The sequence below is a fragment of the Helicobacter sp. T3_23-1056 genome (assembly GCF_053654535.1).
Genome location: NZ_JBSIUU010000022.1, coordinates 1 through 44147, shown reverse-complemented (window position 1 = coordinate 44147; position 44147 = coordinate 1). Strand labels below are relative to the sequence as shown.

At 39.1% G+C, this 44147-nt stretch carries 47 protein-coding genes; 23 read left to right on the top strand and 24 right to left on the bottom strand.

Annotated elements, in window-relative coordinates:
* Nucleotides 1–86: 86 nt before the first annotated feature.
* The 5 genes from ACWIUO_RS10635 to ACWIUO_RS10615 form a co-directional block, all read right to left on the bottom strand.
* Nucleotides 87–1388 (bottom strand): ABC transporter permease, encoded by a 1302-nt coding sequence (locus ACWIUO_RS10635; protein WP_454177870.1) that lies wholly within the window; start codon nt 1386–1388, stop codon nt 87–89.
* Nucleotides 1385–2854: an ABC transporter permease gene (locus tag ACWIUO_RS10630; RefSeq protein WP_454177869.1), complete on the bottom strand. Its 1470-nt coding sequence runs from the start codon at nt 2852–2854 to the stop codon at nt 1385–1387. The genes ACWIUO_RS10635 and ACWIUO_RS10630 overlap by 4 nt, the downstream gene beginning before the upstream one ends.
* A 38-nt stretch (nt 2855–2892) precedes the next feature.
* Nucleotides 2893–3879 (bottom strand): HlyD family secretion protein, encoded by a 987-nt coding sequence (locus ACWIUO_RS10625; RefSeq protein WP_454177868.1) that lies wholly within the window; start codon nt 3877–3879, stop codon nt 2893–2895.
* Between the two features lie 89 nt (nt 3880–3968).
* A complete protein-coding gene (locus ACWIUO_RS10620) occupies nt 3969–5465 on the bottom strand; it encodes a TolC family protein (RefSeq protein ID WP_454177867.1) in 1497 nt (498 codons plus the stop codon).
* Nucleotides 5466–5819: 354 nt separating this feature from the next.
* The gene (locus ACWIUO_RS10615) at nt 5820–6797 is read right to left on the bottom strand and encodes an MraY family glycosyltransferase (protein ID WP_454177866.1); all 978 of its coding nucleotides are present in this window, start codon (nt 6795–6797) and stop codon (nt 5820–5822) included.
* Between the two features lie 462 nt (nt 6798–7259).
* On the opposite strand from ACWIUO_RS10615, the gene ACWIUO_RS10610 reads away from it, so the two are divergent.
* Nucleotides 7260–7460: a hypothetical protein gene (locus ACWIUO_RS10610; protein ID WP_454177865.1), complete on the top strand. Its 201-nt coding sequence runs from the start codon at nt 7260–7262 to the stop codon at nt 7458–7460.
* Here ACWIUO_RS10610 and ACWIUO_RS10605 read toward each other — a convergent pair.
* Both ACWIUO_RS10605 and hemL read right to left on the bottom strand, forming a co-directional pair.
* Nucleotides 7448–7849 carry an AtpZ/AtpI family protein gene (locus ACWIUO_RS10605; RefSeq protein ID WP_454177864.1) on the bottom strand — a complete coding sequence of 134 codons (402 nt, stop codon included), beginning with the start codon at nt 7847–7849 and terminating at the stop codon, nt 7448–7450. The two genes, ACWIUO_RS10610 and ACWIUO_RS10605, sit on opposite strands and share 13 nt — an antisense overlap.
* A gap of 3 nt (nt 7850–7852) precedes the next feature.
* Nucleotides 7853–9268 carry a glutamate-1-semialdehyde 2,1-aminomutase gene (hemL, locus tag ACWIUO_RS10600; protein ID WP_454177863.1) on the bottom strand — a complete coding sequence of 472 codons (1416 nt, stop codon included), beginning with the start codon at nt 9266–9268 and terminating at the stop codon, nt 7853–7855.
* Nucleotides 9269–9531: 263 nt separating this feature from the next.
* Between hemL and ACWIUO_RS10595 the strand changes: the two genes are divergently transcribed.
* Both ACWIUO_RS10595 and ACWIUO_RS10590 read left to right on the top strand, forming a co-directional pair.
* A complete protein-coding gene (locus tag ACWIUO_RS10595; RefSeq protein ID WP_454177862.1) occupies nt 9532–9978 on the top strand; it encodes a copper resistance protein CopD in 447 nt (148 codons plus the stop codon).
* 336 nt (nt 9979–10314) lie between these two features.
* A complete protein-coding gene (locus tag ACWIUO_RS10590; RefSeq protein ID WP_454177872.1) occupies nt 10315–11091 on the top strand; it encodes a transporter substrate-binding domain-containing protein in 777 nt (258 codons plus the stop codon).
* A gap of 39 nt (nt 11092–11130) precedes the next feature.
* Here the strand turns inward: ACWIUO_RS10590 and ACWIUO_RS10585 are convergent, their stop codons facing one another.
* The 6 genes from ACWIUO_RS10585 to ACWIUO_RS10560 all read right to left on the bottom strand — a co-directional run bounded on the left by ACWIUO_RS10585 (nt 11131) and on the right by ACWIUO_RS10560 (nt 19025).
* On the bottom strand, nt 11131–11277 hold the full coding sequence (locus ACWIUO_RS10585) for a hypothetical protein (protein ID WP_454177861.1): 147 nt from the start codon (nt 11275–11277) through the stop codon (nt 11131–11133).
* Between the two features lie 248 nt (nt 11278–11525).
* Complete coding sequence (locus ACWIUO_RS10580) at nt 11526–12314, bottom strand: ankyrin repeat domain-containing protein (protein WP_454177860.1); 789 nt, start codon at nt 12312–12314, stop codon at nt 11526–11528.
* A gap of 260 nt (nt 12315–12574) precedes the next feature.
* Nucleotides 12575–13846, bottom strand: coding sequence for an ankyrin repeat domain-containing protein (locus ACWIUO_RS10575; protein WP_454177859.1), 1272 nt, complete (start codon nt 13844–13846; stop codon nt 12575–12577).
* 273 nt (nt 13847–14119) lie between these two features.
* Nucleotides 14120–15091, bottom strand: coding sequence for an ankyrin repeat domain-containing protein (locus ACWIUO_RS10570; protein ID WP_454177858.1), 972 nt, complete (start codon nt 15089–15091; stop codon nt 14120–14122).
* A gap of 243 nt (nt 15092–15334) precedes the next feature.
* Nucleotides 15335–16432, bottom strand: a complete 1098-nt coding sequence (locus ACWIUO_RS10565; protein ID WP_454177857.1) for an ankyrin repeat domain-containing protein — start codon at nt 16430–16432, stop codon at nt 15335–15337.
* A gap of 265 nt (nt 16433–16697) precedes the next feature.
* Nucleotides 16698–19025: a heavy metal translocating P-type ATPase gene (locus ACWIUO_RS10560; protein WP_454177856.1), complete on the bottom strand. Its 2328-nt coding sequence runs from the start codon at nt 19023–19025 to the stop codon at nt 16698–16700.
* A 194-nt stretch (nt 19026–19219) separates the two neighbouring features.
* Between ACWIUO_RS10560 and ACWIUO_RS10555 the strand changes: the two genes are divergently transcribed.
* Nucleotides 19220–19504 (top strand): metal-sensing transcriptional repressor, encoded by a 285-nt coding sequence (locus tag ACWIUO_RS10555; RefSeq protein WP_454177855.1) that lies wholly within the window; start codon nt 19220–19222, stop codon nt 19502–19504.
* Between the two features lie 296 nt (nt 19505–19800).
* On the opposite strand, the gene ACWIUO_RS10550 is transcribed toward ACWIUO_RS10555, so the two are convergent.
* Complete coding sequence (locus ACWIUO_RS10550) at nt 19801–19950, bottom strand: hypothetical protein (protein WP_454177854.1); 150 nt, start codon at nt 19948–19950, stop codon at nt 19801–19803.
* Nucleotides 19951–19980: 30 nt separating this feature from the next.
* Nucleotides 19981–20403 carry a hypothetical protein gene (locus tag ACWIUO_RS10545; protein WP_454177853.1) on the bottom strand — a complete coding sequence of 141 codons (423 nt, stop codon included), beginning with the start codon at nt 20401–20403 and terminating at the stop codon, nt 19981–19983.
* A gap of 329 nt (nt 20404–20732) precedes the next feature.
* Here ACWIUO_RS10545 and ACWIUO_RS10540 point away from each other — a divergent pair, with 329 nt between their 5' ends.
* From ACWIUO_RS10540 to ACWIUO_RS10525, 4 genes are all read left to right on the top strand, one after another.
* Nucleotides 20733–21302 (top strand): hypothetical protein, encoded by a 570-nt coding sequence (locus ACWIUO_RS10540; protein WP_454177852.1) that lies wholly within the window; start codon nt 20733–20735, stop codon nt 21300–21302.
* Nucleotides 21295–22353, top strand: coding sequence for a hypothetical protein (locus ACWIUO_RS10535; RefSeq protein WP_454177851.1), 1059 nt, complete (start codon nt 21295–21297; stop codon nt 22351–22353). The genes ACWIUO_RS10540 and ACWIUO_RS10535 overlap by 8 nt, the downstream gene beginning before the upstream one ends.
* 287 nt (nt 22354–22640) lie before the next feature.
* Nucleotides 22641–23045, top strand: coding sequence for a DUF4878 domain-containing protein (locus ACWIUO_RS10530; RefSeq protein WP_454177850.1), 405 nt, complete (start codon nt 22641–22643; stop codon nt 23043–23045).
* Nucleotides 23046–23116: 71 nt separating this feature from the next.
* Nucleotides 23117–23881, top strand: coding sequence for a YiiX/YebB-like N1pC/P60 family cysteine hydrolase (locus tag ACWIUO_RS10525; protein WP_454177849.1), 765 nt, complete (start codon nt 23117–23119; stop codon nt 23879–23881).
* 174 nt (nt 23882–24055) lie between these two features.
* Here the strand turns inward: ACWIUO_RS10525 and ACWIUO_RS10520 are convergent, their stop codons facing one another.
* The gene (locus tag ACWIUO_RS10520) at nt 24056–24919 is read right to left on the bottom strand and encodes a DUF5718 family protein (RefSeq protein WP_454177848.1); all 864 of its coding nucleotides are present in this window, start codon (nt 24917–24919) and stop codon (nt 24056–24058) included.
* Nucleotides 24920–25203: 284 nt separating this feature from the next.
* Here ACWIUO_RS10520 and ACWIUO_RS10515 point away from each other — a divergent pair, with 284 nt between their 5' ends.
* The 3 genes from ACWIUO_RS10515 (at nt 25204) to ACWIUO_RS10505 (ending at nt 27505) form a co-directional block, all read left to right on the top strand.
* Entirely contained in the window at nt 25204–25860 is a 657-nt protein-coding gene (locus tag ACWIUO_RS10515; RefSeq protein ID WP_454177847.1) for a carbonic anhydrase, read from the top strand.
* 61 nt (nt 25861–25921) lie between these two features.
* The gene (kdsA, locus tag ACWIUO_RS10510) at nt 25922–26755 is read left to right on the top strand and encodes a 3-deoxy-8-phosphooctulonate synthase (RefSeq protein WP_454177846.1); all 834 of its coding nucleotides are present in this window, start codon (nt 25922–25924) and stop codon (nt 26753–26755) included.
* A gap of 18 nt (nt 26756–26773) precedes the next feature.
* Complete coding sequence (locus ACWIUO_RS10505) at nt 26774–27505, top strand: 16S rRNA (uracil(1498)-N(3))-methyltransferase (protein ID WP_454177845.1); 732 nt, start codon at nt 26774–26776, stop codon at nt 27503–27505.
* Between the two features lie 155 nt (nt 27506–27660).
* Here the strand turns inward: ACWIUO_RS10505 and ACWIUO_RS10500 are convergent, their stop codons facing one another.
* The 3 genes from ACWIUO_RS10500 to ACWIUO_RS10490 form a co-directional block, all read right to left on the bottom strand.
* Nucleotides 27661–27891: a hypothetical protein gene (locus ACWIUO_RS10500; RefSeq protein ID WP_454177844.1), complete on the bottom strand. Its 231-nt coding sequence runs from the start codon at nt 27889–27891 to the stop codon at nt 27661–27663.
* 349 nt (nt 27892–28240) lie between these two features.
* Nucleotides 28241–28600: a DUF6567 family protein gene (locus ACWIUO_RS10495; RefSeq protein ID WP_454177843.1), complete on the bottom strand. Its 360-nt coding sequence runs from the start codon at nt 28598–28600 to the stop codon at nt 28241–28243.
* A 652-nt stretch (nt 28601–29252) separates the two neighbouring features.
* Nucleotides 29253–30680 (bottom strand): hypothetical protein, encoded by a 1428-nt coding sequence (locus tag ACWIUO_RS10490; protein WP_454177842.1) that lies wholly within the window; start codon nt 30678–30680, stop codon nt 29253–29255.
* A 248-nt stretch (nt 30681–30928) separates the two neighbouring features.
* On the opposite strand from ACWIUO_RS10490, the gene ACWIUO_RS10485 reads away from it, so the two are divergent.
* A complete protein-coding gene (locus tag ACWIUO_RS10485; protein ID WP_454177841.1) occupies nt 30929–32122 on the top strand; it encodes a glycosyltransferase family 9 protein in 1194 nt (397 codons plus the stop codon).
* Between the two features lie 59 nt (nt 32123–32181).
* On the opposite strand, the gene ACWIUO_RS10480 is transcribed toward ACWIUO_RS10485, so the two are convergent.
* Nucleotides 32182–33927 carry a GspE/PulE family protein gene (locus ACWIUO_RS10480; protein ID WP_454177840.1) on the bottom strand — a complete coding sequence of 582 codons (1746 nt, stop codon included), beginning with the start codon at nt 33925–33927 and terminating at the stop codon, nt 32182–32184.
* A gap of 120 nt (nt 33928–34047) precedes the next feature.
* Nucleotides 34048–34275, bottom strand: a complete 228-nt coding sequence (locus tag ACWIUO_RS10475) for a hypothetical protein (RefSeq protein ID WP_454177839.1) — start codon at nt 34273–34275, stop codon at nt 34048–34050.
* Between the two features lie 152 nt (nt 34276–34427).
* Here ACWIUO_RS10475 and ACWIUO_RS10470 point away from each other — a divergent pair, with 152 nt between their 5' ends.
* The 10 genes from ACWIUO_RS10470 (at nt 34428) to ACWIUO_RS10425 (ending at nt 42334) form a co-directional block, all read left to right on the top strand.
* On the top strand, nt 34428–35345 hold the full coding sequence (locus ACWIUO_RS10470; protein ID WP_454177838.1) for a hypothetical protein: 918 nt from the start codon (nt 34428–34430) through the stop codon (nt 35343–35345).
* A 26-nt stretch (nt 35346–35371) separates the two neighbouring features.
* Nucleotides 35372–36685, top strand: coding sequence for a sigma-54-dependent transcriptional regulator (locus ACWIUO_RS10465; protein ID WP_454177871.1), 1314 nt, complete (start codon nt 35372–35374; stop codon nt 36683–36685).
* Nucleotides 36686–36762: 77 nt separating this feature from the next.
* A complete protein-coding gene (gene thrS, locus ACWIUO_RS10460; RefSeq protein ID WP_454177837.1) occupies nt 36763–38640 on the top strand; it encodes a threonine--tRNA ligase in 1878 nt (625 codons plus the stop codon).
* On the top strand, nt 38633–39151 hold the full coding sequence (gene infC / locus ACWIUO_RS10455; RefSeq protein WP_454177836.1) for a translation initiation factor IF-3: 519 nt from the start codon (nt 38633–38635) through the stop codon (nt 39149–39151). The genes thrS and infC overlap by 8 nt, the downstream gene beginning before the upstream one ends.
* A gap of 66 nt (nt 39152–39217) precedes the next feature.
* Nucleotides 39218–39388 carry a hypothetical protein gene (locus ACWIUO_RS10450; RefSeq protein ID WP_454177835.1) on the top strand — a complete coding sequence of 57 codons (171 nt, stop codon included), beginning with the start codon at nt 39218–39220 and terminating at the stop codon, nt 39386–39388.
* Nucleotides 39388–39813 carry a hypothetical protein gene (locus ACWIUO_RS10445; protein WP_454177834.1) on the top strand — a complete coding sequence of 142 codons (426 nt, stop codon included), beginning with the start codon at nt 39388–39390 and terminating at the stop codon, nt 39811–39813. Before ACWIUO_RS10450 ends, ACWIUO_RS10445 begins: the two co-directional genes overlap by 1 nt.
* Nucleotides 39814–39816: 3 nt before the next feature.
* Complete coding sequence (gene rpmI, locus ACWIUO_RS10440) at nt 39817–40011, top strand: 50S ribosomal protein L35 (protein WP_023926866.1); 195 nt, start codon at nt 39817–39819, stop codon at nt 40009–40011.
* 345 nt (nt 40012–40356) lie between these two features.
* On the top strand, nt 40357–40710 hold the full coding sequence (gene rplT / locus ACWIUO_RS10435; RefSeq protein WP_454177833.1) for a 50S ribosomal protein L20: 354 nt from the start codon (nt 40357–40359) through the stop codon (nt 40708–40710).
* A 132-nt stretch (nt 40711–40842) separates the two neighbouring features.
* Complete coding sequence (locus ACWIUO_RS10430) at nt 40843–41787, top strand: ATP-binding protein (RefSeq protein WP_454177832.1); 945 nt, start codon at nt 40843–40845, stop codon at nt 41785–41787.
* A gap of 13 nt (nt 41788–41800) precedes the next feature.
* Nucleotides 41801–42334, top strand: coding sequence for a hypothetical protein (locus tag ACWIUO_RS10425; RefSeq protein WP_454177831.1), 534 nt, complete (start codon nt 41801–41803; stop codon nt 42332–42334).
* 81 nt (nt 42335–42415) lie between these two features.
* Here ACWIUO_RS10425 and ACWIUO_RS10420 read toward each other — a convergent pair whose 3' ends face one another.
* Both ACWIUO_RS10420 and ACWIUO_RS10415 read right to left on the bottom strand, forming a co-directional pair.
* On the bottom strand, nt 42416–42571 hold the full coding sequence (locus tag ACWIUO_RS10420; RefSeq protein ID WP_454177830.1) for a hypothetical protein: 156 nt from the start codon (nt 42569–42571) through the stop codon (nt 42416–42418).
* 32 nt (nt 42572–42603) lie between these two features.
* Complete coding sequence (locus ACWIUO_RS10415) at nt 42604–43497, bottom strand: hypothetical protein (RefSeq protein ID WP_454177829.1); 894 nt, start codon at nt 43495–43497, stop codon at nt 42604–42606.
* On the opposite strand from ACWIUO_RS10415, the gene ACWIUO_RS10410 reads away from it, so the two are divergent.
* The gene (locus tag ACWIUO_RS10410; protein ID WP_454177828.1) at nt 43468–43635 is read left to right on the top strand and encodes a hypothetical protein; all 168 of its coding nucleotides are present in this window, start codon (nt 43468–43470) and stop codon (nt 43633–43635) included. The two genes, ACWIUO_RS10415 and ACWIUO_RS10410, sit on opposite strands and share 30 nt — an antisense overlap.
* A 12-nt stretch (nt 43636–43647) precedes the next feature.
* Here ACWIUO_RS10410 and ACWIUO_RS10405 read toward each other — a convergent pair whose 3' ends face one another.
* The gene (locus ACWIUO_RS10405; RefSeq protein WP_454177827.1) at nt 43648–43779 is read right to left on the bottom strand and encodes a hypothetical protein; all 132 of its coding nucleotides are present in this window, start codon (nt 43777–43779) and stop codon (nt 43648–43650) included.
* Between the last annotated feature and the right edge of the window lie 368 nt (nt 43780–44147).

Sequence of the window (44147 nt, the reverse complement as noted above, 5' to 3'; positions counted from 1 at the left end):
GCCCAAAATCTAGCGCACAATCAAAATCTAGCCCAAAGCCTGCTACAAAATCTAATGCAAAAGCCACAAAAAACCCAAAATAACATCTAAATATATCGCCGCCTGCGATAAAATAGCACCATATAAGCTAGCAAAAAGCAAAATCCACCGATAGCAAAAAACGCATACAAATGCCCCATAATGCTAGCAAACTCTGCGCCCATCTGATTTAGACTCATAAGCCCACGCACGCCGTGAAATGCGGGAATCAAATACGACAACTCACGCAAAAAAGCAGGCAAAAGCTCACTAGGCCAAATAAACCCCATAATAAACACTAATGGCATCGATGAGACAAAAATCACTTGTGTGGGGATACTCTCATCGCTAAAAAAGCTCCCCAAAGCCACGCCACACGCTACGCAACACGCCATAAAAGGCAGAGAAAAGCACCAAAAATCACTAGGGCTTGAATGGATATTGATACCAAGTGTGGGGAAAAGCACGCCAAAATATATCAAAAACAGCACACTATAAATCCCCACAAATGCCAAAATCCGCCCCAAAAGTAGCTTCCAAATGGGTGCTATTTCAAAATATTCTTTGCGCTCTATGCTATGATTTATGCTAGATTTTGCATTAGAGTCAGCCCTAAAATCCGCATTCAAACAAACCTTAGCACCCGCATTAAAATCTACATTAAAATCCGCATTTGATTTTGCGCTAAAATCTTTAAAATTTTGGCTTTTTTGAGTTTGGCTTTGTCGCCATTTTTCTTTTCTTATACGATTTTGATACGCGCTCAAAATCCCACTCCCCGCAATAGAAGTCTGATGCAATATAAAAACAAGCACCGCTGCAAGCGCGTAGTTTGCATAGCCAAGATTGACATTATATAGCGGGATAGATTCTAATCGTATGATTTCGCTAGCACGCAAAGTGGGCTCTCTCTCTTTTCGCAATTCCTCACTTAACGCATTTATGGCATTATGCACGCCCTCTACTATCGCCCCATAGATTAAAAAATACGAGGCATTGCCCATATATGAAACTATGCTTCCTACGCCTTTTTTGGCGTTTGACTCAAAGCCTTTTGGGATAAGTAGCACGCCATCAGCTTCAAAGTTTTCAATTAGATTTTGCGCCCTTTGCAAAGAATCCACTTCGTCCAAAAGCGCGATTTGTGGCGTGGCAGAGGCTAGAAAGATTAGTCGCTTGCTTAGATGGCTTTTGTCCTCATCGATTATGACTAATCGTTGTTTAGTAACAATATCATTTAGATAGGGCATAGGATAGAGCAAACCATACACAAGAGAGCCTATGAAAACGACCATTATGACAAGTTTGTTGCTAAAAATCGCTTTATACTCGCTAATAATGATTTGCAAAAATGATAGATTTTGTTTCATTGTGCGTTCTTTTTGGCAAAATTTGGGATTTTAGGCAAAAACTCCCAACCAAATCTTATGGCATAAATCCCCACTCCGAGCACAAAAAATAGCAAAAACCACAGCATTCCCCCCAAAATCTTAAATCCCAAATCCATCTCCCCTCCATAATTTGCCTGCTGTATAAAAAGCTCCATAAAATGCGAAATAGGCAAAAATTTGCTCCAAAAAAGCGCAAGCACATTCATCGCATTTTGCGGGTAAGTAACGCCTGCAAACGCCAAAGATGGCGCAGTATAAATCGCCACAAATCCCACCGCTTTTTTAAAATCATTTATCACTGATTGGATACACACCACCACGCCATTTACGCCAAACACAAGCAACGCACTCCCACACAGCAAAATCCCTAAATCCCCACGATTTTCAAAACCTAGCTTTTTTAGCAGGACGATTTGAAACAACGCCCAAAAAACAAATACAAGGGAATTAAAAACATAGCGCGTAATAAGGCTTTTTAGGCTACTTGGAGGCTTGCGAAGTAAGTGAAGCATACCTAGCGCGCTTAGGATTTGGAGCATACAGGGCAGAAGTAGGGTTAGCATAAATTGCGAGTAATTATTGCTTGAATTATACAGCGGAATGATTTGAGAAAAAATCGGCATAGAGCTAGCAATCGATAGGCTTAGATTTTGGCTTTTTACTAGATTTTTGCCGCTCCATTGCTTTGCGTTTAGCGTGCCTATGACGCCCTCTAGCGCAGAGCTTATCGCCTTGCCGATTAGGACAAATTGTGCGTTAAAATACAGGGCTATTGTCGTGCCATTGCCCTGCTTTATGTCGCGCTCATAGTTTTGCGGAATCACCACAAGGGCATAGATTTTATTTACGCTTAAATCCTCTTTGGCTTGGGAAATGTTTTGATAAGATTTTGTGATTTTGGTAGTGGCACTAGAATCTATCATAAACAACGCCTCATCACTTGCCACACTTCTATCAAAATCCACCACACCGATAGGCAAATCTCTAGGCAGGCTTGCCATAAACACCGCGTAGATAAACCACCCCACAAGCAAGGGCAACACCACATAAATCAAACATAAGACTTTATGCCTAGATAGCAAGCGCAGTGCTTCCTTCAAAGCAAGGCGACTAAAAACGCTGATTTTTTTCTTTTGGCTTTGTGCTATCGCAGAATCGTTTAGGTAGATTTTGCTAGATTTTATTTTAGATATGAGGTTTTGGGATTTTGTGAATATTTGTGATTGCAAAATGTTTTTTTGCTTTGTAAAATCGCGTGTAGATTTGGCGCGTGCAAAAAGGGTGCGTGCAAAATGGGCGCGTGTGAATTGGGACAAAAATCCCAAAAATCGAAATTTTTTTAGCGGGATTTTATGCACATAGATTTTGCGCAAAAAAGCGCGTAAATTCTCACATACATTTTTTACAAATCGCAAAATCTTTGCTAAGGCATTATTTTTTTTCATTTGCTAGGCTTTTTATGGTGCTAGATTTGTGGCGTTGTTTATGGCTTTTTTAGGGTAACAACCGCGCTCATTCCCACGCGAAATTCTCCATTATTTTGGAGTGGCACAGCTTCGATTTCAAAACTTTTTAAATCATAGCCTTTAGATGCGGAGGTAGCCCTCCAAGTCGCAAAATCCCCCATCACAGAGATATACCTCACTCTAAAATTTACTTCTTTATTTAACGCAGGCAAATACGCGCTAAACTCGCTTCCCACGCTAAAATGTGGCAAATACTCCTCGCTTACGCTAAGTTTTAGCCACGCATCTTTATTATCCACCACCATTACCACAGGAAATCCGCTAGGGCTTAGCTCTCCCTCGCTTAGCAAGATATTTGCCACTTCGCCATCTGCTGGGGAAAACGCCTGCATATCCTTGATATATGCCTCCACTTCGCTTAGCTGTCCAGCCGCTGCGATTTCTTTTTGGGTGGCGGCTTGCTTTGTCTCTTGGCTTGCACCATCTAGGGCGATTTTATACTGCTGATATGCGGTATTTTCGCTAAATTTTGCATTTTGATAAGCGGTGAAAGCCTCATCTTTTCTCTGCAGGCTTGCTACGCCATTTTGATATAGCTCTTCGATTCGTTTGTAAGTTTTTTCTGTTAGTTCGCGCATAGCTTTGGCACTATTATAAATATCTCTAGCTGATATGATAGTCTCTACTCTTGCGCCTTTGTGCGTTTCCTCTGCTACTGCTTTTGCGGCTTCATAGCCTGCTTTTGCTTGGGTTAGCTTTGCCTCTACTTCGGGGGATAGTATGGTGAAAATCAAATCGCCTTTTTGCACTTTATCGCCTCTTTTGACTAGCACAGAGCCTACGCGCCCTGCTAGCTTTGAGCTTACGGAGTATTGTTTGGCTTGGATTTGCCCTTGCAATACTTGGGGCTTTGGCGCGTAAGCCTTATAAAAGCTAATCACAAGCCACAGGATTAAAATCGTAGCGATTAGTATGACAAACCCCACTTCAAACCGCTTTTTCATTGCTACTCCTTTTGTTAGATTTTGGTGTTAGATTTTGGCATTTGATTTTGGCTAGAATCTATTTTGTGTTGCAAACATATTGTTTGATTTTATGGCATATACGCATAAAACTCTTCCACCTCATCGCTTAGGGCAAATAGCTTTGCTAACGACAAAATCGCTTTGTAAGCGGAGGTTTTTTGCTCGATAAGTGCTGCTTGGAGGGAGTTTTGCGCATCGATTACTTGCGTGCTTGTAGCCATTCCCTGCTTGAAAGCATTTTGTTGGAGTTTTAGATTTTCGCTAGCTAGCTCTACGGAGGATTGTAGGCTTTTATACTCATCTTTTAGGTAGTTGGCTTGGGCATAAGTTTTTTGGGTAAGCAGGGTTAGCTCTTTTATCGCTTGGGATTTTAGGCTTTGTGCTTCTAGCTCGCTTAGCTTTGCGACTTGGTATTTTTGCACCCTAGCCGTAGGGCTAAGCAGTGAAATCCTAGCACCCACACCCACGCTAAAAGTCGGCATAGCTTGGATAAGAAGGGATTTTTGATTGTCGTGGAAAATGTAGTTTGAAAAGGCTATGACTTGAGGCATAAATGCGCCAAATGCAAGTTTTCTTGTCTGCTGTGCCGCATCGATTTTTAAATCTAGCGAAGAAATGATAGGATAGCTTGCTAGGGTTTTTTCTATGAAATAAGATTCATCTTTTAGCGGTTTGTCTAGTAGGCTAAGCGATGAGGTGGGAGCGACATTTGGCGTAGATAGCGCGCTATCAAGGGCAAGAGAGGCGATATAGCTAGCATTGCTTGCTTCTTTTTGCTTGTTTGTGGCTTTGTCTAGGGCTACTTGTGCTATCAGGACTTCAAGATGGGCTATTTGCCCGCTTTTTTCGAGGTTTAGCGCGTTTTGGTAATGCAATCTTGCACCATCTTTGGTTTGGCTTAGCACTTCTAGGACTTCTTTTGCTAGCAACGCACCATAATAAATGCTTGCTAATTCCTCAAACGAAGCTAGCTTTTTTAGTCGCAATGCTTCTTTGGCGTCTTGTTGGGCGATTTTGGCGAGTTTGATTCCGTGTATGCGCGCACCGCCCGCATAAAGTGGGTAAATGATATTGATTGCACCGATTAACACATCTTGTTTTAGGAAAGTGATGGGCTGGGATAGTAGCCCTAGAATGTGGCTCATTGGTTGTTGTTGAGGGATATTAGAGGGGAGGTTTGCGGTATTTATAGGGAGTTTTTCTTGGATAGGTGCGTCTAAATGCGCGTAGATAAAGCCAGCGTTTATTTCGGGCAAAAAGCTAAGCTTTGCCCCTAGTGATAATTTTTTTGCTTTTTGCAAGTTGTAGTCTTGGGCTTTTATCGCATCGCTTTGCTCCAAAAGCATAGAGTAAGCGGAGGCAAAATCTAGCTTTGTAGTGGGTTTAGTGGGTTGATTTTCTAGTGTGGAGGTAGGATTTTCTTGTGCAGTGTTTGTGGGGATTTTTGTGGGCAAAGGGCTTGTAGTCTGCTCTAGCGCATTTACAAAATAAGGCAAAAAAATCGCAAATGCACCAAAAAAACATCTAGCAAATATAAAAGATAATGTCCTTGCCCCATTTTTCAACTCTCTACCCCATAGATTCTCGCTTTTTTAGATTTTCTCTTTTTTGTGGATTTTATGCTATTTGCAAAGCACAAACAAACTTATGCGCATAGATACACAAATTGCAAACGGAATAATTATACACAAAATGTATATAATTTGTTAAAAAATATTTAACTTTTTGGATTTTTGGGCAAGTTTTTTTTAGAAGTCTTAGGCAAGATTTTGTGGCAAGATTTTGGCAATGTGTGGCGAATTTTTGGGCAATTTGGGATATGTGTAGAAAAAGATTTTGCAAGTTTAAAAAACAAGTAAAAAACAAGTTTGCAAAACTAACTTTTGCAAAACAACTTTAAAAAACAAAAATAGCGAAATCTAGCTATCTTGCGTAGTTATCAAGCGATTATAAACGATTGTATAAGCGAATATAAACACCACGCAAGTCATCGCCAATGCCAAAGTATCTGCATAAAAAAGCGTCCCAAGCGCGATAAAAGGAATCTGCGCACAAAGAATGATAAGCGAGGTTAGAGGGTTGTTTCCTAGTCGTCTAAAAAGCAGTGTGTGGAAATATACGCTATCTTTTTTATCAAGGATTTTCTCTCTAAAAAAAACAAAAACCATCTCCCACAAAGGATATATCATCACGCATAATCCATAAAAAGGACTTACAATCGAATAGCTAGTTTGCGTTAGTATCACCAAAATCATCGATAGCCCAAAGCCCAAAAAATACGCCCCGCCACTGCCTAAAAGCACCTTGCCATTTGGGAAATTAAGAGCCAAAAATCCAAGCACCGCGCTACCTAAAATCGCTGAAATATTTACCACAGAAAACATATCTACGCTTATAGCCACACTTATCATCGATAGGCATACACATAGGGCAAATCCGCCGCTTAAGCCATTAAATCTATCAATCACACTCATAGCATTGCAAAATCCTACGATGACTAAAATGCTAAATACCACACCCCAAGTATAAGGTATCTCAAATCCTAACCCCAATGACTTTAGCCAAATATCTAATCCCACGATAGCTAGACACACGCCAAGTGCTTTTAGCACCCAGCATATCTTTGAGGGCAGTGAAAATCCCATATCTCTCACAAATCCACTCAAAAACACCACAGCTCCACCCAACATATAAAACAAAAAATATCCTAAATTGCCCTGTGCCAAATCACTCACAAACACTACGCAAACACCAAGTATGACGCCCAAACCACCAGCTTTTGGCGCATAATCCACATTTACTAAATCCGTCTTGCTAGAATCCGCTAAAACCACATTTTGTTTGATAAAGCGCATAAGCAAAAACGCCACCAAAAACGCCACGCAAAATGCTAGCACACAAAAGCCTAGTGCTATTAGCGTTGATTGACTCCAAAGATTTGGAGAGAAAAGATGGTGTGAGATGGCGTTTTCCAAGTAAAATGCTCCTAAGGATTTGAAATATTTGTAGATTTAAGGCGTTGTTTTTTTGCTAGATTTCCCCTGTTTTACATATTTTTAGCCCAAACCTTAAGCAAAATAAAATAAATTGTTGTGCCATTTTGGTTTTTGATTTGTTTTAGATTTTGGGTTGATTTAGGCTTATTTAGGGATTTTGGTGTGCATAGATTCTTATTTTGGTAAATGGATTGTAACAAAATTTAGTTGTAATTAGCCTTAAGTAAATGAATAAAAAACGATTTTTTGCAAAATTTTTGGTTTTTGTGGATTTTGGTTTATGTTTTGTTTGAGTGTCGTTTGGGGATTGTTTATTTTGTATGGCGGGGTAGAAATAGATTTATATGATGGATTAAGAAGTGGGTGGATTTTGGGGAGAATGTGTTTATGGTGATTTATAATGAAAGAATGCGCGCTAAGGATTTTTGCGACAATGAAGCCATAACGCTAAGTAAGGATTTTAGCAATGAGCGTTATTTTGGCTTTTTATTTACGCCCTGCGTGCAAAATCTAATAGTTTCAAAATCTAAAATTTTGATAATAGATTTTAACTATTTGTCATAGCTATATCGTGGGTCATTTGCTAGGGCGTCTAGCTCGGATTTGGTGCGTTTGTAGGCTTTGTAGATATTTAACCCCGCTGCAGCCACTCCCCAAAAAATCCCAAGCCAAAAAAGCCACAAAACCCCACTAACACGCCACATCACATAGCCAATCCCAAGCCCTAGCAAAACCGCCACCACGATAGAAATCCCTAGACTTAAGTCATACGCGCCATCGATGATTTTTTGTGCCTTAGGAGAATCCTCTTTTGTAGATTTTGTGGAATCTATGTCGGTAGATTCTGCCTTGTTTGTGGATTGCGTAGCAGATTTTGCGCTAGATTTTGCAGTTGATTTTGATTTGCTAGAATCTATGTCGCTTTGATATTCTTTCTTTTGATATTCTTGCATTTGCTAGCCTTTTGTAAAAAATCCATAAGAATCTATGGCTTGCAGGCTATCGCGTGCTTTTTCTAGCACAAAATCTATGACTTTTTCATTCATCGGTTCGCAGACAAACCCGCTCTCAAACTGCGAACAAGCAAAATACACCCCTCTTTTTAACATTTCTTTATGAAACTCCGCAAACAACGCTGTATCTGCCATTTTTGCTTCATCAAAATTGTAGATTCCACCTTTTTTGCTATTTTTTGTGGAGTGTTGTCTGTTTTCGACATATTTTAGCCACTCCTGCCCTTTTTCTCCTCTAGCATCTCGCCCCATAAAGAAAAATCCAAACATACTCCCCCGCACGCAAGTTTCTAGCACAATGTTATATTTTTTAGCCTGCTCTTTTAGTCCATTTACTAAGCGAGTAGCTAAGGATTTTAATCGCGCATAAAGCTCGTTGTTTGCGCCATTTTGCGCTTTGATTTGCTTTAGCGTGGCTAGTCCTGCACTTGTTGCGATAGGATTGCCACTTAGCGTGCCTGCTTGATAGACTGCGCCTTGTGGAGATAATAATCGCATTATTTCATCACTCCCGCCAAACGCTGCCAAAGGCATACCCCCGCCAATGACTTTGCCAAATGTCGCTAAATCTGGCTTGATATTTACAAAACCTTGTGCGCCATTTATACTAGCGCGAAAACCACTCATCACTTCATCAATGATTAGCACAATCTCATATTTATCGCATAATTTACGAATCTCTAGCAAAAAGTCTTTTTCCGCAGGCACAAGCCCCATATTTCCCGCGATTGGTTCGATGATTATGCAGGCTACACCTTTGCCCTTTGTCTCGCTCTCTCTTATGCAAGAAATCACAGAATCTATATCATTATACCTTGCCACAAGCGTATGTTTACCCAAATCCTCGATAACTCCCGGCGAGCTAGGATGCCCAAAAGTAGCACATCCACTTCCCGCACTCACTAGCAAACTATCGCTATGTCCGTGATAGCAGCCATCAAATTTGATAATGTCTTCTTTGCCACTATACGCCCTAGCTAGCCGAATCGCGCTCATCGTAGCTTCTGTGCCAGAACTTACAAGGCGCATTTTTTCTAATCCCTCATAGCAGGGCAAAATCTCTTTGACAAGCATTGTCTCTAAAATAGTTGGTGCGCCATAGCTTAACCCATTTTTCACTGCTTCTATGACGGCTTCTTGCACAGCTTCATGTGCGTGCCCTAGTATCAGCGGTCCCCAGCTTTGCACAAAATCCACATAAGAATTTCCATCAATATCATAAAGTTCATAACCCTTTGCTTTGGTAATAAAAGGTGGCGTCCCACCTACGCTTTTAAAAGCCCTCACAGGAGAATTTACCCCCCCTACAATCACTTGTTTTGCTTCATTAAAACTATTTATGCTATTTGTTAGTTCCATTATTGCTCCTTTTATTTGTGTGTCGCGTATATGAGTATGCCTAGATTTAGGCATTTTTTGGGCTTATTGTAGCAAATTTTGTATAAAAATCTGTTTGATTTACTATTTCGTAAAAATAAGTGATAAAATCCGCGCACTTTTTGAAAGCCAATACCAAAAACAAAAAATCAACGATATGCAACGATATGAAAAATAGGCTTAAAAAAGGCAAGATAACGCAAATATAACAACATTGCAACAACATTGCAACAAAAGGAGAATCTATGCAGGCAATCTACCCTTACGCGCAAATTGTGCATTTATGCTGTGCGATTATATTTGTGGGCTACTTGTTTTTTGATGTGGTGGTGATGAGGCTTGTAGCAAAGAGTATTGAGAGGGAGATTTTCTCTCGTGTGGCAGAAGCGATAGAATCTAAAATCACGCGCTTTATGCCATTTGTCGTGCTTGTGCTATTTCTTAGCGGTGGAATGATGGCAAGTAGCTATATTGGATTTCAAGCTGGATTTTTCACTACGACATTCCAAAAGCTATTTATGGCAAAGATTATTTTGGCTAGCTGTATATTTTTGCTAGTGATTATGTCTTTGACATTTCACTTTGTGCTAAAAAAGCCAAATCCCATCGGCAAATATATCAGTATGCACACTTTGGTATTTGCCATCGGCGTGTGCGTAACGCTGCTAGCAAAGGTTATGTTTATAGTGTAGTTTATAAATCGCATTTTGTTTTTATCGTTAAAGACATTTAATGCCCAAACAAAAAACGCATTAAAACGCATTAAATTGTCTTTAACCAACAATATTTTGCAAAATCTACTTCGTTAATCACAAATTTTGGCTACAATCCATAAACTTTATATAAAATCTTACGCATAAACTTCACACACAAAGCCTTAAAAGCACCGCAAATACAGCCCAAAAATACTCAAAAACAGCCAAAATACAAATCCAAAATACAAGGAATGAAAAATGTCTAAGCACCAAAACCAAACGCTACTTCGCAAAATCCCAAATGCGAAACTAACCACCTTAGCCAAAAAACCTTTGTTTTTCCTGCTTGCATTATTAAGCCTTTTTTGGCTAAATGCCTGCAGCGACACAGCCAAAACTCACAGCCCCACAAATGAAATCCAAGCCATAAAAGATAGGGGAGAGCTAATCGTAGGTGTCAAAAATGATGTCCCACGATTTGGGTTACTAAACCAACAAAACGGCGAAATAGAGGGGTTTGAAATCGATGTGGCAAAGGCGTTGGCAAAAGAGATTTTGGGTGATGAAAATAAACTAAAATTAGTAGCGGTAAATGCAAAGACTAGGGGACCTTTGCTTGATAATCATAGTGTGGATTTAGTCATCGCTACATTTACCATCACACAGGAGCGACAAAAAATCTACAACTTCTCAAAGCCTTATTACAAGGATTCTGTGGGGCTTTTGGTGCTAAAAGAAAAAGGATATAAAAGCCTAGCGGATATGAATGGCGCAAAAGTGGGCGTAGCACAGACTTCTACCACGCGTGGCATACTCTCAAAATCCGCCCACGCACTAGGCATAGAAGTCAAATTTAGCGAATTCCCTGACTACCCAAGCATAAAAACCGCGCTCAACACCAAAAAAATCGATGCCTTTTGCGTGGATAAATCGATATTGCTAGGCTATGTCGATGATATGAGCGAGATTTTGCCTGACAATCTAGAGCCACAAGAATACGGAATCGTATCCAAAAAATCAAACACGGCTTTAGCGGATTTTGTCGATGAGTTTGTGGCAAAAAATGGCGCGTTACTAGAATCGCTAAGCAAAAAATGGAATCTAAAATAAGTCAAAATGCCCATAAATACATTGTGATTTGGCACATATCTACCAAATCACGCCAAATCTAGCGCGCAAATCCACACAAAAACCCCCTGCTACCTTATCGCATTCTATACAAAGCCCTTGAGTTGGGATTAGCCCTAGTATAAAAACCAAAAGTAGATTTTTAAGTGTTTTTTTAAGCGTTTTCATTTGTTTTGTCCTTATTTTAGATTTTGGGTTTTTAGATTTTTGCTTTTGGAATTTTAGATTTTGCTTTTTTGGATTTTTTCGCTTTTTTTGGATTTTTAGATTTTGAGTTTTTTGTATCTTTAGATTTTAGATTTTGGCTTAAAATCAAATTTAGAGATAAAATCTTTTTTGATTCTAAAAATATTTTCAAAAGTCAAATTTTAGCAAAATCCTGCACCTAGATTTTGCAATCCCAACGCAAAACCCCCCTACTCTTTCGCACCTTTGCTTTTTAGGTATTCTGCAGTCTCCCAATGCCTATATCTATATATTGAAGCCCACGATAGCGCGGTTCTGCCACTTTCATCTTTTGCATTTATATCCGCACCATTTTCTACGAGGTATTTCACTGCTTGCAAATTCCCACTTCTTGAAGCTTCCATTAGTGTAGTGTAGCCATTTTTGCTTTTTGCATTTACCTCCGCACCATTTTCTACCAAATATTTTAGCACCTCTAAATTCCCTTTATATGAAGCCCATATTAGCACGGTGTAGCCATCTGTATCTTTTGCATTCACATCTGCGCCGTTTTTTACTAGGTATTTCACTGCTTGCAAATTCCCACTTCTTGAAGCTTCCATTAGTGTAGTGTAGCCATTTTTGCTTTTTGCATTCACATCTGCACCATTTTTTACTAGATATTTCATTACTTTTAAATCTTCCCCTGAAACCTTCATTAGCGCGGTTATGCCCCTTTTATCTTTTGCATTTACATCTGCACCTTTTTTGATTAGGTATTTTACCACTCCCAAACTCCCCCAGCCTGAAGCGACCATTAGTGCAGTGCAGCCATATTCATCATCTTTTGCATTTATATCCGCGCCTTTTATTATCAGAGATTTTACTTCTTTCAAATTCCCATTACTTGAAGCCTCTATTAGCGGGGTGCTTTGAAGCACGCGCACATATCCGCATTCTCTGCAAAGCCCTTGAGTTGGGATTAGCCCTAGCATAAAAATTAAAAGTAGATTTTTAAGTGTTTTTTTAAGCGTTTTCATTTGTTTTGTCCTTTTTTTAGATTTTGGGATTTTAGATTTTTGCTTTTTGCTTGTTTTAGCTTTTTTGGCTTTTTAGATTTTGCTTTTTTCGCTTTTTTTGGATTTTTAGATTTTGGGTTTTTTTGTATCTTTAGATTTTTTAGATTTTGGCTTAAAATCAAATTTAGAAATAAAATCTTTTTTGATTCTAAAAAATAATTAAAAAGCCAAATTTTAGCAAAATCCCGCGCCTAGATTTTGCAATCCCAACGCAAAAACCCCTACTCTTTCGCACCTTTGCTTTTTAGGTATTTTGCTATTTTTGATTTCCCCCATTTCAAAACCAGCATTAGCGCAGTGTCCCCATCTTTATTTTTTGCATTTATATCCGCACCATTTTCTACGAGGTATTTTACATTTTTAAAATGCCCGTTCAGTGAAGCCATCATTAGCGCGGTGTAGCCATCTTTGTTTTTTGCATCTATATCCGCGCCTTTTGCGACTAGATATTTCACTACTTTGAAATGTCTGTTATTTGAAGCTTTCATTAGCGGAGTATGTCCATTAACATCTTTTACATTGATATTCGTGCCTTTTTCTACTAATGATTTTACCACTTCTAAATGTCCCTTCTTTGCTGCATTCATTAGCGCGATGAAGTCGTATTCATCTTTTGCTTCGACATTCGCGCCTTTGCTTTTTAGATATTCTGCAGTCTCCCAATGCTCAAACATTAACGCATTTGATAGTGCAGTGTGTCCATTTTTGCCTTTTGCATTTATGTCCGCGCCATTTTCTACGAGGTATTTCACAACTTCTAAATTTCCCCGCCACCTTGAAGCCTCCATTAGTGCAGTGTAGTCATATTCGTTTTTTGCATTTATATCCGCTCCGTTTTCTACTAAAAATTTCACTATTTCTAACAAATGACTATACTCTGAAGCCTTCATTAGCGCGGTTTGTCCCATTTGATTTTTTGCATTTATATCTGCACCTTTTGCTATGAGGTATTTTACCACTTCTAAATATCCTTCCTTTGAGGCATACATTAGCGCGGTGTTGCCATATCTATCTTTTGCATTTACATTTGCGCCTTTTTGCACCAAAAATTTCACCACTTCTAAATGTCCTAAAGCCCATATTAGCGCGGTATCGCCACTTTTATTTTTTGCATTTATATCCACACCATTTTTGATTAGATATTTTACTACTTCTAAATGTCCTTCCTTTGAGGCATACGATAGCGCAGTGTTGTAAGTTTTTACATCTGCGCCATTTTCTACGAGGTATTTCACAATCTCTAAATGCCCATACTCTGAAGCCGCCATTAGCGCAGTTTCACCATTCTCATTTTTTTCATTTACAACTGCGCCGTTTTGTATCAGCGATTTTACTTTTTCCAAATCCCCATCGCCTGAAGCCTCTATTAGTTCAGGGTTATCAATAGCAATTTCTTCTTCATCATAAACTTCATCGCAAAGCCCTTGAGTTGGGATTAGCCCTAGCATAAAAATTAAAAGCAAGTTTTTAAGTGTTTTCATAAGCATTTTCATTTGTTTTGTCCTTTTTTAGATTTTGGGATTTTTAGATTTTAGATTTTTGCTTGTTTAGCTTTTTTGGCTTTTTAGATTTCGCTTTTTTTGCTTTTTTGGAATTTTAGATTTTTGATTTTTTTTGCATCTTTTAGATTTTAGATTTTTTAGATTTTTAGCTTAAAATCAAATCAATTTTAGAGATAAAATCTTTTTTGATTCTAAAAATATTTTCAAAAGTCAAATTTTAGCAAAATCCCGCGCCTAGATTTTGTAATCCCAACGCAAAAACCCCTACTTTTTCGCACCTTTGCTTTTTAGGTATTCTGCTATTTTTGAGTGCTTTTTTCGCAAAGCCTGCGATAGCGCAGTTTTATCTTCTAAATTTTTTGCATTTATATCCGCTCCATTTTCCACCAAAAATTTCACTTTTTCTAAATTTCCGTTATATGAAGCCAACATTAGTGCGGTGCTACCCCCTTTAGCTTTTGCATTCACATCTGCTCCATTTTCCACTAGATATTTCACTACCTCTAATTTTCTCCCCCAGTTTGAAGCCTCAAGTAGCGCAGTGTAGTCATGGTCAGCTTTTGCATTTACATCTGCACCATTTTCTACGAGGTATTTCACCACTTCTAAATGCTCATTGCTTGAAGCCTCCATTAGCGCAGTGTAGCCGTCATTAGCTTTTGCATTTACATCTGCACCATTTTCTACGAGGTATTTAACATTTTTAAAATGCCCTTTCATTGAAGCCAATATTAGTGCGGTGCTATCCCCTTTAGCTTTTGCATTCACATCTGCACCATTTTCTACGAGGTATTTCACCACTTCTAAATGCTCATTGCTTGAAGCTTTTATTAGTGCCGTGTAGCCATCTTTATCTTTTTCATTTATATTCACACCAATTTTGATTAGATATTTCACTACTTCTAAATGTCCTTCCTTTGAAGCATACGATAGCGCAGTGTTGTAAGTATTTACATCTGCGCCATTTTCTACGAGGTATTTCACAATCTCTAAATGCCCATACTCTGAAGCCGCCATTAGCGCATTGTCACCATATTGTTTTACATTCACATTTGCGCCGTTTTGTATCAGGGATTTTACTTTTTCAAAATCCCCATTGGTTGCAGCCATTATTAGCGGAGGTGTAGGAACATATTTGGCTATCAATTCACAAGGTCTGCAAAGTCCTTGAGTTGGGATTAGCCCTAGCATAAAAACCAAAAGCAAGTTTTTAAGTGTTTTTTTAAGCGTTTTCATTTGTTTTGTCCTTTTTTTAGATTTTGGGATTTTAGATTTTGCTTGTTTAGCTTTTTTGGCTTTTTAGATTTCGCTTTTTTTGGATTTTTAGATTTTTGAGTTTTTGTATCTTTAGATTTTAGATTTTAGCTTAAAATCAAATCAATTTTAGAGATAAAATTTTTTTTGATTCTAAAAATATTTTCAAAAGTCAAATTCTAGCAAAATCCCGCGTCTAGATTTTGCAATCCCAACGCAAAACCCCTATTTTTCCGCACCTTTGCTTTTTAGGTATTTTGCTATTTTTGATTGCTTTGTTCGCAAAGCCCACGATAGCGCAGTTTCATCTTTTAAATTTTTTGCATTTATATCCGCGCCATTTTCTACCAAAAATTTCACTATTTCTAAATTTCCCCACCACCTTGAAGCCTCCATTAGTGCGGTGTTACCCCCTTTATTTTTTGCATTTATATCTACGCCGTTTTCTACTAGATATTTCACAACTTCTAAATTTCCCCTCCACTTTGAAACCTCCATTAGCGGAGTGTTGTCATAGTCGTCTTTTGCATTTATGTCCGCGCCATTTTCTACTAGATATTTCACAACTTCTAATTTTCCCCACCACCTTGAAACCTCAATTAGCGCAGTGTAACCATTTCCACCTTTTGCATTTATGTCCGCGCCATTTTCTACCAAAAATTTCACTACTTCCAAATGCCCCCACCTTGAAGCAAACATTAGCGCAGTGTGTCCATTTTTGCTTTTTTCATTTCTATCTGCATCTTTTGCTATTGCATTTATATCTGCACCTTTTTCTACGAGGTATTTTACCGCTTCCAAACTCCCCCAGCCTGAAGCCTCCATTAGTGGGGTGCAATCATGGTTGTTTCTTGCCTCTATATCTGCGTTTTTTTCTAAGAGGTATTTTACCACTTCCAAACGCCCCCACTTTGAAGCCTCCATTAGCGCGGTTATGTTAAAACCACCTTTTGCATTTACATTTGCACCTTTTTCTACCAAATATTTTACTACTTCTAAATGTCCTTTATTTGAAGCCTTTATCAGCGCAGTGTCGCTATTTTTATCTTTTTTATTCACTCTTGCACCATTTTCTACGAGGTATTTCACAATTTCTAAATGTCCTTTATGTGAAGCCTCCATTAGTGCAGTTGAGCCAACATTATTTTTTTGATTCACTTTTGCGCCATTTTGTATCAGGGATTTTACTTTTTCCAAATCCCCATCGATTGAAGCCTTTATTAGTTCAGTGTTTTTAATAGGCACGATAAATTTTTTGCAAAGCCCTTGAGTTGGGATTAGCCCTAGCATAAAAATCAAAAGCAAGTTTTTAAGTGTTTTCATTTGTTTTGTCCTTTTTTAGATTTTTTGATTTTGGGATTTTAGATTTTAGATTTTTGCTTGTTTAGCTTTTTTGGCTTTTTAGATTTCGCTTTTTTTGCTTTTTTGGAATTTTAGATTTTAGCTTAAAATCAAATCATTTTTAGAGATAAAATCTTTTTTGATTCTAAAAATATTTTCAAAAGTCAAATTCTAGCAAAATCTTGCACCTAGATTTTGCAATCCCAACGCAAAACCCCTACTTTTCCTCACTTTTGCTTAAAAGATTTTATAGCCTCATTGTCCGCATAGCATTTGCCAACGCTAGCAATGCCACGCCCACATCGCAAAACACCGCTTCCCATATCGTAGCCCACCCAAAAAGCCCCAAAATCACAAATACGCCCTTTACCCCTAGCGCAAAAGCGATATTTTCATAAATGATAGTCTTGGTTTTTTTGGCGATTTTTATGGATTTTAGCAGGGAGGTTAGCGAGTTGTTTAGGATAATGACATTTGCATTTTGCTGACTTATATCACTCCCGCTTCCCATAGAGATGCCCACATCTGCTAGGGCAAGCGTGGGCGCGTCATTGATACCATCGCCTACAAATCCTACTTTTTGGGCTTGGTGTTTGTGGCTAGTTGCGTGATTTTGCTGTGCTTTTGCTAACGCCTTAGATTTTAGTTTGGCAAATGTCGTGGCTTTGTCTTGGGGCAGTAGCGAGGCAAAATACTCTATGCCTAGCATATCGCCTACCGCTTTGCAGGGGGTCAAGCTATCGCCACTAAGAAGCACGGGTTTTATGCCTAAAGTTTTTAGATTTTCTACCACTTCTTTTGCCTCTTCTTTTAGCTCATCGGAGATGATTAGGTAGCCTAGATAGCGTTTTTGCACGGCGATATGCACTACGCTACCTTTTATGTCGCAAGTATTATGCGGGATTTCAAATTTATGCAATATTTTGTCATTGCCTGCGATGATTTCGATATTATCACACCTAGCACGCACGCCTAGCCCTGAAATCTCCTCATACTCGCTGATATGATGAGAATGCTTAGATTCTTTTGCTAGGCGGTGGTATTCTTTTTTGATAGATTGGGCTATGGGGTGGGAGGATAAATCCTGCGCACAAAGCGCGTATCCTAGCAATTCCATTTGCGAAACACCATCTTGTGGGACAATATCTGTAACCTTAAACACACCTTTGGTAATCGTCCCTGTTTTGTCAAATCCTAGCAAAACAAGCCTGCTTAGAGCTTCTAAGTAGTTTGAGCCTTTGATAAGCACGCCTAGCCTAGAGCTAGCAGCAATCCCCCCAAAATACCCTATCGGCACAGATACGACTAATGCGCAAGGACAGCTTACCATAAGCACCACTAGCGCACGATACGCCCACTCTCTAAACTCCACGCCAAAAGAGCCCCCGCCTAAAATCCCCACGCCATATAAAAACGGCGGGACAAACGCCACCAAAAGCGCGATAAAAAACACAATAGGCGTGTAATATCTCGAAAAAGTTGTGATGAAATTTTCTGTGGGGGATTTTTGGCTAGAAGCAGAGGCGATAAGCTCGGTGATTTTGGCTATTTGACTTTGTGCGAAGTGGCGCAGGACTTTTAGATGGGCTACTTTGTGTAGGGCGATAGAGCCAGAGAGGATTTCATCGCCACTTTTTGCGCTAGAGGGCAAAGACTCCCCGCTAATCGCACTCATATCAAAGCTAGCCTCTTCGCTTAGCAGCACACAATCCGCAGGGAGCATCTCCCCCACATAGAGCAAAATCTCATCGCCCTCACGCAAATCTTTTGCATCTATGTCGCAAGTGTTGGTGGATTTGACTATGGGTTGCAAGCTAGAATCTAGGCTAGATTTTGTGGCTTTTGTTGGGTTGGTTTTGATTGTGGATTTTGCCTCACTGCTAGGATTTGGGCTAGAATCTAGCCTGTGCGCTTTGGGTAAATCAAAGCTAGATAGCGCGTTTATAGATTCTTTGGATTTTTTGACACTTAGATTTTGGAGGTATTCGCCTGCGGAGAAAAATAGCATTATGCTTACCGCTTCTTCACTCGCCCCTATGCAAAATGCCGCTACAGACGCACTTAGCATCAGCACATTTTCATCAAAAAATTCGCGTTTTTTAAAGCTAGTATAAGCACCTTTTAGCACGGATTTTCCCGCTAGCACATAGATAGCCACCCATAGCACATATAGCGCGATAAGCCAAAAATCCCCATTTGTCGCATTGCTACCCATAGTGGCAAAAATCTCCAACATACTTGGCGCTCCCCCACCTTCCTCGCCCTCATCAAAATAATCCAAATACAAATGCTCAAAAACAAGGCTAGCTAAAAACACAAAAATAAGCCCAAAAAGTTTGACTAACTCGGCATTTATCCACGAATATTTGGTGTTTATAGAATCTAGGATTTCTACTTGTGGCTCGATTTGCTTGATACACTCTTTGACTTCGCGTAAATCATCACAATCAATATATAGCATATCACTTGCAAAAGCAATCTTTGCTTTCCTAACGCTTGGCAAGGCATTTAAGGCTTTTTCTAGCTTATTGGCACAATTTGAGCAATCTAGGTTTTGGATTTTATAAGCTGTCATTTTTGTCCTTTTTTGTGTTTTTAAATTTTGGTTAGATTTTGGGTAGATTTTGTGGGGCTAGGATTTTGTCTTAGGGACGCCTTTTTGCTATGTTTGGCATTCTTAGTGTTAAAAAATTTTGGATACTATACCCGCATAGGTTAATTCTAGGTTAATGATTTGAAAATACCACACATTAGCAAAAAGGAGCAAAAATGGCACAGACTATCCCAAACAAACGCAAACTAATCGGGCGCATACACAAGCTAATAGGGCAACTTCAAGGGCTAGAGAGGGGGATAGAAAACGATGAGGATTTTTTTAAACTAATTCAGCAGGTAGGCTCTGTCAAAGGTGGCGCGTATGCGATATTTAAAGAAATGATAGAAGCGCATCTTGATGAGTATTTTTTGGGTGCAAAAAATGAAAAAGAGAGACAAAAAGAAGCCCAAACAATCGCTAGCCTGCTAAAAAGCTATCTAAAAACTTCGCTAAATTAGGGTTTTTGCATTGTGTGCAAGATTTTGGTGTGGCAAAGTTTTAGCTTGGCAAAGATTTTGTCGTGGTAAGATTTTTTAGCGTGGCATTTTTTTTAGCGTGGCAAAGTTTTTGCCAAATGCTATAATCAATCCACCATCATTTTACCACCACCTTTTTTACCACCACCATTTTTATGAGTTTTTGACTAAAATCTAAAATCTTAAAAATCGTGGCAATCCACACCCACGCCGTCATTGCTAGATTTTGCGCTAGCAAAATATTGGCAATCTATTTAAATCATAAGCTATTATATTTTTTATTTAAATATTGATTTTGATGATTGCCACGCGCTAGGATTTGTGCTTGTGATAGAGCGGATTTTGTGTGGATTGGGACAAATCCGCGCTATTATGCTTTGGCAGATTTTGTGATTGAGAGATACGCCATCTAACATTTTGGCTAGCATTTTGGGGCTAGGATTTGGCAGATTTTGTGATTATGGATTTTGTGTAGGCGATTGTGGAACTTGCGGAGTGGGCGGGGAGATTTGTTGCACTTGTGGCAAATGCGGATTTTCTTTATTATTGTCAATCACCAAAATCTGCATATTTACATTTTTCTTTCGGTAAGTTTTTAGCTCATTTTCTAAGTATTCTATGCGCTGATTTCTGCGCTCTAATAGCTCTTCGCTTTGCTCTCTTTGGTAGTCTAGGACGGCTTGGGCTTGTTTTAGTTGGATTTCTAGGTTGCCCTGCTTATTTAGCGTATCCACATAGCTATCCCACATCAAAAAGCACACGGCAAATACCATACCAAACGCGCACAAAACGCTTATGATAATGCCTTTTATCATATTTGGCTTTTTATTTTGTAGCCCTATGTGAGTATGATTAGCTTTGTGCTGAATCTTTTTTTGCATTTTCTAATATCCTTAAAACGCCTTTGCATTGTATTTTACCACCGCTACACCGCAAGTCGCACCATAGCCCACAAAGTTTTGTGCCATTTGTGCAAGACGCAATGTCGCTTCTCATAGCATCGGCATCACAAATACAATTTTAGTATTTACAAAGCGTTTATCGTTCCTAAATGCGAATATTTACCAAAAATTTTGCCAAAATCTCACAAAATCCACCTCCAAAAAACTTTAAAAATTTTTGTCAAGCTATTGACAAATCGTTTTTTTTTTTTTGTAGCATACTTTTTCGCACTTTTGGTGCTAGAAAAGTTTGTAAATAAGGAGAAAAAATGGCAAACCAAGACTTAGGCAAAATCAAGCTCAAAGCCTACATAGCTTTGGTCTTATCGGTATGTGCGGTTATCCCATTTGTTGGCAAAATCTTTAGCATAGCTTCTTATATAGTTATGTTTTTTGCTATCAAGGGCGTGAGTGGGCAATCTCAAAGCCCTACATTGCTAAAACACTTTACTTTATTTTTGGTGTTTATGGTGGCAAGCGTAGTGATTGGCTGGATAGGCACTCTTTTTACAGGGGTAGCTGTTTTTAGCGTGATTGGCGGTATGGGCGGAGTTGGCATAGGATATTATGCGGTGAAAATTTTGGGATTTGCAGTTGCTTTAGGTGGCATATTTTATGGTTTTCGCTACTACAAAGAAATGAGCAAGCTAACAGATATAAATCTCTTTTTTATCGCATATATTTTCGTGCTGATTGATACAGTGCTTACGGCGTTGTGGCTGGGCGCGATTTCGTGGGTATTTTTGGTCATCTCATTTATAGTAGAGCTACTTGCTTGGATAAAGCTAGAGCATATCAACAAAGCTGAAATACAAAACAAAGGAGACAACAATGAATAAGGTAAATAAAATTGGCTCAACACAATATATCTACAATATTGTGTTGATATTTATGGCTACATTTATGTTTAGTGGGTGTGGATTTGTGGGTAGTTTTTTTGGATTTTCCAAACCAGCTACTTATACAAAAGCACCTACACTGCCTGATGAACCATATCCATATAAAGACGGAGATCCAATTATCATAAATGGACAAACCGTTACTTTGGAGGAGCTTTATAGTAATGAAAAAAATATTTGGCGGTATGTTGTGTTATACGACAAAAAAGCATTCCCTAATCCTAAGGCGATTGCAACATATCCATTTTTGCATACTATCGATGTGGATAAAATCAAGGTTGCACAAAATGATCTTTCATTTTATCCGCAAAATATTTTGTCTCACATACTTAATTTAAGGGAGGGCAGAGGAAAACCAAGTGAAAATAGCTATAATCTATTTTTAGGCAAATGGGCAACGCTTGGCTCTAATTCGGGCATAGAAAAATATGCTAGAGAAAACTTCCCAAACAAAACAGAGCAGGATTTGGCAATATGGTGGATGATTGCAGGTTCTGTAGATTTGGATATTAGAAATGCGGAATTTGTGAAAGATAAAAAAGATGGACATTATTACATACCATTACGCAATTCTGAAATCGTGTTTGTTGAGGATTTTATGGAGTTTGCTAGAGATTTATGGTATCCATATCTCAACGCTACAAACCAACCCAAACTCAAAGATATGAAAACTCCACAAGAAACGCAAAAACTATACGCTAGCGTAATAAGTTTTGAATATAGCCCTCATATAGAGGAAATGCTCTGTGGCAAGGATTCTAATAGGCACAAATGCGAAGGTTTGATTGCTAGAGTATTTGGTTATCCTGAAAGTTATATAGAAGATGAAAATCGTAAGGGGCTTATCGAAGAATACAAGGCAAGAGGATATTCTACAAGGTCATCTTGGACTAGAGGAAGGTTCATATCAAGATGGCGAGGGTTTAAAGTGCGTTATGGCGATGTGATGAAAATGGCTTCACAGGGGAGATTGAGCGAAGTGGCAAAATAGATTAGTAATCTTTGTGATATTTTTGACTTTATTTGTTTTTTTGTAAAAATATCACAAATGTGCATACGCAATATTTTTTAAGCGCAAAGGCAATACACAAAACATAATCACAATACCAAAAACTAACAAACTAAGGGGGGTTAGTTAGTGTCGTTTTTATGCTCTGCTTTGCCACCATTTCTTTTGTAGATTTTGGGTGATAGGCTTTGTGAGGTATAAAAGGCTTTAGATTTTAGCGATTGCATTTGCAATCACGGATTTTACAGACTTCACACAAAGGAGACAAAATGAAGTGTTTTTATAAAGTCGCGCTTTTTGCGCTAGCGTTTTTTGGGTTTGTCGCGTGCGGTGGTGGGTATAGTAGCCCTGAGGCGTGCGCTGAAGCGGTTATGCAATACATAGTAGATGGCAAGGCTGATAAAGCTATCGAAATGATGCGTGATAAAGATGGCAAACCTATACAAGGGCAAGATAAGGCGACAGTAAATAGCAAGATACCTATGATGAGAGCCCAATACGAAGCAGCAGGCAAAATCAAATCCATCAAAGCAAAAGAAACTATCTATAATGATGAAAAAACTAAGGCAAAAGTAATAGTCCAAGTTGAGTTTGAAAATGGTGAGTTTGATGGCAATGGCACAGATTGGGCAGTAGCACTTATCGATGGCAAATGGTATGTGCAAGTGCAATAAATAAATCAAAAATAGCCATTTGCTAGCCATTTGCCCTGCTAGATGATTCTAAAATCTAGCGCGATAATGTTTTGGCACATATAACCCTCCAAATCCCTACTATGAACACCAAAACGAGGAACACCAAAGCGAACGACAAAGAACAGCAAAAGAAAAACATTTTGTCAAAATCCTTTGTCAAAATCATAGTAGGCATAAGCATTTGTGGGGGGTTATTGCTTTTGCTATGGTTTGGCTATGCAAACCTTACTCACATAAATGCGATAAAATCTAGCAAACCTAAGACATTATCCCTACAAACAATTTCTTTGCTTGCCACCATTTCAGCAAAATCTCACAAAGGCGATATTATTTTCCGCAAAGGCACAAACCAAGAGAGCGCACTCATCGCTTCTATAAGCAAATCCCATTTTTCTCACATAGGCATAATAGTTAGCACAAATCCACTTCTCATAGCACACGCCACCACCGATGATAACCCCACCAAACAAAATCAAGTCATCATAAGCAGTGGATATGACTTCATATCCCAAGCCATACTCATAGGCACAAAACGCATACCGCTCAAACCACCCCTACAAGACAAAATCGCCAAATACGCTCTAGCACAAGAGGGCAAAGATTTTGTCCTAAGCGCAGATAAAAACGCTCTCTACTGCACGACATTTGTGCGAGATGCGATAAGGTATGCCTCCCCTAGTTTTGCAAAACAATATGATTCTACACGGGAGGTTTTTGCGTTTATGGGTGGAAAATATTTGCTACCAAGCGCGTTTTGGAACGATGAGCGACTAGAGAGTATCATAGAAATCACAGAGATAATATTGTCAAAATGACATTACGCAAAATCTATCCACACCACATATACTTGCCCACTCACGCTATCTTAGAAATCAAATCATTTCATAAGCAAAATCTAGCGTTGTAAAGATTTTACTTGCTCACATATTGCCAAGCATAGCTTGTGTTGGATTTTGTGCTGTGGCTAGTTTGTAGATTTTGCTTGCTATTTATTGTCTCACTACTTTTTGTGCTAGCACAGAAATATCGCTTAGCCCTCGCGCTGTGGCGTAAATATCCTCACTACCTGCGATTTTGCTAATCTCATCAAAGCTGTATTTTTGGTGGTTAAAAACGATGATACTCACCAAATCCCCCTCACATAAAAAGCGATTTTCACACTCGTGCGTATATCGTGTCGCACCGATAGCAATAATCGCCTTTTTAGGATATTTTGCCTCCGCTAGCACGCTAGGCAAGTTTTCTAGCACACCAAAATCCTCTTGCGTGTTTAGCTTTTTTATTATCCATAAAATCAATTTTTCATAAAAATAGCTATATGTGCTAAGCTCGCTAAGCTCGCCGTATTGGTGCAATTTGCCATTAGATTTTACAAACGATACGATGGAGTAATCTTTGCAGATTCCGCTTGGGCTAAACTCATCGATGGCGATTTTTTGCGGACTAAAGCCTTTTGAAGCGATAGAAAAATTTTTCTTTAATGATAGCTTTTGTGCGTCTTTGTCATTGCGCACAGATGCGTCATCAAACGCCATAAAATACTTTGGGACCACACTTTTAACGCATTTTTTGCCATTTGTTTCTTCATAGATTATGTCGCATTCTAGCCCGACTTCTGCTTCGGCTTGGACGACTAAATGTGCATCATTTGGCAAAATCACCACCTTGTCATCAAAGCAAAATCTACCCAAAATCCCACTAGAATCAGGCACAAAAAATGGAAAAATCCCCTTTGGTGCGCACTCCTCATCGCCTATGATACAGGCAAAATCCCCCGCCTCGCCAGCCTGCTCTAAATGATTTGCAAAATTGCCCGCTAGCCCTAGCCCTAACACTTTGTCTAAATCCTGCATAAAGCCTCCTTATTTTGACTTTGCTTAGATTTTGCGTTGCCTAAAAATTCTCGCTAAAATGCCACGAATTTTCCACTTAAATCGCCACTGATTTTACACTGAATAGCCACTCAAAAAGTTACCAAAAAGTTAAAGCGGAATTTTACCAAAACATTTTGTAAAAACTTGCTTTATGCAACGATAATTTAAGTAAAAAGTGTAAAATAAACACAAAAATACACAAAATTTTTGAAAAACTTAAAAATTCATACAAACATTACTCAAAATTACGCAAAAGAGAATCGATGAAAGAACTATTTGAAGGCGCGATAAAATTTCAAGAAGAGGATTTTATCGAGCATAAAGAGCTATATGAAAGCCTAAAAAAACACCAAGAACCCCACACGCTGTTTATTTCCTGTGTAGATTCGCGTGTCGTGCCAAACCTCATTACAAATTCTGACCCCGGCGATTTATTTGTCATTCGCAACATAGGCAATATTATCCCCCCGTATAAAGAATCTGCAAATTTGCGCGAGGGCTACCTAGCCACCACCGCAGCGATAGAATACGCCCTAACGATTTTAGAAATCAAAAATGTCATCATCTGCGGGCATAGTAATTGTGGTGCGTGTAGCGCGATATATGAGCCACCTGCTAAGCTAGAAGAAACCCCCTATGTCAAAAAATGGCTTACCCTTCTAGAGCCTGTAAAGCAAAAAGTGCTATCCCAAAATCCAACTTCAAGGGCAAAAAAAATATGGCTAACCGAGCAAATCAATATCGAGCAACAGCTAGAAAATCTTATGAGTTATCCATTTGTAGAGGAGCGATTTGATAGGGGGGAGCTTAGGATTTTTGGGTGGTATTATATAATTGAGACAGGAGAAATACTAAATTATAATATGATTACAAGGGAGTTTAAAGCCATAGCCAATAAATCAAACGCAAAATCTAAATAGCAAAGATGGCTAAAATCTAAACACATCAAGCACATCAAACACATTAAACAAAGGAAACCAAATGAACAAAAATCAAAAACTTATCCTAATGAGCGGTCCTTGCGTGATAGAGAGTGAGGAGCAGCTATCTCGCATAGCAGAGGGCATAGCACCTATCGCGCAAAATCCACGCATAGATTTTTATTTCAAAGCAAGCTTTGATAAAGCAAACCGCACAAGCCTAGAAGCATACCGCGGTCCGGGGCTAGACAAAGGGCTAAAAATGCTAGAATCTATCAAAAAAGATTTTGGCTATAAAATCATAACCGACATACACGAATCCCACCAAGCAAGTCCCATCGCAGAAGTGGCAGATATTATCCAAATCCCAGCATTTTTGTGCCGTCAGACAGATTTGGTAGTCGAGGTGGCAAAGAAAAACTGCATAATCAACATAAAAAAAGGGCAGTTTATGAACCCAAAAGATATGCGCTACTCCGTGCTAAAAGCCTTAAAAACCCGTGATAATTCCATAAATGAAGCTAGTTTTGCAGATTCGCTTAAACACAAAGTGTGGCTTACAGAGAGAGGTGCGAGTTTTGGCTATGGAAATCTTGTCGTAGATATGCGCTCACTTGTGATAATGCGTGAGTTTGCGCCCGTCATATTTGATGCGACTCATAGCGTGCAAATGCCCGGAGCTGCGGGAGGAAAAAGCGGTGGAGATAGCTCATTTGTCCCTTATCTAGCGCGCGCAGCTGCGGCTGTGGGGGTAGATGGGTTTTTTATGGAGACGCACTATGACCCTGCAAACGCGCTAAGCGATGGGGCAAATATGATTCCTTTGCATAAGCTAGAGGGGCTAATCAAAGAGATTTTAGCCCTGCAAGATAGCCTAAATCTAGCTAAAATCTAGCTTTTTGCATTTGTATGAGTGAAATCAAACCCTAGATTTTGTGGATTTTATGCGGGGTGGTTTATGCAGTTTGTGTTTGTAGAATCCTGCGGGGAAGAGGTTTTGACACTAGAGGGGGAGGCGTTTGCCCATATATGCTACGCTCGCAGGGGCAAAGTCGGGCAAACTCAAGCCGTGCGAAACCTGCGCGATGATAGGCTATACACCTATCGCATAGAATCCATATCCCGCAAAAACGCCACCCTAAAGCTAGAATCTAGCCAAATCCTCCCAAAGATTCCGCGATATTTTTCGCATATCATTTGGGCGATTATCTCGCCTCAAAGTATTTACAAAACCCTGCCTAGCCTAAATGAGCTAGGGCTTGGCAAGCTAAGTTTGTTTTATGCGCGATTCTCACAGGGGGGAGCAAAAATTGACACGGAGCGAATCAAGCGGATTTTGGTAGAATCCTGCGAACAATGCGGACGAAGCAATCTATGCGAAGTAGAGATTTTGCGCGATTTGGATTTGGTATTGGCGCGGTATAAAAAGGCTAGTGTGCTAGATTTTGGTGGGGAAATATTGCAATCTAGCGCGCAAACAAAAGAGATTTTGCAAAATGGGATTATTATCGGGGCTGAAGGGGGGTTTAGCGATGAGGAAAGAGAGACTTTGATAGCGCAAAATCGCAAAATCTATGGAATGGATAGCGAGCTAATCTTGCGCTCCACAACCGCGACTATGGCTATGCTTGCTAAGGGGGTGTAAATCAAAAACTTGCAAATCATAAAATACATTGTTTAGAAGTATGACTAATGTATTTTGATTCTTTGTAATGCTATTGCTAATGTGTGTCTTAAGTTAATGAGCCTTATGCGCGTTTAAGGACGCACATAAGGCTTAAGTCAATGGGGCATAGAGCGTTAATCGCAAGTATATGTAGTCTTGCTTGTGTAGGTGCAACCACAGCTATTTATACAGCCCTGCACAGCGACATTATCTAATGGCTGTCCCCTAAAAGTATTTTCACACTTTAAGGCACAATTTTTATCACCGTGTTTATCTGTCAATGGATTATCCTTACACGCATTAAGACTTACAATACACAACGCCAACACTAAGCCCATTTGCCATAATTTGCTAAATTCTCGCATCTCACACCACCTTAAAGTGAATTTGCTACCAAAATCCGCTTAAATGCGTTGATTCAAGGGATTTATGGCGCAAAGAAATGCTACAAAAAAAAAAAAAAAACGATTTTTAAACAAGGTGTTTTATTATGGCTACGCTTGCTAAGGGGGTGTAAAATCGCAGTTGCAACAAAACAAATGAGGTTTGTAAAAGTAGGGGGTTTTGTAAAGATTTTAAGTAGATTCTAGGGTTTTATGCGGATTTAGAAAATAAAATGTGCATAGATTTTGTGTGTTGGCAAAATCTATGCGATTCCTAAAAGAATTCCTTTTTTTGAACATTTGGAAATAAATCCAAACGCTTTTAAAAAGCCTATTTTACACCGATTGGCTGTCCTTTTGCGATTATGCAGTTTTTGCCAAAAAATAGCAAAGACCAGCTACTAGCGCGTATATCTACATTTGTTAGCGCGTCTGATGGTTGGTTGTTTTTAGCCGCATTATCAAGGGCTTTGGCTACCGCATCGCTTATGCGATTATTTCTATTGCCAAAACTTATGCCAAACACTTTGGTAATGCAAGATTTACCTTGCACCGTTTCGCCTTTTGCAATATTGCTTGCAAGAGGGGCTTGACCCGTCGAAGCGACAGAAAATTTCGCTAAATTTTGCGAACAACCAGCCATAAACAATGCCAACACTGCCACAGCGCACACACTAAGATATTTTGTCATTACGACTCCTTTATAGATTTTGCTACCAAAATCCGCTTAAATGCGTTGATTCAAGGGATTTATGGCGCAAAGAAATGCTACAAAAAAAAAAAAAAAAACGATTTTTAAACAAGGCGTTTATATAGCTTATGTGAAGTCTTTGGCAAGGATATTTTTTAGTGCATTTGCGAAGCGTTAGCAAAAATTTTGGGTAGTTTTGTAGTTTTTTTGCAATTTATGTTTTATATTCATATATATATTTCTTGCGCAATTTGCGCATTTTTTCGCATTTTACAAAATAAATTCTAAAAAAATTAAAATTTTTTATTGATAATTTTTTTTCATTAACTATTTTTATGTAGTATTTCACTTGTCCCCATTACCCCGATGGGGACAAAGCAGACTTTTTCAAACTCCGAAGAAACTAGATTCCCCTTATCTCTCTCTCAATCTTTTGGGGGAATCTAGCCTTTTTATTTTTTCACTCCCAAAAAACCCCTTAAAAAACCAAAACTCAAAAAAACTTTTCCACAACTTTTCACACAAATAAAAAAACAAAGCCCAAAACCAAAAAAAGCCAAACAAAACCAAAAAAACAAAACCCAAAAATCATCACTTAAATATTCATAAAATCTAATCAAAGCTAAATAGTTTTATCACATTCAAAAAAGCATTATATCGCCATTCGCACGCTATCAAATAGCGCGTCCATATTTTGCTTTGGGATAATGTATTGCACGCCCGCACTTTTTGCTTCCTGTGCTTGCTCAAATTTTGGCATAGTATCCACCACTAGGCAAAATGTGATTTGCTTTTTTTGGTTTGGTAGCTGTCTAGTGTTTTTGATAAAATCTAGCGCGCTCATTTCGCCTATTTTTTCCTCTAGCACGACTATATCGCAAGGATTTGATACAAGGATTTTTAGCGCGTTCATAGCGGCTTTTTCTACGATTATGCTAAGCGTGGAGTCGATTTTTTGGATTACTTCTTTGTATTTTAGCCCATCGACTTGGGAGTTTCGTAGCACTAGGACGGATTTTTTGCTGACATCTTCTAGGTATTTTAGCAAGTCAAAAAGCTCTTTTGATTTTGGTGAAGCCTTTGTCCTATCGATACCGCGCAAAAAATATCGCAAAAATGTCTTTGAGCTAAATCCCCCCTCTATGCGCGCATCGCGGAAAAACCTCCGCACACTCTCGCTTAGCTTTGCCCTCCCCCACAACGCAGAATCCAAATCATACGCCTTAGAATTTAGCAAAGAAATAAACCTATCTTTTATATCTCGTAGCATCGGTGCATACACGCTTACAAACTCACTAAAATGCTCTTCTTTAAACTTTTTTAGCCGAAAATGCGCTTTTTCTAAAAACTCTTGGCTTGTAGCGATAAACTGAATCAAATCCACATACGCCCTGCGCATAGCTTTGACTTCTTTTTCCATAAAGCTAAATTCTTGGGATTTTTTATCCATTCGTTGCAGTTTGCGCTCTCCAGCCTCTAGATTTGTCCCCATCGTCTGACATTGGGCTTTGGCATTTGCTAGGGCTGCTTGCCTAGCTTCGATTTCTTTTTCTACTTTGATAAACTCCAACTGCTTAGACAAAAAGATTTTTTCAAACGCATACGCGGGCGTGTATTGCGCTTTTTTGACATAGTTTTCAAAATCCTTAAATAGCGAATTTATCTCGTGCTTGATATTGCGCAAATCCTCATTTTCGACTAGATTATCCATTTCGCACAAATCATTATACGCGGTAAGCAAAAACCTCCTCATACGCAAAAAATCTAGCGCACTATGCCCATCTACAAAATCACTATAATTACGCAAAATCTCATTTTCTTGGGCGAAAAACTCCTCTATGCAGACATTTGGCATTTTTGTCATAGGAATGGTGTCTGGGTCGATAGGTTTTGGCTTTATCCTAGCTCGCGTAACCACGCGCATCTCTACTTCAAACTCCACATCTTCGCCCTCTTGTGGCGCGCCATTATCATCTAGCCACACATCAAGGCTAAAATCAAAAATCCGTTTATTTAAATCCTGCTCGATTTTGCCTTGTTTGGTGGCTGTATCTATGCTTATTAGCTTGCCTGTAAGCATTTTTAAACTCCTAGTTTTTGCGCTTAGTCGCGCTTTGTTTTGCGCTATTATATAAAATTTGCATTAAGTTTTGTTGTATTTATTGTGTTTTGTGGCGTTTGGTGTGCTATTAAATGGCGTTATTTAAATCTATGTAGCGATATTTTGCTAAAATCTACGCATTTTTACACGCCAAAATGCTTTTCCAAATTTTTTTTAGCAAAATCCCCCACAAATAAAAACAAATCAAAATCTAATAAAGAATCACAATGCCACCATCAAAATCCCCAAAAATCGCATATTATCGAAATCTTTTTATCGGCGATAGTATCATCGCCCTAGATTCTATCTGCGCGATAAAAGCCCTGTATCCAAACGCGCATTTATGCGTATTTTGTGGGGATATTGGGGAGCAGATTTTTGCTCCATTTCGCTTTATCGATGAAATCATAAATATCCAAAATCTAAGCAAAAAAGAGATTATTAAAGAGCTAGATTTTAGGGAGTTTGATTATCTTATTTTGACACAGCCAAACCGCAAGCACACAAGCATTGCAAGCACTAGCAATGCAAAAGTAGTCATTAGCTTTATGATGTGGCATAATATTTTTAGGCGTGTGTTTGGCAAGAGGGAATTTAGACGCGTGTTTTACTCGCGCTCTTTTTCGCAAACTCCAAATTATAAGCGACTTTTAAGCCTTGTAAGGGCGATAGATACGAAGCATTATGATATTTCTAAGGTGGATTTTAGCGGGGCAAGATTCCCATTTAGCCGTGCGCATAGAGAGTTTGTAGAGCAAAATCTTGCGTTTTTGGCATTGGATAAAATGGATAAAAAAGGCTTAAAATCTAAGTTAGGGGGGGGGCTTTTAGATTCTAAGCAAAATGCAAGCGATAAATCAAACAATCAATTAAGTGAAAATGCAAGCAAGGATTTAAGTAAGGCTTTAAATGAGAATTTAGACAAAGATTTACGCAATGATTTAAATGAAAAACAAAATATAGAAGTCAAAATTTTGATAAACCCGTATTCAAATTCCTGCCCTGTAAGCCTTACAAAAGAAGGCTATGCAAGGCTAGCAAACACCCTAGCGACAACTCTACCAAACTCTAAAATCATCATTTCTAGCTTTGCGTCCGCCCCGCCACTGCCACATCTAAAAAACCTCCCAAATATTTATACTTTTGTAAATAATAGCGATTTGCTAAATCTAGTCGAGCTAGTGCGAACCGCAGATATAGTCATCTCCCCTAGCACGAGCGTGATACACATAGCTGATAATCTAGGCAAAAAAATCATAGGCATATATAGCCAAAAAGATATGTCCCTATGGCTAGGCAAAAATATGGATAAATCAATGATGATAGTCCCAAAAACGCACACAAAAAAGCTAGACACGCATAAGGAAAATGCCATCATAGAATCCATAATCCAAAATGTGCTAAAAATATCGCAGGCTTAAAAAACGAACGCTACGAATGAAGCGGCTAGATTTTGACTAGATTTTGGCTTTTGTGTTTTTTAGTCAAGCTGGGCTATTTCTTTGTAGTCTAGCCATTGCTTTTTGCGCAGGGCGTCATCTTTTAGCGTGGGGAGGTTTTTTGCCATCAGTGCTTTTTTTAGATTCCCACGCCAATCGCTAGAATCTAGCGTTTGACTAGATTTTGCGTCCTCGCTTTTGTCGATGCTTCCTGCTAAAAATGGCATTTCATAAAACGCTTTTTTTAGCTCATTGTCAAAGTAGATTCCTTGCGCGATGACTTCCCTGCCATTTATCCCTAGCCCCTGACATTTCTCACAGCCCACCGCATAAAATCTTTGCTCATTATCTGCGCTAGATTCCCACTCTTTGCAATGCAAACAAAGCCTACCCAAAAGCCTCTGGGCGATGACACAAATAAGGCTAGATTCTACCACGCTTCTAGGTGCTCCCATCTCAAATAGCCTCTCCAAAGTCGAAATGCAATCATTGCTATGAAGGCTAGCAAGGACTAAATGCCCTGTGAGAGAGGCATTTAGGGCTAGCTCTAGGGTTTGTTTGTCGCGGATTTCGCCTATCATTATGATGTCTGGGTCTTGACGCAGGACAAAGCAAAGTGCCTCATAAAAAGAAAATCCAATCTCTGGGTTGATTTGGATTTGGGTTGCTAGGGGGATTTGGTATTCGATAGGGTCTTCAAGTGTGATTAGCTTTTTTTGGGAGGTTTTTAGCGAATCAAGCGCGGCATAAAGGGTGGTTGATTTGCCTGAGCCTGTGGGTCCTGTGATAAGGATTAGCCCGTTTTTGCGATTTAGGGCTTTGGCTAAAATCTCTACAATCTCTTTGCTTAGCCCTAGATTTTCTAGGCTGATTTGCTCTTTGTGCTTGTATAAAATCCTAAGCACGAGGGATTCTCCGCTAAGCAAAGGCACGCACGATATACGAAAATCATATTCTATATCGCCAAAATTCCGCGCATATCGCCCATCTTGAGGCATTCTAGTCTCTGTAATGTCTAGTTTGGATTCTAGTTTGATTTTGCTAGAGAGTTTGGCGGTGCTTTCTTTTGTAAGCCTAGCTATCTCGCGCAATCGCCCATCTATGCGAAATCTAATACTCCCAAAATCCCCCCTATCTTCTAAATGAATATCGCTAGCGCGGTGGGCTATCGCCTCTTGCAAGACAAAATCTAACTGCGCGCTAATATCCCTCAATGCGTAATATTTCTCCAAAAATGACAATCCTTGCAAAATCCACGAAAAATAATGGCTAGATTCGCGCACAAAAAGTATGGGTTTATGATACGCGCTAAGATGATGGGAAATCGTTTGCTTGGCTAGGGTTTGGGTTGTTTTATGTTGCTGTGTGGGTTCTTGTTGGGCGGAATTTTGTGGATTTTTTGCATCTGTGGCATCATCGTCCAAATCCCGCATAACAACGATAATATGCTCAACAAGGCTAGAATCTGCGGGGGTTAGGGGGTTTGTTGAGTTTGTTTGGCTTTGTGAATCTGCAGAATTTGCGGGGTTATGAGGTGGATTTTGCAATGGATTTTGCGTTTGTGGTGGTGGATTTTGGCTAGTTTTAGCGTTTGGGGGGGTTTTTATATTTTGGTGGTTTTGGATATTTTGTTGATTTGGAAGTGCGATAGGGCGAGGTTCTATCCCATAGACAAACGCCCCCAATCGCTCACTAATCTCAAAAGGCAACATATCAATGCTTAGCTTTTGTGGCGCATAAAGCGATAAATCAATGCTATTTTGCAATGCCAAAATATGAGTTTTCATTCTAGTAAAATTTGTTTTATTTAAAATCTATCGCTGTTTTGATACCCAAATATATAATGCTTAGGACACCAAAAAATGCGATTCCAAAAATGATATATTCCATAATCACTACCTTATTTTTTATGCTTCGCCTATTTCACCAATCTTTGCATTTATCTTTTTGCTTATAAAGCAAATCGCACATATTAGCAAAAGGCTTAAGATTCCAGCTCCAACAAGTATCCATAGCGGTGATTTTGCGTAGTTTGTGATACTCCAGCCCATTATCGCTAAAAAAGTCGCCACAAAAATACCAAGCCAAAATTTTAACATACCGAGTTGTTCTTTTAGTTTGTCGATTTTTGCCATAAGCGCGATTATAACACAATAGGGACAAAAATTGCCATTATCTTAGCATTTACAATGCCTTTTAAGTCGCAATGTGCTATAATGCTAGCTTGTATCTAGCAAATCTTGCAAACCAAAATCTAGTAATTCAAAAAATAAAAGGGAATCTACAAATGCTACTATACGCACCACAAGTGCTGACACGACAAAACCCCACAACACTTTCTATAAACAAAAATATTGCAAAAAATACCATTGCACAAAGATTTTTTACGCTTTTTTTAAAAATATTGCATTTTTCACGCAATATATTTGCTAGCTTTTGTATATTTGTATGCCTTGTGCCTTGCTCATTTGCTATATCGCTAGATGACACTAGATTAGATTTTAGCGGGGCAAAATCTACCAAACAATCTAGTCTAACTAACCCAAAATCCACAAAAAAATCAACCACCAAAGAGCCAAAATCTTTTATCATAGAATCAGACTCTCTTGTAATCGCGCCTGATTCTAGGATAAAGTCCATAAAACCACCTGCGCAAAACCCTGCAAGTGAGATTTTAAACCCAAAAAAAGCCTTGAGCAAAGAATCCAAAGCAAACGCAGAATTGCTAGATTCTAGCGTGATTCCCCAACATTTGCCACGCGCAAAAATCCCCTCTCCGCTTTTGCCTCCGCCAGCCCTATCTCCCCACACAGACATTAGCGAGCCACTAGAAAAAAGAGAATTTATCATTTCTTACAAGGCATTAAGCCAAAATGGAATCATCACGGGCGAAAAATACAATATCTCTATCCCCATTATCTCAAAATCCACCCTCCCCATCGCATACACTTGCTCGCTTGACACGCCGATAAATGACTTGGTTACCGATGATGAATCTTATGCGATAAAATATGTGCTGTATTTTTACAAAGATTTGGTGCTAGATTGTTTGGAAAAAGGCGGGACTTCTGTGCTATCGTATGCCAGCTTAGCAAACGCCACGCCCATAAGCGATGATACGCTACTATCTGTGCCTGCTAGACGGATTTTGGCGTATTTTGATAATCGCTACTTAATCCTAGAAATCCTAAAAGAGCTACAATGAAAGAAAATCCACAAAAAGACAAACAGATGAAAATCGCAATCGTAGAAGATGATATAAATATGCGAAAAAGCCTAGAGCTGTTTTTTGCCGAGCAAAAAGACTTAGAAGTCATCACTTTTAGAAGCCCAAAAGACGCACTTGGTGCGCTAGATTCTAGCTTTGATTTGGTGATTACGGATTTAAATATGCCATATATGAATGGGCTTGATTTTTTAAAAGAGCTAGGCGGCAAGTATGAAATGATAGTCATCACGGGCAATGCCACGCTAAATGCGGCGATAGATTCTATCCGCTTGGGGGTAAAAGATTTTTTTCAAAAGCCTTTTGAGCCTGAATTGTTATTAGAAGCGATTTATCGTAGCAAAAAAATCTTAGAATTTCAGCGCACCCACGCCAAAACCACAAGCCCCAAAACCCCACAAATCAACGAGCAAAGCCCATTTGTCGCTACAAGCCCCACGCTAGAATCGCTAAAATCCCAAGTCCTAAAAGTCGCAAAAACGGATTCTAGCGTGCTTCTTATGGGGGAGAGTGGCGTTGGCAAGGAAGTCTTTGCGAGGTTTATCCACGAAAATTCTATGCGGGCAAAAGAGGCTTTTATCGCTATCAATATGGCTGCAATCCCCGAACATCTGCTAGAGAGCGAGCTTTTTGGCTATGAAAAAGGGGCTTTCACAGACGCGCTTGCCACCAAACAAGGGCTTTTTGAGCTAGCAGATGGCGGGACATTGTTTTTAGATGAGATAGGCGAAATGCCATTGTTACTGCAGGCAAAACTGCTCCGCGCTATACAAGAAAAAGAAGCCACAAGGCTAGGCGGGAGCAAGCCTACTAGCTTTGATGTGCGCATAATCTCTGCGACAAATGCAAATCTAGAGGAGCAAATCGCGCAAAAAAAATTTAGAGAGGATTTGTATTATCGTTTGCAGACTATCCCTGTGAAAATCCCGCCACTGCGAGAAAGGAAAGAAGAGATTTTGCCTATCGCACAATGGAAGCTAGAGCTTGTCATAGCCCAATACAACTTAGAATCCAAAACCTTTAGCCAAGAGGCAAAAGACGCGCTTTTGGGCTATGAGTGGCACGGAAATATTAGAGAGCTACTCTCTGTGGTAGAGAGGGCTGCCATACTTAGCGAAAATCAAATCATTCCAAAAGATTTATTTTTAGAATCTAGAAAATCAAAGCCAAAAGACAAAATAGAGGAGCTAGAAAAACAGCTTTTAGCAGAAGTGCTAAGCGAGTGCGCAAACGACACCAAAAAGGCAAGCAAATTGCTAGGAATGAGTGAGGAAATCCTCTTTCACAAACTAGCCAAATACGATATAAGCATAAAATAATGTCGATTATGGTAATATCGCTTTTTTGGAATTTGTGGAGCTTTTTAGCCAAAATCTAAATAAAAAAATGGAGCAAAATGAGTAGCAAACAACTTATAGGCTTTAAGCAAGATAATACGATTTTTGATTTACAAACCGCGCTAGAATCTAGCACAAAAAATGCTAGTAAAGATTTTGATAGATTAGAGGATTTAGACAAAATCAGCGGGGATAAAATCTATTTTGACAACTCCCCTGAAGCGTTAGAGATTATCCGTCATTCTTGTGCGCATCTGCTAGCCCAAGCGATAAAGAGCCTTTACCCTGAGGCGAAATTTTTTGTAGGACCTGTGGTAGATGAGGGGTTTTATTATGATTTTAAGGTGGATTCTAAGATTAGCGAGGAGGATTTACCCAAAATCCAAAAAGCAATGAAAGAAATCGCCCAAAAAGGCTATGACATCACCAAATCCACGATGAGTCGCAAAGACGCGCAAGAAAAATTTGCCGATGATGAGCTAAAACTCGCGGTTATGAGTAAGATTACAGGCGATAGCTTTGGGATTTACACGCAGGGCGATTTTTTTGACTTGTGTCGGGGACCGCATTTGCCAAATACCAAACTTTTAGCGCATTTTAAACTCACCAAAATCGCAGGGGCGTATCTAGGCGGCGATGAGAGCGCGCAAATGCTAACAAGAATCTATGGCATTGCCTTTGCGGACAAAGAGTCGCTAAATGCCTATATCACGCAAATGGAGGAAGCAAAAAAGCGCGACCACAGAAAGCTAGGGCAAGAAATGGGGCTTTTTACTTTTGATGAGGAAATCGGCGCGGGACTGCCGATATGGCTACCCGCAGGAGCAAGGCTAAGGCGTAAAATCGAGGAACTACTCACCCGCGCACTCATAATGCGCGAATACGAGCCTGTGCGCGCACCTGAAATCCTAAAAAGCGATGTGTGGCGCAAAAGCGGGCATTATGCCAACTACAAAGAAAATATGTATTTCACCACCATCGATGAGCAAGAGTATGGCATAAAGCCTATGAATTGTGTCGGGCATATCAAAGTCTATCAAAGTGCCAAGCGAAGCTACCGCGAATTGCCGCTTAGATTTTATGAATACGGCGTGGTGCATCGACACGAAAAAAGTGGCGTGCTTCACGGGCTTTTGAGGGTTAGGGAATTTACCCAAGATGATGCGCATATTTTTTGTCTGCCTAGTCAAATTGAAAGCGAAGTAAATCAGATTCTAGAATTTACGCACAAAATAATGAAAGCCTTTGATTTTAGCTACGAAATGGAGCTAAGCACGCGCCCAAGCAAATCTATCGGCGAAGATTCTATATGGGAATCCGCCACACTTGCCCTACAAAACGCGCTAGAAAAAAACGGCATAAAATACGGCATAGATGAGGGTGGCGGGGCGTTTTATGGACCTAAAATCGACATAAAGATAACCGATGCGATAGGGCGTAAATGGCAGTGTGGCACGGTGCAAGTGGATATGAATTTGCCAGAACGCTTTGAGCTAGAATACACCGATGAAAACAATGAGGCAAAACGCCCTGTGATGCTCCATCGCGCGATTTTGGGGAGCTTTGAGCGGTTTGTAGCGATTTTGACAGAGCATTTTAGCGGGGAGTTTCCTTTCGCCCTTGCGCCTACCCAAGTGGTGCTTATCCCTATCGGGCAAGAGCAAAACGCGTATGCGAAAGAAATCCAGCGAAAACTGCGCGAAATCGGCGCGTATAGCGAAGTAAGCGACAAAAACGAAACCCTCTCAAAGCGCGTGCGCAACGCAGAAAAAGCCCGCGTGCCTTTAATCGCGGTCATCGGCGCAAACGAAGTGGAATCCAAAATGCTAGCATTGCGCGATAGACGCGTGAAAAAAGAGGATTCACAATACAATCTAAGCGAAGGAGAATTTTTGGAAATGGTAAAATCTAAAATGCAAAGGGTGAGCTTTGAGTAAAGATGAAGTGCTAATAAATGAGGAAATACAGCTTAGCGAAGTGCGCTGTATCAGCGATAGTGGCGAAGTGTATGGGGTGATGAGCTCTAGGGAGGCGTTAGAAATCGCGGTGAGGGAGGATTTGGACTTGGTGCTTATCTCGCCAAATGCCAAACCGCCTGTGTGCAAGGTGATGGACTATGGGAAATTCCGCTATCATCAAGAAAAGCGACAAAAAGAAGCGCGCAAAAAGCAAAAGCAAATCGACATCAAAGAAATCAAACTCTCCACCCAAATCGCCCAAAACGACATCAACTACAAAGTCAAGCACGCAATAGAATTTTTAAAATCTGGAAAGCATGTGCGATTTAAGGTGTTTTTAAAACAGCGCGAGGTAAATATCCCTGATGCGGGGGCTGACACGCTAAAAAAAGTCGCAGCAATGATAGAGGAAGTCGCCATAGCAGAAAAAGAGCCAAAGCTAGAGGGACGCTATCTCTCCGTGCTGTATGTGCCTAAAAAAATCAAGTAAATATTATGTTGCTAGAAATTTAGGTAATTTATGGCACAATATAAAATCTAAAAAATAGGAGTGAAAATGAGCAATAAACAAAAAAACACGACGCAAGCAAACCTTAGCAATGAAAGTTTAAGTGGATATAGTTTAGCATTGGAGTTAGCAAAAAAGATACGAGAGCAAGGACGACAACAGCAACTAAAAGCTGATGTAAAACAAAATACAACACAAACTAAAGAGGTCAAAAAATAATGCTAGAAACCACAAAAGATATTACATTATTCACAATCAAGTTTCTTTTAAACAGAGATGTATTGCCACCTCTAATTACAATTTTTGCGTCTTTTTTAATTGCTAGGAGTATTTTTGTGAAAAGTGCGACAGTGCAAATTGAATTCTCTATGACACAAAAAATAGAAAATTATTTAAACTGCATTGCTGATATAAATTCAAATGAAAATGATATAGTGCTTGCTAAATATAAACTTTTAACTGCGCTTGATTTATATTACAAATATTATACGAAAAAATATTTGGATAAAAAAATTGTTAATGAGAATAATCTAATGTATAAGGGAATCATTGACGAAAATATGGATATTATCACAGAAAATAAGGCGATATTTAACAACATATACAAATATATTACAGAACATAAAATCTATGAAAGGAGGTAGCAAATGCCAAAGATGAAAACAAATCGCGGGGCGGCAAAAAGATTTAAATGCAAAAAAAATCTTATCAAACGCGGCAGTGCGTTTCGCAGTCATATATTGACCAAAAAATCGCCCAAGCGCAAAGCGCGACTAAAATCGCCCCATTTTGTGCATAGTGCAAATATTGATTCTGTGAAAAATCTGCTTTGCCAAGCGTAGATTTACGCGCTTTTATGCGTGCGAAACGCGCTAACAATAGCAGTGAAAACGCAAAGATTTTGCACATTTTAAAATGCACAAAAATGCGATTAGAAAAAAGTTTAAGTCAAAGTCCCCCTTATAGCGAGAATCAAACTTGCAAAAAAGGGCAAGATTAGCCTAGAATCAAAACATACGCGCAAGGATTTTGAGGCTATTTTTGTGGCTTTGCAAGCTAAATAAGCGCAGATAGAATGCGACATTCATCAAGCGAAGGTTAGCGAAGCAATCCGCAAAAATAGCCCAAAAGCACAAGCGTAGCAGGGCTACACCTTAGAAATATAAAAAAAGGTAAAGGAGAAAATAATGAGAGTAAAAACAGGCATAGTGCGCCGTAGGCGACACAAAAAAGTCCTAAAACAGGCAAAAGGCTTTTATAGCGGGCGTAGGAAGCATTTCCGCAAGGCAAAAGAGCAACTAGAGCGAAGTTTGTGCTATGCGTTTCGCGACAGGAAGCAAAAAAAGCGCGATTTTAGAAGTCTTTGGATTATCCGTATCAACGCCGCGTGCAGAATGCAAGATATAAGCTATTCTAAATTTATGCACGGGCTAAAGCTCGCAAATATACAGATGGATAGGAAGATTCTAGCCGATATGGCGATGAATGACATTGAGAGCTTTAATAAACTCGTGCAAAGCGCAAAAGGAGCGATGAAATAGCGCGACAACGCATAGAGATATATCGTTTTATTGTGCGTTGCGCATAACGGTGATGAAACCTAGCGAAATTATGGTTGGTTTCATCACTGCAACGATAAATAGCATTGGCTATGCTAATACAAAAGGGCGAGAGTGAAGCCTATTAACTTACTTGACTTCTATAATTTATACAATACTGGCAACATAACAGAACAAATCAAATTATACTTAGGAATCATTCATAGTAAAGATTACGAGTTAGGAGATTTAGCGTTATTGTGTAAAAATCTTAAATCGCATACTTCCCATAACTATTGTCATATCTTTGAAAATTATTACATTAACTATCAAATCCCACAAATCGGTAAAGAGTTTGATATTTTGCGAATTGGCAAAAATGACATCGTAAATATTGAGTTAAAATCACAAAAAATAGATTTAACAAAAATGACAAAACAACTCCAAAGAAATCATTATTATCTTTCATTTTTACAAAAAACTATTTATTGTTTTACTTTTGTTAGTGAAACCTGCGATGTTTATTATTATGATGAAAGTAGCAAAAAAATAGAAATTACAAAATTGGATAATATTATAAAAATTCTTGATAATTTTAAAGATAGCACGAAAAATATAAATGACTTATTTATTCCAAATAATTACCTAGTTTCTCCATTTAACAATACAGAATCTTTTTTGGAAAATAAATACTTCTTAACACAAGCTCAAGAAAAAATAAAAAAAGAAGTTTTGCTAGGCATACAAGGAGCAAAATCAAAAATATTTTCCATAGCTGGTCAAGCAGGGACTGGAAAGACATTGCTTACTTATGACATCGCTAAATCACTAATGAAGGAAGGATATAAAATTACAATTATTCATTGCGCTTCCTCAAATGACGGTATTTTGAAATTATCTCAAAATAAATGGGATATAATTCCTATCAAAGAATTTCAATTAGAGCAGGTTGGTTCTAACATCTTGATTTTTGATGAAACACAAAGGTTAGGCGTAAAACAAGTAACAGAGATTTTAACATCGAATAAGACATTGATATTTGCGCACGACATAAAACAAAAAATTAAATCGACAAAATGAAGCTGAAAAAGTTGTGAATCTTATCGAAGAAGCTGCGGGTCAATTTCACTACAATATAAGCAATAAAATTAGAAGCAACAAGCAAATTGCTTCATTTATAAAAAAGTTTTTTAATTTAGAAAAAATATCAAGCGATGCAATGAGTGGTAATGATTACAACGATATATCATTTTACTATGCCGAAAATAACGAGGAAGCAAAATATTATGTTGATTATTTAATAGAGCAAGGTTGGGAATATATTTATCTCACTCCAAGTAATTTTAATGATGATAAGTTACGCAAGGTTCAATTTTTATCCACACAAAGCGCACATAAAGTTATAGGGCAAGAATTTGACAATGTGGTTGTAATAATTACGCAAGATTTTTACTACAACAATAATAAGCTAGGTTATAGCGATAGAAGTTGGCATTATAACCCTATTGAAACACTATTCCAAGCCATAACTCGCACGCGAAACAAACTCAAATTTGTAATTATAAACAATTTGGAAATTTATAATGCTTGTATGCAAATCATTTCCGATAAGCCACGAGGTGACTAATAACTTTGCTTTATCTTTGCTAACTTGCGTGTGATTTGGGGCTAGAATATTTGCAAAATTTCGTCTATATTTATAATTTCTCTACTTTTTCACAAACTCAAAAAGTCCGACACTTCCGCCTTTTGGATATTCAGGGATTGAATCTAACTTATCTTTATAAACCTGCAACTCACCATTTTTGCGCTCCATACACATCATAATCCCCCAAACTAATAGCCCGCGCTTAGCTATTTTCAAAATATTTTAGCAATGCTTGCAATATGCGCGCTTCACTCCCACAGGGATTTTAGTAGCGCGATGTAGGCGGGTTGTTTGGAGTTTAGGACTTTAAATGAATCTAATATATGCGAAAAGTCGCTAAAATCTAGCCCGTAGAGTTTGGCTACTTTTATGTCTAGTCGTGCTTTTAGGCTGTCGTAGAGTTTTGGCGTGGTGGGGATTTCGCTTTTTGCTATGTCAAATTCGTTTGCCAACTGCGCGAAATGCCCCGCTTTGTCGTTGTAAAGTTGCAAGATAAGCGCGCTCTTAGCGATAAATGCGTAAGCTTCATTGCTTTTGATTTGCTCATCGCTTGGCTGTGGCAGTGGGATTCGCTTGATATAAGTTTTATCCACGCTAATTTGAATCATAGCCCTTGCGATATAATCCATGATTAGTGAGTTAAAAATCCCTAACATAAAACAGATTTTTGTGTGGCTTATATCGCTTGTGCGAATCTGTCCTGAATCTAAAATATATCGCTTTGGGATTAGCCCATACATTGTATGTCCAAATCCGCAATCCTTTGGCAATAGGCTAAAAATCAGTGTCCGCTCATCTGTATCCCTTGCAATCGCACGAAATGCAAGGCGAAAGTAGGCTCTGTCGAATCGAATAAGGGTGGATTCAAAAGTGGCACATTCAGCTTTTGGCGATAAATCGTGGAGTTTGTCGCTCGCTTCGTCAATAGACGCATTAGTCTTATTTCCTCGCTCGCGACTGCACAACCCCGATTTCTCACTCAAAATCTTAGAATGTGCGCTTGGCGTTTTATCCATTGCGTGTGGCTTTTCACTTAAAACCCCCTCCCTTGCGGAGGGGGTTTTTGCTTCGGCTAACGCCTCGCAACCCGTTGGGTGGGGGGTGGGTAATTTTTGTGGTGGATTTGGCGGATTTATACCCACCCCCTTTGTCCCCCTCCGCAAGGGAGGGGGATTTTAGATTGCCACGCAAATGCTACTTTTTACAAAGTCGCATTTGCTCGCAATGGCAGAATATGGTATGTGGATTGCCACGCGTTGCGTTGCAACGCGTGGCAATGACGGCGGTAGAATCTAAAAATACCCACCCCCTAGCCCCCTCGTGCTAAGGGAGGGGGGATTTTTGGATTGCCACGCAAAAATTCGCTTACACTCATTTTTGCTCGCAATGACGATTGAATCTGTCGGATTGCTATTCTTTGTCATATTGAGCGTGTGAGCGCGAATTATCTCTTTTCTTTTTGTGTTAATTTTTGAGCGAAAAAAAGCGTGGTGGGAAAAGCTAGGGCTTTTTGTTAGCAAAGTAAAAAAAACTAGGGCTTTTTGCTGGCAAAGTAAAACGCTAAGGCTTTATGCCTGCAAGGTGTGAAATGCGTGGTTTTTGCTAGCTTTTTATGCTAGATTTGGCTAAAAAGAAAAAAGCTAAGTCAAAAAAAGCCTAAAAAAGCGTGGCAAAGGCTAGCATAGTAGGATTTTTTTAGATTTTGCAGGGGGGTAGATGCCCAAGTGCGTGGCTAGATTTTGTGTCAAAACGCTTGATTTTTTGGCAAAAAACTAAAAATGCTTCGTTTTTA

What these genes read in the sequence shown, in the direction of transcription:
- kdsA (WP_454177846.1), top strand. Translation starts at nt 25,922, where the DNA reads ATGAACAAAAATCAAAAACTTATCCTAATGAGCGGTCCTTGCGTGATA.
- ACWIUO_RS10450 (WP_454177835.1), top strand. Translation starts at nt 39,218, where the DNA reads ATGAGCAATAAACAAAAAAACACGACGCAAGCAAACCTTAGCAATGAA.
- ACWIUO_RS10470 (WP_454177838.1), top strand. Translation starts at nt 34,428, where the DNA reads ATGCTACTATACGCACCACAAGTGCTGACACGACAAAACCCCACAACA.
- ACWIUO_RS10625 (WP_454177868.1), bottom strand. Translation starts at nt 3,879, where the DNA reads ATGAAAAAGCGGTTTGAAGTGGGGTTTGTCATACTAATCGCTACGATT.
- ACWIUO_RS10585 (WP_454177861.1), bottom strand. Translation starts at nt 11,277, where the DNA reads ATGAAAACGCTTAAAAAAACACTTAAAAATCTACTTTTGGTTTTTATA.
- ACWIUO_RS10500 (WP_454177844.1), bottom strand. Translation starts at nt 27,891, where the DNA reads ATGCGAGAATTTAGCAAATTATGGCAAATGGGCTTAGTGTTGGCGTTG.
- ACWIUO_RS10535 (WP_454177851.1), top strand. Translation starts at nt 21,295, where the DNA reads ATGAATAAGGTAAATAAAATTGGCTCAACACAATATATCTACAATATT.
- hemL (WP_454177863.1), bottom strand. Translation starts at nt 9,268, where the DNA reads ATGGAACTAACAAATAGCATAAATAGTTTTAATGAAGCAAAACAAGTG.
- ACWIUO_RS10520 (WP_454177848.1), bottom strand. Translation starts at nt 24,919, where the DNA reads ATGCAGGATTTAGACAAAGTGTTAGGGCTAGGGCTAGCGGGCAATTTT.
- ACWIUO_RS10560 (WP_454177856.1), bottom strand. Translation starts at nt 19,025, where the DNA reads ATGACAGCTTATAAAATCCAAAACCTAGATTGCTCAAATTGTGCCAAT.
- ACWIUO_RS10465 (WP_454177871.1), top strand. Translation starts at nt 35,372, where the DNA reads ATGAAAATCGCAATCGTAGAAGATGATATAAATATGCGAAAAAGCCTA.
- ACWIUO_RS10550 (WP_454177854.1), bottom strand. Translation starts at nt 19,950, where the DNA reads ATGCTAGCCAAAATGTTAGATGGCGTATCTCTCAATCACAAAATCTGC.
- ACWIUO_RS10515 (WP_454177847.1), top strand. Translation starts at nt 25,204, where the DNA reads ATGAAAGAACTATTTGAAGGCGCGATAAAATTTCAAGAAGAGGATTTT.
- ACWIUO_RS10595 (WP_454177862.1), top strand. Translation starts at nt 9,532, where the DNA reads ATGCAGGCAATCTACCCTTACGCGCAAATTGTGCATTTATGCTGTGCG.
- ACWIUO_RS10605 (WP_454177864.1), bottom strand. Translation starts at nt 7,849, where the DNA reads ATGCAAGAATATCAAAAGAAAGAATATCAAAGCGACATAGATTCTAGC.
- rplT (WP_454177833.1), top strand. Translation starts at nt 40,357, where the DNA reads ATGAGAGTAAAAACAGGCATAGTGCGCCGTAGGCGACACAAAAAAGTC.
- ACWIUO_RS10565 (WP_454177857.1), bottom strand. Translation starts at nt 16,432, where the DNA reads ATGAAAACACTTAAAAACTTGCTTTTGATTTTTATGCTAGGGCTAATC.
- ACWIUO_RS10445 (WP_454177834.1), top strand. Translation starts at nt 39,388, where the DNA reads ATGCTAGAAACCACAAAAGATATTACATTATTCACAATCAAGTTTCTT.
- ACWIUO_RS10480 (WP_454177840.1), bottom strand. Translation starts at nt 33,927, where the DNA reads ATGAAAACTCATATTTTGGCATTGCAAAATAGCATTGATTTATCGCTT.
- ACWIUO_RS10485 (WP_454177841.1), top strand. Translation starts at nt 30,929, where the DNA reads ATGCCACCATCAAAATCCCCAAAAATCGCATATTATCGAAATCTTTTT.
- ACWIUO_RS10540 (WP_454177852.1), top strand. Translation starts at nt 20,733, where the DNA reads ATGGCAAACCAAGACTTAGGCAAAATCAAGCTCAAAGCCTACATAGCT.
- ACWIUO_RS10570 (WP_454177858.1), bottom strand. Translation starts at nt 15,091, where the DNA reads ATGAAAACGCTTAAAAAAACACTTAAAAACTTGCTTTTGGTTTTTATG.
- ACWIUO_RS10475 (WP_454177839.1), bottom strand. Translation starts at nt 34,275, where the DNA reads ATGGCAAAAATCGACAAACTAAAAGAACAACTCGGTATGTTAAAATTT.
- ACWIUO_RS10495 (WP_454177843.1), bottom strand. Translation starts at nt 28,600, where the DNA reads ATGACAAAATATCTTAGTGTGTGCGCTGTGGCAGTGTTGGCATTGTTT.
- ACWIUO_RS10635 (WP_454177870.1), bottom strand. Translation starts at nt 1,388, where the DNA reads ATGAAACAAAATCTATCATTTTTGCAAATCATTATTAGCGAGTATAAA.
- ACWIUO_RS10405 (WP_454177827.1), bottom strand. Translation starts at nt 43,779, where the DNA reads ATGACAAAGAATAGCAATCCGACAGATTCAATCGTCATTGCGAGCAAA.
- ACWIUO_RS10630 (WP_454177869.1), bottom strand. Translation starts at nt 2,854, where the DNA reads ATGAAAAAAAATAATGCCTTAGCAAAGATTTTGCGATTTGTAAAAAAT.
- ACWIUO_RS10575 (WP_454177859.1), bottom strand. Translation starts at nt 13,846, where the DNA reads ATGAAAATGCTTATGAAAACACTTAAAAACTTGCTTTTAATTTTTATG.
- ACWIUO_RS10555 (WP_454177855.1), top strand. Translation starts at nt 19,220, where the DNA reads ATGGCACAGACTATCCCAAACAAACGCAAACTAATCGGGCGCATACAC.
- ACWIUO_RS10580 (WP_454177860.1), bottom strand. Translation starts at nt 12,314, where the DNA reads ATGAAAACGCTTAAAAAAACACTTAAAAATCTACTTTTAATTTTTATG.
- rpmI (WP_023926866.1), top strand. Translation starts at nt 39,817, where the DNA reads ATGCCAAAGATGAAAACAAATCGCGGGGCGGCAAAAAGATTTAAATGC.
- ACWIUO_RS10545 (WP_454177853.1), bottom strand. Translation starts at nt 20,403, where the DNA reads ATGCAAAAAAAGATTCAGCACAAAGCTAATCATACTCACATAGGGCTA.
- ACWIUO_RS10530 (WP_454177850.1), top strand. Translation starts at nt 22,641, where the DNA reads ATGAAGTGTTTTTATAAAGTCGCGCTTTTTGCGCTAGCGTTTTTTGGG.
- thrS (WP_454177837.1), top strand. Translation starts at nt 36,763, where the DNA reads ATGAGTAGCAAACAACTTATAGGCTTTAAGCAAGATAATACGATTTTT.
- ACWIUO_RS10490 (WP_454177842.1), bottom strand. Translation starts at nt 30,680, where the DNA reads ATGCTTACAGGCAAGCTAATAAGCATAGATACAGCCACCAAACAAGGC.